This is a genomic window from Paenibacillus sp. GSMTC-2017, from assembly GCF_016019935.1.
Taxonomy (GTDB): domain Bacteria; phylum Bacillota; class Bacilli; order Paenibacillales; family Paenibacillaceae; genus Pristimantibacillus.
In genome coordinates this window covers 403,701-461,371 of record NZ_JAECMT010000001.1, presented here as the reverse complement: position 1 = coordinate 461,371, position 57,671 = coordinate 403,701, and the positions used below count along the sequence as shown (strand labels likewise).

Here is a 57,671-nt window from a genome sequence, read left to right as displayed (position 1 = left end):
AAGAGGTTCGTCGCCTTATTTCACATGATAAAGTACGTCCTGATGGACGAGCTTTGGAAGAGATTCGTGCAATTGATTGTGATGTTTCGCTTTTGCCGCGTACTCACGGTTCAGGTCTATTTACACGTGGTCAAACACAAGCACTAAGCATCTGTACACTTGGAGCTATGGGCGATGTTCAAATTTTGGATGGCATTTCGCCTGAAGAAACGAAACGTTTTATGCACCATTACAATTTCCCTCCATTCAGCGTTGGTGAAGCACGTCCACTACGTCCACCAGGCCGCAGAGAAATTGGTCACGGAGCATTGGGAGAGCGCGCACTATCGAAAGTTATTCCTTCGGAAGCTGATTTCCCATACACGATTCGCTTAGTTTCAGAAGTTCTTGAATCAAACGGTTCTTCATCACAAGCGAGTATTTGTGCAAGTACTCTAGCTATGATGGACGCAGGTGTTCCGATCAAAGCACCAGTTGCAGGTATTGCTATGGGATTGATCAAAGACGGCGACCACTTCGCAATTTTGTCCGATATTCAAGGTATGGAAGATCATCTTGGCGATATGGACTTTAAAGTTGCTGGAACTGCTGAAGGTGTAACTGCAATTCAAATGGACATCAAAATTGCAGGTATTAACCGTGCGATTTTGGAGCAATCTTTGGAGCAAGCTCGTCAAGGACGTTTGCATATCTTAGGTAAGATGAATGAGATTATTTCAACGCCACGTACGAACCTTTCTAAATATGCACCTAAAATTTTAACTCTTCGCATCAATCCGGACAAAATCCGTGACGTTATTGGCGCAGGCGGCAAAATTATTAACAAAATCATCGAGGAAACTGGCGTAAAAATCGATATCGAGCAAGATGGTATGGTATTTATCGCATCTTCCAATGAAGAGATGAACCAAAAAGCAAAAGCGATTATCGAAGGCATCGTGAAAGAAGTTGTCATCGGTGAGATCTACCTTGGTACGGTAAAACGGATTGAGAAGTTCGGTTGTTTCGTAGAAATATTGCCAAACAAAGATGGTCTAGTTCATATTTCACAACTATCTTCGGATCGTGTTGCTAAATGTGAAGATGTCGTAAAAATTGGTGATCAAATTACGGTTAAAGTAACGGAAATCGATCAGCAAGGCAGAATTAATTTGTCGCGCAAAGTACTTCTTACTCCGGACGTTCCTGCACAATCGTAACAAGTAATACCGACAAATTTAAGCATTACCAAAGAGTCAGAGTTTATCTGTCTCTTTTTTGTTTTGTAGCGACATAATGTTGTCCATCCTAACATACATTGCTTCATAAGCGCATATTGACAAGCCTTTTTGTATGTCATGCGACTTGGCGATCTGGGGTGGAACATATGAAGTTTAGAAAAGCAACTGCAATTGCCGCGACAATGTTAATGTTGTTTGTTTTTGTAAAAATGAATGGTGATGTAAGCAGTTTTATTGCGACTGTAAAAACGGAAGATGCAACTGCTGTATTTAGCAGTTCACAAACGTTAACGGACGAAGAAAAGAAACAACTTTACAATGCTATCGTTGTTGAAGCTGAATCTAAGACAATACCTCCAGTCGATGCTAAAATTGATCGGGTATGGAGGGCGATACCTGGTTATAACGGGTTAGTTGTTGATATTGAAAAGACGTACGAGACTGCTCTTCGATCTCCTAGAGATGATGCGATACCATTTCGATATAAAGAAATTAAACCGCATATCAGTTTGAATGAACTCGGCCCTCAGCCAATATATCGAGGAAATCCGAATAAAGCTATGATCTCTCTTATGATTAATGTTGCTTGGGGCAATGAATATATTGAACCCATATTAGAAACATTGGAGAGCAAAGGGGTCAAGGCAACATTTTTCCTTGATGGAAGTTGGCTCAAAAAAAATGTAGATATGGCTAAAAAGATACAAGATGCAGGTCATGAATTGTCCAATCATGCTTACTCTCATCCTGACATGAAAAACTTAGGAAGAGCGGAGCAATATAACCAGATTGCAAAAACAGAAGATCTGTTGAAGCAGTTGTTAAATGTTGAAAATAAATGGTTTGCTCCACCCTCGGGTTCATTCAACGAATCAACCGTACAAATTGCCAGAGAGCAAGGTTTGCAGACTGTATTATGGACGATTGATACGGTTGATTGGAGAAAACCTCCCGCTGCTGCTGTTATTCGGAAAATAAATGCAAATCTAACACCAGGAGCGCTCATCCTTATGCATCCAACGGCTACGACACGCGATGCATTAGCTGGAATAATCGACAGTGCAAAAGCAAAAGGTTACGCTATCGGGACGGTTAGCGAGACGCTTTCGTCTGATCGTATACTGCCGAGTGTTGAGGGAGCAAACGTATTCTGATATAGTGATATCATTCATGTTTAATTAGGAGGACGCTTGGTGAACAAATATACACTTAGTAATGGGTTGCGCGTCGTCGTCGAATATATTCCAACAGTTCGTTCTGTTTCATTCGGCATTTGGGTAAAAACGGGCTCACGTAATGAGACGAAAGACAACAACGGCATTTCCCATTTCATCGAACATATGTTGTTTAAAGGAACAGAAAAGCGGACGGCTAAAGATATAGCTGATTTGTTTGATGGGATCGGTGGTAATGTTAATGCTTTTACTGCGAAGGAATATACGTGTTATTTTGCAAAAGTGCTTGATGAGCATTTGCCACTTGCTGTTGATGCGCTCTCTGATATGTTCTTTAACTCACAATTCGATGAGGCAGAGTTAGCAAAAGAAAAAAATGTAATCCTCGAAGAGATAGCTATGTACGAGGATACGCCAGATGATAAAGTACATGATGAGTCTTCACGAGCTTCATTCGGAGATCATCCGCTCGCCTATTCGATATTAGGTTTGAAGGATCGTTTAGCTGAAATGACTGGAGATACATTAAAAAACTACATGAAGGAACGTTATACTATCGAAAACACGGTCGTTAGCGTTGCAGGGAATGTAGAGGAATCGGGCATATTGGAGTTGCTTGAAACCTACTTCGGAGGTTTTGCGCTTCATTCAGAACCACAACTAATTGAAACCCCAACGTTCAAAGGGGATTATATATTTTATAAGAAGAAAACGGAACAAAACCATATTTGTCTCACATTCCCTGGCTGCTCCAATAAAGACCCTCAACTTTATGCGATGATTTTGCTCAATAACGCATTAGGTGGTGGTATGAGTTCGCGGTTGTTCCAAGAGATTAGGGAGAAAAGAGGGCTTGCTTACTCCGTGTATTCTTATCACATGGGTTATGCAGACTCTGGTTTGTTTACGATTTATGCGGGAACAGCACCAAAACAAACAAAAGACGTAATGGATCTAACAATGGAGCAACTTCATGAACTGTCAGTGAAGGGGCTTGGTGCGGATGAATTGCATCGCGGGAAAGAACAACTAAAAGGTTCACTTATTTTGAGCTTGGAAAGCACGAGCAGCAGGATGAATCGTATCGGCAAAAATGAATTAATGATCGGACGTCATTACACGCTAGACGAACTGCTTAAACGGATCGATAGTGTAGAAATGGACGACATCGTTGAAGTGACTAAACGTTTGTTAGCTGTGCCTTTTGCAGTGGCTATGGTTGGCTCCACAGATAAAGATGCAGCAGGACTTAGGAGGAATCAATTTGTACCAGGTATTGTTTAAGAGATTAGAAGGTAATGAAGATATTGCAATTCCACGCAAAATGTCAGAGTGGGCAGCTGGCTTTGATCTTCAAGCAGCCCTTGCTGAACCTGTTGTACTTGAGCCTGGCGCGCGAACACTAATTCCTACAGGGTTCGCAATGGCTATGCCAAGCCAGCTTGAAGCTCAAATTCGACCTAGAAGTGGTTTAGCTTACAAGCATGGAATAACTTGCCTCAACTCACCAGGAACAATTGACGCAGATTATCGTGGTGAAGTGAAGGTATTGCTAGTTAACTTAGGAGCAGAACCTTTTACAATTACTCGTGGAGAGCGAATTGCTCAAATGGTATTTCAACAAATTCCTATTGTTACAATTGAGGAAGCTGATGAGCTACCTGATACCGTTCGTGGTGCTGGTGGATTCGGGCATACTGGAGTTAAATAATGAAAATCGGGGCTCAAGCAGCCCCGATTTTTTTTGTGCATATAAATCCTCACCCCCCTTTGGGCGAAAGCATAAGATACGTTATATCTATTTGCCAGAAGGGAGAGATGCCTGATGTTAACAGGCGTTCAAGTGCTTCTGCTTGGTGGAGACGCGAGACAACTTGAGGTTATCAGGAAGCTTTGCGAGCTAGATGCAACTGTGACCGTATGTGGCTTTGATGGTCTTCATTCGTCTCTGGATGGCGCAATGCATGCAGAGTTTGATGAATCATTATTCGAATCTGTAGACGCTTTGCTGCTGCCAGCGGTCGGGACAGATGACCAAGGACTTATTCATACTGTTTTCAGCGACCGTGAGCTCAAGCTTACGGAGAAGCATGTGGCCGTTCTACCGCCGCACTGTACAATTTATACGGGAATGGCTAAACCTTATTTGCGTCAACTTTGCGAAGGGAGAAATCTTAAGCTAGTTGAGTTGTTTGATCGTGATGATGTAGCTATTTATAATTCGATTCCGACTGCAGAAGGCGCATTAATGATTGCCATTCAGAATACGGATATTACGATTCATGGATCTGAGTCGATGGTTCTTGGTTTCGGGAGAACAGGATTTACTATGGCTCGAGCACTTCAAGGTTTAGGGGCTAAAGTAAAGGTTGGAGTTAGGCGCTCTGAGCATTTTGCTAGAGCATCAGAGATGGGATTTGAGCCTTTTTACATCAGTGCTTTATTGCAAAATACAGGTAATATTGACTTGATTTTTAATACAATTCCGACTATGATAGTCACAGCGCAAATTATTGCCAATTTACCGTCACGGGCAGTCGTTATCGATCTTGCTTCGAGGCCTGGTGGAACGGATTTTCGTTTCGCTGAGAAACGTGGTATTAAGGCTATACTTGCTCCCGGACTCCCGGGTATCGTGGCACCGAAAACAGCTGGACGTATCATAGCGGAGTGCTTAAGTCAGTTGATTTTGGATGATACGATTAAGCGGGGGAATGGAATATGAATTGGAATGGAATTACGGTAGGTTATGCGTTGTCAGGTTCACACTGCACGTTTGCCGAGGTAATGCCGGAAATTAAGCGGTTTGTCGATGCAGGCGCAAATGTTGTGCCTATTGTATCGAATACGCTTATTACTACGGATACTCGATTTGGTACAGCGAAGGAATGGCAAGAGCAGTTAACCTCTATTACCGGAAATCAGATTATTTCCACAATTGTTCAGGCGGAGCCACTAGGGCCTTCGAAATTGCTTGATGTTCTGGTTATAGCACCGTGTACCGGTAATACGACTAGCCGATTGGCTAATGCAATTACCGACAGTGCCGTATTAATGGCAGCGAAGGCGCAAATGCGTAATAATCGACCTCTCGTGCTTGCCATTTCTACAAATGATGGTCTTGGGTTGAATGCCGCTAACATTGCGAAGTTATTAGTGGCTAAAAATATTTATTTTGTGCCTTACGGTCAAGATAATCCGATTCAAAAACCAAATTCTTTAGTTGCAAGAATGGATCTAGTCTTGGAAGCATGCGAAGCAGCTCTTCAAGGTAAACAGATTCAACCGCTACTTATCGAACGACACTCTTAAGGAAAACAACTATGAATCGCAAGATGTTAAGCAGCTGATAGCGGATGCTCTAGGCGTAATGCTAGTTGCTATTTCTGCGAACCAGCAATACCCGCTTGCTACTAAAGCAGCAGGGAAACCTGATGTTTTTGTCGGCCGATTAAGACGTGATCTCGGACATGAGTGCGGTCTTAACATGTGGATTGTTTCTGATAACCTGCTTAAAGGTGCAGCATGGAACGTCGTACAAATCGCAGAACATATCGCAAAAGGTTAATGAAAACATACAGGGTATAACGTTGCTCTCGTCTTCGGTAGATGATGGAGGCTAACGAAATGCGAATCCTTGTTCAGAAGTTTGGGGGAACATCTTTATCTTCCGAAAATGCTAGAGCACGCGCAATTCAACATATTAAAAGAGAAAGTGACAATGGATATTCTATTGTTGTCGTTGTCTCAGCAATGGGTCGCAAGGGTGAACCCTACGCGACGGACACTTTGCTTGGTCTTATTAGGGAAAATGGAAATGCGCTCCCTTTACGTGAAGTTGATATGTTGTTAGGCTGCGGAGAAATTATTTCCGCGGCCGCTTTTTGCAGTTTGCTAAATAGTGGGGGAATACCTTCTGTAGCTTTAACAGGTGGCGGAGCGGGTATTGTAACCGACGAACAATTTGGTAGTGCCAGAATTAAGAGAATTGAGCCAAATAGACTGGTGAAGTATCTTGAAGCTGGTTTGGTCGTCATAGTGACAGGTTTTCAAGGGATAACTTCACAAGGTGATGTTACTACACTTGGACGAGGAGGTAGTGACACAACCGCTACTGCACTTGGAGCAGCATTACATGCAGAAATGGTCGATATTTATACAGATGTAAGTGGAATATTGACTGCTGATCCACGTATCGTTGCAGAAGCAAAGCCGTTAGCTGTTGTAAGCTATGCTGAAATTTGTAATATGGCTAGGCAAGGTGCAAAAGTTATTCATCCTCGTGCAGTCGAGGTTGCACAGCAGGCGCGAATACCACTACGAGTTCGTTCCACTTTTTCAGATGATCCAGGAACGCTCGTTACAGACTTACCAACTGATCGTGCAGAACATAGCGTGCAGGATCGTCACGTAACCGGCATTGCCCATGTGGCAGGCGTTACACAAATATCTGTTGGTGCAATTGAAGGTCGAAATGACATGCAGCTACAGGTGTTCCAGACTATGGCGAAACATCATATCAGTGTTGATTTTATTAATGTCACACCAAGCAGCGCCTTATATACCGTATTTGACCAAGATGCCGAAAAAGCTCTGTATTTACTGAAGGAAAGCGGTTTTGCGCCTAATGCTGTCCAAGGATGCGCGAAAATTTCGATAATTGGCGGCGGGATGAATGGTGAGCCTGGTGTAATGGCACGAATTGTAGAAGCTTTAACGGAACAGGGAATTACTATTATGCAATCCGCTGATTCTAATACGACAATATGGGTTTTAGTGCTTGAATCAGATATGGTTTGTGCTCTTCGTGCTCTTCATGCGAAGTTCGATCTTCACCTCTAAATTAGATCCAGTGTACTCATTATAATAAGAGATTAATGATGTAGGTTTGCTTAGCAAACCTAAGCTAATGCTTACGATGCAGGTTTGTTGAACAAACCTTAGAGGAGGACGTCTAGATGGATTTCGGGAGATTGATAACCGCCATGGTGACCCCATTTGATGCGGATGGACAGATTGATTGGCTAACAGCAGGGAATCTTATTGATTATTTAATCGATGTACAGAAGGCGGATAGTTTAGTTGTCTCTGGAACAACAGGAGAATCTCCAACTTTATCAGAAGACGAAAAGCTTGCGTTGTTTCGATTTGTCGTAAAGCACTCAGCAGGCCGCTGTAAGGTTATTGCCGGAACGGGCTGCAATAATACAGCTCATACCATTCATCTAACGAAAGAAGCCGAAACGTGTGGAGTTGATGGGATTCTACTAGTTGCTCCGTACTACAACCGTCCGACACAGGAAGGTTTGTACCAACACTTTAAAGCGGTAGCGGAAGAAACTAAATTACCAATTATCTTATATAATGTTGAAGGTCGAACAGCTGTAAACTTATCTGTTGAAACGACATTAAAACTGGCAAAGATCGATAACATTGTAGCAACAAAAGATTGTGCAACTTTAGAACAACTTACTCTTATTATTAGCAGTGCTCCAGAAGGTTTCAACGTATATAGTGGTGATGATGCTGCAACATTACCTGCACTTGCAATTGGTGCATATGGTATCGTTAGCGTTGCCGGTCATATTATTGGTTCTGAAATGAAGGAATTAATCCATACTTATTTAAGCGGAAACGTAGTGGAAGCTTCCCGTATTAACAGCAAGCTCTTCCCGTACTTTAAAGGGTTATTTAATTGTCCTCATCCAGTACCAAATCCAGTAGCAGTGAAGTATGCACTAGGTTTGAAAGGTCTTCCAGTAGGTGGAGTAAGACTACCACTTGTTTCGGTAACTGAAACAGAAGCACAGTTTTTACGTGAACTTATATCATAATAATAACGAACATATCGCTATAAGCCGATGCGCACAGCATCGGTTTTATTTTTTTGGGAAGCCTATTCATAATTAGTTTCAATGGTTTCTCCTGTATTACTTGTATTCCAGCTTTTTCTTCATGTATAATGTACACAAGTGACTGGGTGCGGCAATTGTTTTTAAATGGGAAGTAACCGTCAGAGCGGCATCTGACGTTAACAACAATATGATTAACATTGTTTTTGTTTTGCCATAAAACAATATTCAGCATTGGGAAACATAATAAAATTATGAAAATGTATATAACATTTTGTAGGAGGTATAGATACACTTGTCTAAGAAGAACATCCAGGATAAGCTGCTCATCTTTGCACTAGGCGGAGTAGGCGAAATCGGAAAAAATATGTACGTTATTCAATACAACAATGATATTGTTGTCGTCGATTCAGGGCTTAAATTCCCAGAAGAGGATATGCTCGGTATCGATATCGTTATTCCAGATATTTCGTATTTAACAGAAAATCGCGACAAAGTTCGCGCAATTCTAATTACACATGGTCACGAAGATCACATCGGTGGATTGCCATACGTGCTAAAGCATCTTAATGTGCCTTTGTATGCTACAAAACTAACGATGGGATTAATCGAAGGTAAGCTGAAAGAGGCTGGATTGCTAGGTGAGACGAAGCGTATATTGATCAACGCTGATTCCGAAATCCAATTAGGCGCAATTCGTGCTAGCTTCTTTAAGACTAACCACAGTATTCCAGATTCGGTTGGTGTTAGTTTGGATACACCGGAAGGCGTCGTTGTACATACAGGCGACTTCAAATTCGATCACACTCCAGTGAACGAACAATTCGCTGATCTTCAACGTATTGCTCAAATTGGTAGCCGCGGAGTATTGGCACTATTGTCTGATAGTACAAATGCTGAACGCCCTGGCTATACGCCATCTGAGAGCAATGTTGGTGAAGAGCTTGAAGATATTTTCCGTAAAGCTACTCAACGTGTCGTTGTTGCAACATTTGCATCCAACGTACATCGTATTCAACAAATTATTAATGCAGCGATTGCTACAAAGCGTAAAATCGCAGTAGTAGGTCGCAGTATGGTTAATGTTGTTGGTATCGCTTCTGATCTTGGTTACTTGAACATACCAGAAGGTATGATTATAGAACCAGAAGAAGTTAACAAGCTTGCTGCTGATCGTGTCGTTATTTTATGTACAGGCAGTCAAGGGGAGCCTATGTCGGCGCTTACACGTATGGCTCGCTCAACGCATCGTAAAGTTGATATTTTGCCAGGGGATACGGTTATCATTGCCGCGACACCTATTCCAGGTAACGAACGATATGTTGGACGTACCGTTGATGAATTGTTCCGTTTAGGTGCACATGTTATTTATGGTCCAGGTTCCGTATCTGGCGTTCACGTATCAGGACATGGCAGCCAAGAAGAGCTTAAGCTTATGCTTAACCTTATCAAGCCTAAATACTTTATTCCTGTCCATGGTGAATACCGTATGCTTCGTCAACATGCGAAGCTTGGTGAAGCAATTGGCATGCCTCGTGAAAATATTTTCGTTATTGAAAACGGTGATACTGTCGAAATCCAAGATGGTAATGCTCGTAAAGGCTCCAAAGTACAAGCTGGCAATGTTCTAATTGACGGATTGGGTGTAGGAGATGTTGGTAATATCGTTCTTCGTGATCGTAAGTTGCTTTCTCAAGATGGCATCTTGGTCGTTGTTGTTACACTAAGCAAACAAGATGGAACTATTTTGTCAGGACCGGACATTATCTCTCGTGGATTCGTTTATGTTCGCGAATCAGAAGGCCTGCTTGACGAAGCAAATCGTATTGTAACATCGACACTTAACAGACTTATGAACGACAAGGTAAATGAGTGGGCATCCCTCAAAACAAATGTTAAGGATGCGCTTGGACGTTTCCTATATGAGCAAACACGTCGTCGCCCAATGATTTTGCCGATCATCATGGAGGTATAATCGACGCTACCCATCACGATAAAAAGCCGCGCTCTCGCACCCTAATTAGGGTGGAGAGGAGCGGCTTTTTTTACATTCTGCAATTGATAAGTATAAAAATTCCGGCCGACCCCATACTATGACAAGTTATAGTTTGCACAAGGGGGAAATTCGAAATGACAGATTTAATATTTTCGATGAAAGTAAAAAATGAGCAACCGGAGCCAAACGCAGATGATAAGAAAAAACTGAACAGTACACTTGAAAACATTCAACAATTAGGTACTGCTGTTTCACCTGCACCAGCAGAATCTAACATTTTCTGTATGACCATTATTGGACAAGTCGAAGGTCATCTCATACTACCGCCGCAAAACAAAACGACAAAATACGAGCACATCATTCCTCAATTAGTGGCAACGGAGCAAAATAGTAAAATCGAAGGTATTCTTGTTGTCCTTAACACAGTAGGGGGAGATGTAGAAGCAGGACTTGCTATTGCAGAGATGATTTCTTCATTATCAAAACCAACAGTTACACTTGTGCTCGGTGGTGGTCATTCTATAGGGGGGCCAATTGCCGTAGCAGGGGATAAGTCATTCATTGCAGAAACTGCGACCATGACGATTCATCCGATTCGAATGAATGGACTTGTCATCGGTGTGCCACAAACGTTCGAATATTTGGATAAGATGCAGGAGCGGGTCGTTAAATTTGTAACTTCTCATTCAAATATTACAGAAGAAAAGTTTAAGGAACTTATGTTTAAGACAGGTGAGCTTACGAGGGATATCGGTACGACAGTTATCGGGTCAGATGCTGTAAAGCATGGGTTAATTGATGAAGTAGGTGGATTAGGACATGCTTTAAGAGAATTAAATACGATGATTGAGCAGCGCCGAGCATCAAAACCAGTGGCAGGATCGGAGAGTGTAATCCAATGACATTATATACAACTATGCCGCTTGAAACAGTGCTTCAAGGATTTAATGAAGAGATGGAGCCGTTACATGAAATATGGGTGCAAGGTATTCATATGCAAGTAGAACCGATTGCACCTGGTATGGGTAAGGTTGTACGGTTATTAAATTGTTCATTAGATGATTATTTGAACCCTGAGCTAATGCCAGGATCACTAATTCATTATGGCTAACAGATTCAATAACAAAAAATGTTACTTTGCGATATGTACGTAAGCTCCCGCATAGCCCGATAACCATTAACTGTGTTATAATGGGAATCCAGGGGTGACGGAATTGGCAAAGAAAAAAACAAGAAAAAAATCTATTGGCGCTCAACTCAAATATGAAGTATATGGCATCTTGCTCATTACGATTTCCGTTATAGCTCTCTCAGGAGAAGCAACGGTTGGTCGTGCATTGTCCAAGCTGTTTGGACTTTTGCTTGGAAAGTTTTATTTTGTATTGGCACTTGTAGGTGTATTTGTAGGACTTACAGTCATGATAAAGCGAGCTTGGCCTACCGGTTGGACTAGCCGTAGGACAGGCTTGCTTATTTTGGTGCTTGGTTTCACGCTCAGCAGCTCGATTTCTGAAGTGAACGCAAGATTCGCTGGTCTGGACAGAGACGTTTTATCCGGAAGTGTCATTCTTAGTACGCTTAGTGAAGGACTTAAATCGGAGTTAATTTCTATAGCACCAGGTGAAGATGGAACCGTCAGGGATAAATCGATTAGCGGCGGTTATATAGGTGCAATTCAATACGCTATCTTATTTATGTTATTTGGCTACTATGGTGCACTCATTATTGCTTTTGTTATGTTTGCAATTGCCATAATGCTTATTACTGGAAAGTCTTATGTACAATTAATGGGTGTCGTCAAAAAACGATTTGTTTCTATGGTTAAGCTGTTACTTGAAAAACGAAATTCCATACGCAAACGTCGGGCAGCAACTGCTGCAGCATTAAAGGTTCAACATTCAAGTGACAATGATAACGATGATGATAGCACAATTGATGATGATGAGCAGTATATACAGAAGCCAGTCAAAAAGCGCAAATCCATATTTTTTGCATGGAAACAGGGATCGACCGAAGTAAAAGATCAGGATGGACAAGAAGAGTGGATTCCGTCTCATAATGATCGTGATACTTTGAGTGGAGTAAAGCCAGCATGGGAAGTACAATCTGAACAGTCTTGGGAGAAAACGGGCGTAAGTATACAAAACGATTATCCTAATAAGCAATTAGATGATGAAACACCTCCGTGGGAAGAGGGGTTTACTAAAACTGATCTGCCATTACATAAAGATACTGACAATAGTGATCATACACGATCAAACGAACAAGATTGGGACGGTGCTTTGCCGGAAAATCGGAATGAAGAATTAGAGAATGAAACAGAATTAGTTGACGAATATCCTCTGCCAATAACGGTTGAAGATGATGAGATTACTGATACTGATACAATTGCTGGATCAATAAATGAAGAAGATTCTGTGCTAGCTGTTGATGCAATACCTCGTAGACCTATTGCCGTAACTAATGAACTAGATAATAAAACAAAGCCATACCGTTTACCACCGTTTACTTTGCTAGAAAAACCTATTGGCTTATCTAAAGGCACTGACGCAACGGATATGTATGATTCAAGAAGGAAGCTTGAAGCAACGCTTGAAAGCTTTGGTGTACGTGCCACTGTACTTGATGTCGTTCGAGGACCTGCGGTTACTCGTTATGAAGTGCAACCTGCTACTGGCGTTAAGGTAAGTAGAATCGTTGGACTTACAGATGATATTGCACTTGCACTCGCTGCTAAAGATATCCGTATGGAAGCGCCTATACCGGGGAAATCAGCTATCGGAATCGAAGTTCCTAATATGGAAGTTTCTGTCGTTACGATGCGTGAAGTAATGGAAACACCAGCTTTTCAAAATTCTCAATCCAAACTTTCTATTGCCTTTGGTCGTGATATATCTGGGCAAACGATTGTTGGTAACTTGGCACGAATGCCTCACTTACTTGTTGCTGGAGCAACTGGTTCAGGTAAATCAGTTTGTATTAACGGTATCATTACGAGTATTCTTTATAAGGCAAACCCAGATGAAGTAAAGTTTTTGATGATCGATCCGAAGATGGTTGAGCTTAATGTATATAATGGCATCCCACATTTGCTTGCACCAGTCGTTACAGATCCACGCCGTGCATCACTTGCTCTCAAAAAAATCGTAGTCGAGATGGAGAAGCGTTACGAACTATTCTCAAAATCTGCAACAAGAAATATCGAAGGTTATAATACGTTAATGGCTGATAATCCAGCAGCTGTACTGCCATATATCGTAGTTATTGTCGATGAGCTTGCTGATTTGATGATGGTCGCAGCTAATGATGTTGAGGATTCCATAGCTAGGTTAGCACAGATGGCTCGTGCAGCAGGAATTCATTTAATTATAGCTACACAACGTCCGTCTGTAGATGTTATTACTGGGGTAATTAAAGCTAATATTCCATCTAGAATAGCATTTGGTGTATCGTCGCAAGTGGATTCTCGTACAATTTTGGATATGGCCGGAGCAGAAAAATTGCTTGGGCGTGGAGATATGCTCTTCCTGCCAGTAGGGATGTCAAAGCCTATTCGTGTACAAGGTGCTTTCTTGTCAGATCAAGAAGTTGAGGTGCTCGTTGCATTTGCTCGCGATCAAGCAGAAGCAGTTTACAAGGAAGACTTAGTGCCTGAAGTTGAAGAAGAGTCGACTGATAATGAACCAATGTTAGATGAGTTGTATGATCAAGCTGTACAAATAGTCGTTGAAGCTAAACAAGCTTCTGTGTCGTTACTTCAGCGTAGAATGCGTATTGGCTATACGAGGGCAGCAAGGTTGATTGACCAGATGGAGGCAAAATCCATCATAGGGCCGTATGAAGGAAGTAAGCCGCGTGAAGTATTAATGTCTCTAGAACAATTTCAAGCAGGCAAATTAAGCTCATAGTTAACATTCATGTTGCATAGAAGATGGACAACTTTCTCATACTATTGTTAGGTAACGCTACCTAAAGCGAACTAACTTGCAAGAGAAAGGCAGATCCCAACATGAGAAATCGTTTGATAGCGGTCACCTCGATCGTCGTTTTGTTGATAATCGGCTCGTTCTCCCTAGTGAAAGGACAAATAGGCGGATCGACGGCAACATTCAGCAATTCCACGATAAAGGTTGGTTCATCAGGTAATGACGTTTATGAGTTACAAGGACGTCTAACTTATCTGGGCTACTACAATGGCAAGATAGACGGCATATTCGGTACAAAAACGAAAGGTGCGGTCACCTGGTTTCAATGGAAGTTTGGCCTGAAATCCGATGGCGTCGTTGGAGCGGGAACGAAGAAAAAGCTTGTAGCAGCATCAAAAGAGTGGAAACCTGGTACTACGGTAGCAGAATCTACAAAGGCTCCTGCTAAGGGTGGGAAAAAGGGTAGTACTCTCGCAAAGTCTAATCGTCATGGTTTGACAGAAAATGATTTACAAATAATGGCGAACGCTGTTTATGGCGAAGCACGCGGTGAACCTTATGAAGGTCAGGTTGCTGTTGCTGCCGTCATTTTAAATCGTGTTAAGTCACAAAGTTTCCCGAATACTGTTTACGGCGTTATCTTCCAGCCAAGAGCTTTTACCGCTGTAGCTGATGGTCAAATTTATTTGACGCCTAATGCAAAAGCTCGTGAAGCTGTAGAAGATGCGTTAAACGGATGGGACCCATCAGGAGGATGTCTGTACTACTTTAACCCTGATACAGCAACATCAGCTTGGATTTGGACTAGAACACAAATAAAGACGATTGGTAAGCATATTTTTTGTATGTAACGCTGCCGTCCGATATGCCTATGATGAACGGAAGCAGCCGCTTTTGCCTTGTGCAGCCGCGGTTGCTTCTTCCATTTCTTATAGGTTAAAATGGTAAAAACGGCATCAATGAAAGGAGCAAACCGCGTGGCCTCATTTGAAAGAGGGCAACATCAGCGCATAAGGCTGCATGTTTTGCCTACGAAACGATTCAAAACGTTTGCGATTTCCCTCTTTGCTGGTATTCCACTAGCCGAAGAAACTGTGACGCCTGTTGCTCTGATTCCGTTCGTGCTTCGTAGAGGTACGGCCAATACACCAGAAACGATTGCTTTTCGTGAGAAGTTGGATGATATGTACGGGGCAGGTTTCGGCTTTGATGTATACAAACGCGGAGATTCGCAGGTCGTTCAATTCCGAATGGATGTAATCAATGATCAGTTTGTTTCTTCTGAGCATTCCTTACTTGAGGCGTCAATTCACTTTCTTGGAGATGTGTTAACAGATCCTTGCCGAGAAAATGAAGGCTTCAGAGCTAAATATGTCGATGCTGAGAAAGCAACACTCCGTAAACGACTTGAAGCAATCGTCAATGATAAAATACGATATGCAGCTGAACGATGCTTGGAGGAAATGTGTGCGGATGAACCGTATAGACTTCATCCACTAGGTAGTCTTGATAAAATTGATGAGATTACGCCTAGCTCATTATTCCAACATTACGAGAATTGGCTTGAAAATGCCGCTCTTGATCTTTACGTAGTTGGTGATACATCTCTTGAAGAAGTTTCCAAGCTTGTTGGTGAAGCTTTCAAATTAAAAGCAGGAACGCCTTCAACCTATAAAAAACCTCAAGTTAAGCATACTGTCAAAGAGACAAAATATGTTGTCGATGAGATGGAAGTAAGTCAAGGGAAGTTGAATTTGGGACTACGAACAGGTGTCGGGTATGACGATAAGCTTTATCCAGCTGCGTTAATGTACAATGGAATATTGGGCGGTTATCCACATTCCAAGCTATTTTTGAATGTTCGCGAAAAGGAAAGTTTAGCTTATTATGCAGCTTCAAGATTAGATGGCCATAAAGGTATTTGTACCGTTCAATCTGGTATCGAATTTGCAAATTATGATAAGGCTGTAGCCATTATTAAGGAGCAGCTCGATAGTATGGCCAAAGGTGAGTTAACAGATTTAGAGATGAATCAGACGAAAGCGATGATCTCCGGTCATCTTCGAGAGTTACAGGATTCAGCAAATGAAATGTTAGCTTACGACTTCAACAGTGTACTTACTGGTAATGAAAGAACAGCAGAAGAGTTGTTAAAGCAAGTGCAGGCGGTTACAGCCCACGATATTGTTGAGGTCGCTCGTAACGTTCAACTAGACACGGTCTACTTCCTGCGTGATCGAAAGGAGGCATAAGCTATGGAGACGTTGAACTACCCTAATGTGCAAGAGACGTTACATCGCGAAGTGCTGGATAATGGCCTAGAAGTAATTGTATTGCCTAAAGAAGGCTTCCATAAGACATATGCTACTTTTTCAACAAAGTATGGTTCAATTGATAATCGCTTTTCAGTAGGCGATCAAGAACCATTAAAAGTGGCTGACGGTATAGCACATTTTCTTGAGCATAAGATGTTCGAAGAGCCTGAAGGAGATATTTTCGCTACATTCGCTTCACAAGGCGCATCAGCTAATGCCTATACAACGTTTGACAGAACGGTTTATTTATTTTCTGCAACAGAGCAAATTCACAAAAATGTAGAGACACTTATCAATTTTGTGCAGAATCCCTTTTTCACAGATGCGAATGTAGAAAAAGAAAAGGGAATTATTGAGCAAGAAATTAATATGTATCGTGATAATGCAGATTGGCGTGTATACTTCGGGTTAATTGATGCACTATATCACACTCACCCCGTCCATATCGATATTGCTGGCACAGTTGACTCGATTCGTCAGATTGATAAAGAGACGTTGTATCGTTGCTACGAAACCTTTTACCATCCGTCCAATATGTTGCTCTTTGTAGTAGGTGGAGTTAAAGCGGAGGAAGTATTCAGGCTTGTAAAAGCGAACCAAGCGAGCAAAAACTTCCAGTCTCAAGGTGAAATTAAGCGATATTTTGAAAATGAGCCTTCCGAGGTGAAAAACTCGCGTAAAGTGTTTAAACTTCCTGTTTCTTTGCCTAAATGTATGCTTGGATTTAAGGAAAAGAGTGTCGGTTTGGTCGGAAATGAACTTCTTCGCCGCGAAGTTACGACTAAGTTGATGTTGGAAGCTTTAATTGGTTCAAGTACTGAGCTATATCAGTCGCTATATGAGCAAAACTTAATTTCAGATTCTTTTGGACATGAGTATAACTCAAGTTCTGATTATGCCTTTTCAGTTATTGGTGGAGATACACCAAATCCAGACGAATTGATTAGCAAACTTCAATCGGCGATTACTGAAACTATTAAAAAAGGTATTGAGCCAGCTACTTTTGAACGTTCTAAGCGCAAAAAAATCGGTAGTTACTTGCGAATGCTGAACTCCCCAGAATCAATCGCAGGTGAATTTACACGTTACCGTTTCCGTAACAGCGACATGTTCGACGTGTTAGCTTTCTATGAGAGTTGTACGCTTGATCAAGTTAATGAACGATTGCGTGAACATTTCGATTTTAATCAACTTGCAGTATCTATTGTAGAGAAGAGCTAAAGTTGAAGACGTTACAAGAAACAACCGTATTAATTACCGGTGGGAGCCGCGGCATTGGTGCAGCAATTGCAAAACGATTCGCCGCGGAAGGGGTTAATATCGTTATTCATTATTTGGAATCGCATGAAAAGGCAAATGAAACGGCAAGAATGTGTATGGCGATGGGTGCCAACGTGATGACTATTTCAGCAGATCTTCGCTGTAAGGATCAGTTGTCACGGATGCGGGATAAGCTGGGCAGCCACGGTATTAAACCGGATATTCTTGTGAATAACGGCGCGATCTCGCATTATGGTTTGCTGTCGGATGTAACTGAAGAGGATTGGGATGACGTTATGTCGGTTAATTTGAAGGGTATGTTTTTATGCTCACAACTCTTTATGCCACATATGATCTCCCAAAGATATGGCCGTATTATAAATGTTTCTTCCGTTTGGGGCATGTCAGGTGCTGCTTGTGAAGTATTGTATTCAACGACGAAAGGCGGCATGAACGCTTTCACAAAGGCGCTAGCTAAGGAGCTTGCGCCTTCGGGTGTGACAGTTAACGCTGTGGCCCCTGGAGTCGTTGATACACTTATGATGAGTGGCTTTAATCCTGAGGAGAAAGCAGCGCTTGAGCAGGAGATCCCTGCAGGACGGTTCGGCTCAGCTGAGGAAATCGCTTCACTCATTTACTTTTTATCTTTACCGGAATCTTCCTATATTACAGGTCAAATTATAAGTCCTAATGGTGGGTGGCATACATAGTTTTTTATGGAGCGGGTGCTCATGTGATTGGCCTCCTTATGAATAAGAATGGTCTCCAGTGCGCAATATAATGACTGTTGATCATTCTTTTCTTAACCAAATGAGGAGGCGAAGAAACATGTCAACTGTCCTTTCGAACTTCAAGACATGGAAACATTTTTTGGCTGACAGAGTTACTCAAGCGAAGTCGATTGGTCTAACTGAAGACACGATAGCGAATCTTGCATTCGAGATCGGATCATTCCTTGATGAGAAGGTCGACCCCAAAAATGAAGAAGAACGTGTATTGAAAGAATTGTGGGATGTTGGTGACGACGAGGAACGGAAAACTGTCGCAAAATTGATGGTTAAACTTGTCGGTAATACGTAGCACTTATTCAAGTGCAGAAAAGCCTCCACTGCGGAGGCTTTTCTGCAATGTTTCTTTTCATTTGCAGGATTGTGACGAAATTTGTAGAATAGTCATATATGGTGATCAACAAGCGGAGCTTGATTTTTATCCTTATTCTAATTATTATTCAAGCTTAGGACGGTGACAGCAGTGGAAACAAAACAGTGGTACATGGAATACAAGATACATAAGAACCGCCCCGGCCTGCTTGGTGATATTGCTTCATTGCTTGGTATGTTAGAAGTCAACATCATGACAATAAACGGGGTTGAAGATCGTACCCGCGGCATGTTGCTACAAACCAATGATGATGAGAAGATTGAGCTATTAGGGAAAATGCTACAGAAAGTAGACAACATCACAGTAAATAAGCTACGGACACCAACGATCGTCGATATTTTGGCTGTTCGTCATGGACGTTATATCGAAAGAGATAGTGATGATCACAAAACTTTCCGTTTTGTGCGCGATGAGCTTGGTATTTTGGTTGACTTTCTAGGTGAAGTGTTCAAACGCGACGGCAATCAAGTAATTGGATTAAGAGGTATGCCTCGTGTAGGTAAAACGGAATCCATTATTGCAGGTAGCGTCTGTTCCAACAAGCGGTGGGCATTTGTGTCTTCTACACTATTGCGTCAAACGGTTCGAAGCCAGCTTTCTGAAGAAGAAATGCAACCAAACAACATCTTTATTATTGACGGAATCGTTAGCACAATTAGATCTAATGAGAAACACTATTCATTATTGCAAGAGATTATGGCGATGCCTTCTACAAAAGTTATTGAACATCCAGATATTTTTGTAAAGGAATCGCAATATGATTATAGTCACTTCGATATTATTATTGAACTACGTAATACACCCGATGAAGAAATATCGTATGAATCATTTACCGCTAACTATACGGATGATTTTTAATAGGAAGGAGGCTTACCTATGTCTGATTTAGGCGCATTGCTTCGCAAAGCGAGAGAGCAACGAGGATTATCATTAGATGACCTGCAAGAAGTAACAAAAATTAGGAAACGATACTTGGAAGCGATTGAAACTGGCAATTACAGTGTTCTGCCGGGTAACTTCTATGTTCGTGCATTTGTAAAAAACTATTCCGAGGCGGTTGGTCTTGACCCGGATGAAGTGTTACGCCTTTATCAGCATGAGGTGCCAGCTTCACCTGTTGAGCAAACTGTTGAACAGGTTCCTGTCAGAAAACCCCGTCGAATGAAATCACAATCATCTGAACGATTTGGGAAAATCGGTTTTAATCTCTTAATGTGGTGTTTTCTCATTTTAATCGTGTTCGTCGTGTGGTATTATGCCTTTAGTAAGGATTCGGGCGAAACGAATAAAGCAGATGAAACATCGATCACAGATGAGTCCAAAAAGCCAGAAAGCACGAACAATAATACGGGTGGAGAAGTCAGTCCTACGCCATCTCCAACACCACCAACACCTACCCAAGAACCAACAACAGTAACTTTTAGCAGTAAAGTAGGTAGAGCAGATAAATATGATATCGGTCCTGCCGGTGGAATACATAAGGTTGAAATAAAAGTTTCTGGTGGACGTGGTTGGGTTGAAGTTCGTGAAGGAAGCTCTACTGGCAAGAAGCTTTATTATGACACAGTAGAAGATGGAGTCACACTTAGCTATGATCTAACGCAACCTATTTATATTAATGTAGGTCGATCAGATTTTGCGGAGATTGTCGTGAATGGTGTACTTGTGCCGGATGGAGATCGTTCGGGTCCTAAGAGATTATTGCTTAGTCCATTGCAGTCAGAAACAGATGATGCCATCGAATCATCTAATCCTAATGCCAATGAGGAACTGTCACAAACTCCTGATCCAAATGAGGAGCAAACACAAAGTCAATAAACCATCCATAAAAGTATGGATGTGAAGGAGAGAGCAACGATGAGTTCGGAAAGTTCGTTTGATATTGTTTCTAAAGTTGATATGGCGGAGTTAGTTAATGCTATTGCTCAGGCTGAACGTGAGATCGAAACTCGATTCGACTTCAAAGGTAGCAAGAGCACGATCGCTTTGGAAAAAGAAGAGCTTGTTATCGGTTCAGAAGATGACTACAAGCTGAAAGCGGTTATTGATATCTTATTGACTAAGATGATTAAACGCGGTGTTCCAATTAAAAACTTGGATTATGGTAAAGTTGAAGGAGCTTCAGGTAATAGAGTTAAACAGCGAATTAAGCTAAGACAAGGGATCGAACAAGATGTTTCCAAAAAGATTAATATTATGATTAAGGACTCTAAGTTGAAAGTTAAGAGCCAAATTCAAGGTGATCAACTTCGTGTAACTGGGAAAAGTCGTGATGATTTGCAAGCAGTAATGGCATTGCTACGTGGTGCTGATTTGCCTGTTGAACTGCAATTTACTAATTACAGATAATCAGGCAACAGAATGATTTATATATTGGGCGTTCTATGTATGACGCACCTGAAATAGACGGCAAAGTGTTCGTTTTAATCTGTAGCACAGAAATCGGTTCTATTGGTAAGGTTCGCATTAACCATGCATAAGAGTTCGACCTGTCTAGGGAGGGTACCCGCGTGAACTTAGCGAATCGTATTACACTGGCTAGAATATTTCTAGTTCCGGTCATCATGTTTTTTCTACTTATTAAGGTGGATCTAGGTTCTGTCAACTTCGCTGACTTTACGATCTCATACAATCAGATCGTGGCAGCAGTGATCTTTATCATTGCGGCAAGTACGGATGGGCTTGATGGTTACATCGCAAGGAAAAATAAGATTGTAACGAATTTGGGCAAACTATTAGATCCACTTGCCGATAAACTTTTAGTTGCAGCAGTACTTATCTCTTTAGTCGAGATGGACAAGCTGAACGCGCTAATTGCTATCATTATTATTAGCCGTGAGTTTGCTGTTACGGGTCTTCGCCAAATTGCTTTGCTTGAAGGCTCAGTAATGGCTGCAAGCACTTGGGGTAAGTGGAAAACAGCTATCCAAATTACGATGATTATTGCTCTCCTTATTAACAATTTCCCATTTGCTTTAATTGACTTCCCGTTTGACCTAATTGCTAGCTGGGTTGCTGCTGCGATTACGGTATATTCTGGGGTTGACTATTTTATTAAAAATAAACATCTCATACCGGTTGAATAGAAACGAAAGCACTTTCCCATAGTTGGGGAGGTGCTTTTCCCTATCCTAGTAAATAGCTTTTTTTGTCTAAGGAGGCACTTGAAAGATGAAAGCGGAAATAATCGCAGTTGGTACAGAATTACTGCTTGGGCAAATTGTGAATACTAATGCTCAAGTTATATCTCAAAGGCTAGCCGAGTTAGGCATTGATGTTTATTTTCAAACGGTTGTAGGGGACAATCAAACTAGACTGCTTCAAGCGATTGAAATCGGAAGAAGCCGTGCCGATCTTCTCGTGTTTACTGGTGGACTTGGACCAACACAAGATGATTTAACCAAAGATGCGCTTGCTGATTTTTTAAATCGGAAGCTTCTGATCCATGAACCGTCGATGGCTGAGATTGAACGAGTATTTTCTTCGCGGGGCATGGATATGGTGGACAGTAATCGACGTCAAGCACTTATGATTGAAGGGTGTCAGCCACTTGAGAATACTACGGGACTCGCAGTTGGTAACGCTTTGAAAGTTGACGGAACACTTTACATTCTTCTGCCGGGCCCTCCGAAAGAAATGAAACCGATGTTAGAAGGATCAGGACAGACGTGGATTCGCTCAATGTTGGGGGATGAAAAACCACTATTCTCTCGCTTGCTCAAATTTGCTGGTATCGGTGAATCGAATTTAGAAGCTAAACTCATCGATATGATTGAAGGTCAAAGTGATCCAACTATTGCGCCTTATGCAAAAGTAGGTGAAGTATCCATTCGTGTTTCTACTAAAGCTTCAACAATAGAAGAAGCAGATCGCAAGATCGATCTTACAGTTGAAGCAATTAAAAAGCGAATTGGCGATCATTTGTATGCGCAAGAAGATATTCCAATAGAAGTCGAAATCATTAGTATGCTCAGAGCCTCTAGACGCCGCTTAGCGAGCGCGGAGAGTTGTAGTGGAGGGTTGCTTGCAGAACTTATAACAAACGTACCTGGAAGCAGTGGGGAATTTGTAGGAGGTGTTGTTACTTACACCAATATGATGAAAAATCGACTTCTTAACATTCCTATGTCACAACTTGAAGGAGAAGGAGCTCCTGGTGCTATTAGTGAATCGACAGCTGCGTTAATGGCAGAAAGTGTTCGTGATCTGTCAGATGCTGATTTTGGAGTATCATTGACTGGAGTAGCGGGGCCAGCCGAGTCGGAAGGGAAGCAAGTAGGACTTGTTTACTTTGCCATTGCCGAGAGGGGCAAAGAAACGGTTGTGCATACGACTCATCTAAGCGGTGGTCGCGACATGATTCGACTGCGAGCGGTGAAAGCTGCTCTTTATCGTTTATGGCAAGCCCTCAGAGAATAGGAAAACGTTAACATTTTTTGTTGTCAAATGTCGGAATACTCGTTATAATGGACAAATATCGGAAGAACCGTGGCGAAGACTAACTTTGCTGCGGTTTTTTTATGCGCATTAATAGGAAGGAGGAACTGCTTAAGAAAAAAATACGAATGTGTGTTCGAAAAAAAGGTTGGCAACGAGTCGGAAATAAGGTATCATATTAAATATAAATAGTGAAGGATGTGAGTTACTTGGCAGATCGTCGCGCAGCTTTAGATAACGCTCTTCGTCAAATCGAGAAGCAATTTGGTAAAGGCTCCATTATGAAGTTAGGTGAATCCACACATATGCAAGTTGAAACCGTGCCTAGCGGCTCGCTTGCTTTAGATATTGCACTTGGAATTGGCGGATTGCCAAGAGGACGGGTAATTGAAGTATACGGACCGGAATCGTCAGGTAAGACGACCGTTGCACTTCATGCGATTGCCGAAGTACAGCGTATTGGCGGACAAGCCGCATTTATCGATGCTGAGCATGCGCTTGATCCATTGTATGCGAGCAAACTTGGCGTAAACATTGATGAGTTGCTTCTATCACAACCGGATACGGGTGAGCAAGCACTTGAGATTGCTGAGGCGCTAGTACGTAGTGGCGCAGTTGATATTATCGTAATTGACTCTGTTGCTGCACTAGTACCAAAGGCAGAGATCGAGGGCGATATGGGTGATTCCCACGTTGGTTTGCAAGCACGCCTTATGTCTCAAGCATTAAGAAAGCTTTCGGGAGCCATTTCCAAGTCCAAGACAATTGCAATCTTTATTAACCAATTGCGTGAGAAGGTCGGCGTTATGTTTGGTAACCCAGAGACAACTCCTGGTGGCCGTGCACTTAAGTTCTACTCTAGCGTTCGTTTGGATGTTCGTCGTATTGAGACGTTGAAGCAAGGTAACGATATGGTTGGTAACCGTACTCGTATCAAAGTCGTGAAAAATAAAGTTGCTCCACCATTTAAGCAAGCTGAAATCGACATTATGTACGGTGAAGGCATTTCGCGTGAGGGAAGTCTTATCGATATTGGTGTTGAATTGGATATCGTGCAGAAGAGTGGCGCATGGTTCTCTTACAGCGGCGAACGATTGGGACAAGGCCGTGAGAACTCAAAACAATATTTGAAGGATCATCGTCAAGTATCTGATGAAATCGAAAAGAAGATTCGTGATGCAAGTAATTTGTCTGCAACGGCAACGCCAGCGAACTTCTCAGCTGACACTGAAGAGGACGATTTCGACGATTTGGATTAATTGATGGCTTCGCTGCTCATTTACTGAGTGGCGAAGCTTTTTTAAATTTTGTGTGTTCATAGTTAACAAGTTAACAAAAATCGTAATTCGATAAGAATAAGAAGGAATGTGAAGATGGAATACGCTAAAGAAAACACCGAAGACGGATGGGTGATTCAATCCGTACGGCGCGACAAAGAAGAGAAACGAAGATATTTAATCTTTACGGAAGCAGAGGAGCCAGTTTTATCGGTTCACGAAGATATAATGGTCCGTTTTCGGTTAATGAAGGGACAACTCATAACAAAAAGTCTGATCGAAGAAATTCGATTTGAGGATGGACGATATCGCGCCTACGCTATGGCTATCTTTTATTTAGGTACTAAGCCAAGAACACGTAAGCAGATAGGAGATTATTTGCATCGTAAGGAACTGGATGAACAAAGTATTGAATATGCGCTCGACCGTTTAGAAAGCGAACATCTGGTTGATGATGAACAATATGCTCGTCAATTTGCGACAAGCAGGGTTCGTAGTGGTATGAAAGGTAGACTTCTAATTAAGCAAGAGCTCCAGCAAAGAGGCGTACCGAAAGAAGCTGCAGCGGATGCTGTATCTGAACTTGATCGCGAGAGTGAATTAGCCGCTGCGATAGCTCTTGCTGCCAAAAAAAGCAGGAGCTTAAAAGGGGAGACTGTAAAGCGCAGACAAAAGCTTACAGGTTTCCTACTTCGTAGAGGTTTTCCTAGTGATATTGTTAGAGAAGCTATTAAATCGGTTGAATGGGATACTTCCGAAGACGATAATGAGGAAGATGATTGCGTTTTGCTTGACAATTGATTTTATGAAAAGATAAAATGAGGTTGTATTCCTTCAAAATTTGAATCAAGTTTTCTTCCAAAAGTTGATTCAAATCGATTATTTTCGTCAAATTAGTACATTTGGTACATGATGAAACGGTATGGAAACCGGTTAAAAACCTAATATCATCCCAAGCAATGCCTTGGTGTATGCAACAAGGAGGTGAACAAGATGGGTGAAGTAAACATCTGGATCTTGATTCTAGTTAGTATCCTTGTTGGCGCAATTTTCTTTGGGATTGGTTATTCTTATCGAAAGTCTATTGCCGAGGCGAAAATTTCAAGTGCTGAGCAAGCTGCAGTCCAAATCGTAGAAAATGCGAAAAAGGAAGCAGAAGCACAGAAAAAAGAAACCGTACTTGAGGCGAAAGACGAAGTCCACAGACTTCGTACAGAAGCTGATAAGGACATTCGTGAGCGACGCAATGAGGCGCAACGTCAGGAAAGAAGACTGCTCCAAAAAGAAGAGTCGCTGGATAAAAAATTAGAGGCGTTGGAACGCAAAGAAGAAACTGTTGCCAATAAGGAAAAACGAATCGAAGAAACTCAAGAACAGATTGACTCCATTTACAAGCAACAGCTTAGTGAGCTAGAACGTATTTCGAGCTTAACAATGGAAGATGCGAAATCAATTATATTAACCAATGTTGAGCAGGAAGTTCGTCACGAAACCGCACAAATGATTAAAGATATCGAGCAGCAAGCGAAGGAAGAAGCCGACAAGAAAGCACGTAACATTATTTCGCTAGCGATTCAGCGTTGTGCAGCCGATCATGTGGCAGAAACAACGGTATCCGTTGTAACGTTGCCTAATGAAGAGATGAAAGGTCGCATCATTGGACGTGAAGGCCGTAATATCCGTGCATTGGAAACATTGACCGGTATCGATCTCATTATCGACGATACACCGGAAGCGGTCATCTTGTCAGGATTTGACCCTATCAGACGTGAAATTGCACGCACATCTTTAGAAAAATTGGTTGCAGACGGACGTATCCATCCTGCACGTATTGAAGAAATGGTTGAGAAATCTCGTAAAGAGATTGATGAGCGCGTACGTGAGTACGGTGAGCAAGCAACTTTCGAAGTTGGTGTTCACGGCCTCCATCCAGATCTGATCAAAATACTTGGTCGATTGAAATATCGGACAAGCTATGGTCAAAATGTATTGAAACACTCCATGGAAGTCGCATATTTAACAGGTTTGATGGCAGCAGAGCTAGGCGAAGATATTACACTAGCGAAGCGCGCAGGCTTGCTTCACGATATCGGCAAAGCGCTTGACCATGAAGTAGAAGGCTCACATGTTGAGATCGGTGTTGAACTTGCTAAGAAATACAAGGAACATCCGGTCGTTATCAACAGTATCGCTTCTCACCACGGTGATACGGAAGCAACGTCCGTTATTGCAATGCTCGTAGGCGCAGCAGACGCATTGTCCGCAGCACGTCCTGGAGCACGTCGTGAAACGCTAGAAACGTATATTAAGCGTCTGGAGAAACTGGAAGCTATTACAGAATCATTCGACGGTGTAGAGAAATCGTATGCGATTCAAGCAGGCCGCGAAGTTCGTGTTATGGTTCAACCAGAGAAGATCGATGATACAGAAGCTTTCCGTCTTGCTCGCGATATTACGAAAAAAATCGAGAGTGAACTCGATTATCCGGGACATATTAAAGTTACGGTTATTCGTGAAACAAGAGCAGTCGAATACGCGAAGTAAACAAAATGATATGCAATGGGGAAAAGTGGCTGCCATTCAGCCACTTTTCTTCATTGAGAAGCATATAAAGGTAGGTTAATCGCATGAATGTACTATTTATCGGTGATATCGTCGGAAACGTAGGCAGAAGCGCTTTAAAACAAGTTTTGCCTGCGCTAAGAGATAAATATAATCCGCATATAATTATCGTAAATGGTGAAAACGCCGCTGCTGGACGAGGCATTACAAGAACGATCGCAAGAGAGTTTTTTGAATGGGGCGTACATGGCATTACGATGGGAAACCATACGTGGGATAATAAAGAAATTTTTGAGTGGATCGATGATGAACCACGTATCGTTAGACCTGCGAACTTTTCGAGTGAAGCACCTGGTCAAGGTATGTCTATCATTCAAGCAAATGGGAAGAAACTCGCAATCATAAACTTGCAGGGAAGAGTTTTTCTTCCGCCAATTGATTGCCCATTCCGTATGGCGGATGATTTGATAGATGAAGCTGAGCAACATACAAAAGCGATATTAGTTGATTTCCATGCAGAAGCAACATCTGAGAAAATAGCTATGGGCTGGTATTTGGATGGAAGAGCTTCTATTGTGCTTGGAACACATACGCATGTTCAGACGAATGACGATACGATATTGCCTGGTGGAACTGCTTATTTGACGGACGTTGGAATGGTAGGTTCGAGAGAAGGCGTACTCGGCATGGAACGAAATGCGGTCATTCATAAATTTTTGACAGGGATGCCTGTCAGGTTTGTTGTTGATGAAGGCAAGTGGCATTTACATGGTTTGTCTCTGCAGATTGATGATGCAACAGGCAAAGCTACTAAACTAACAAAAATTAGATTGACCGAAGATGATTGGCTTCTCATGTAGAGAAGCTTTTTTGTCGTTAAATATCTGACTATTCAGAACTATTAGATTAGTTAATCAAATAAAGCAGGAATCTTTATCCTTCTCTCGAATACTATTTAAAAGTGGAATCCATCCAACATTCCAGGGGAGGTTCTTTTTTATGGATGTATTAAAGGTATCAGCAAAGTCCAATCCAAATTCTGTTGCAGGTGCGTTGGCAGGTGTTCTACGTGAACGTGGAGGTGCTGAATTACAAGCCATTGGCGCTGGAGCGCTCAATCAAGCCATTAAAGCAGTTGCGATTGCGCGGGGATTTGTTGCTCCTAGTGGTGTAGATCTTATCTGCATCCCTGCGTTTACGGATATTGTGATTGATGGGGAAGATCGTACCGCTATCAAGCTAATTGTTGAACCACGCTAACGTAAGCGACTACTCACATACGGTTCGATTAGTTCACCTGTTTACGAAGTAAACAGGTTTTTTGCACTGGTTATTTCGAGTAGGGGAAGTGGTGGTTTTGAAGGTTGTAGATTTTCATTGTGATGTATTAATGAAACTTTTGTTAGATGATAGACTTCATTTCAAGAATGATGTTACGGGAGCACTTGATGTAACATACGAAAGACTTCAAGATGCGGATACTCTTCTTCAGACATTCGCAATTTATATTCCCAGTAAATTAAATGGTAGTATGACTCCTATTTTGGATAGCATTGATCTCTTTTATGAGAAAGTACTTACTTGTCCAGCAATGCACTTGGTTCGTACATCGGGAGATTTGGATTATTGTATTCAAAATGGGAAAATAGGAGCGTTATTGTCACTTGAAGGATTAGATGGTTTACAAGGCAATCTTGCTATGCTCCGGAACTTATATCAACTAGGTGTAAGAGCTGCAGGAATAACTTGGAACTACGCTAATTGGGCAGCAGACGGCGTCATGGAGCCAAGAGGTGGTGGATTGACCGCCAAAGGAAAAGAGTTAATAAAAGAATGTAACAAGCTTGGTATTATGCTTGATATGTCACATTTATCGGAACGTGGATTTTGGGATTCAGTAGCATTATCGGACAAGCCAGTATTCGCTTCACATTCCAATGCAAAGTCGATCTGTGACCATCCACGTAATTTAACAGACTTACAAATTAAAACGATCATAGAAGGCAAAGGTATTGTAGGCATTACATATGTTCCTATGTTCTTAAACTCGCAAAGTGCCGCAACGATTGATGACATTATTCGTCATATTGATTATATTGGATCACTAGGCGGAGAAAAACATATTATGCTAGGTTCGGATTTTGATGGGATTGATACCTATGTAGAGAGACTTGCTCATCCGGGACAAGTAATTGCGTTAAAAGATGCATTGCTTAAGCGATATTCAACTACACAAACAGAAGGATTCTTTTCACAAAATGCAATGCGTTTCCTGTGTGAACAACTTCCAGTGAGCTAATCTAAAATCTATCGCAAATCGATATGATTTTAATCTAATTTTAATATACTTTATATAAGCGTTTACATCTTGCAAAATAGCGGTTACAAACATAAAATTGTTGTGACTATTATCATTTCTATTATATAATGGCTAAATTGTCGAAAATCATGCACCTAAATGGAGCAGAGGAGATGGGCACTTTGATTAGTCAATTGTCTTGGAAGATCGGTGGCCAACAAGGTGAAGGCGTAGAAAGTACCGACCGAATCTTTTCCACGGCGCTTAACCGGTTAGGCTATTATTTATATGGGTACCGTCATTTTTCATCGCGTATTAAAGGCGGACATACTAACAATAAAATTCGCATCAGCACGAAGCCTATTCGCGCGATCTCGGATGACCTGGACATTCTTGTAGCGTTTGATCAGGAAAGTATTGATCTTAACGCTCGCGAGCTTCGTTCTGGTGGAGTAGTTGTGGCAGATGCTAAGTTTAACCCTACGATTCCTGAAGGTATTGATGCACGATTGTTTGCTGTTCCGATTACGAAGATGGCTGAAGATCTTGGCACATCACTTATGAAGAACATGGTAGCATCAGGGGCATCTTGGGCGCTATTAGGTTTGCCAATCGAAGTTTTTAATAAGGCAGTAGAAGAAGAGTTCGGCCGTAAAGGTCCAGCTATCGTTGAAAAAAATATTGAAGCAGTTAAACAAGGTGCAGAGTTTGTATTAGAGCAAGCTGGCGGTCCTCTTGAGGCGTTTAAGCTTGAGGATGCAGACGGTATTCAAAAGTTGTTTATGATCGGAAATGAAGCGATCGGACTTGGAAGCTTAGCAGCTGGCTGTCGCCTTATGTCTGCCTATCCTATTACTCCAGCATCGGAGATTATGGAGTATTTGATCAAGAAGCTTCCTAAGTTTGGTGGAACAGTCGTTCAAACTGAAGATGAAATTGCTGCTGTAACGATGGCAATAGGTGCAAACTACGCAGGTGTACGTACGATGACCGCTTCAGCGGGCCCTGGTCTCTCTCTAATGATGGAGGCGATAGGTCTTGCTGGAATGACTGAGACACCACTAGTTATCGTTAATACACAGCGTGGAGGCCCTTCAACAGGTCTGCCAACGAAACAAGAACAATCAGATCTAAACGCAATGGTGTACGGAACTCATGGTGAGATTCCTAAGATCGTTATTGCACCTGCATCGATTGAGGATTGCTTCTATGATATGATCGAAGCGTTTAACTTGTCGGAGCAGTATCAAGTACCAGTCATTGTAATGACTGATTTGCAATTGTCACTCGGTAAACAATCATGTGATGCACTTGATTTCAGTCAAATTGCGATTTCACGAGGTAAGCTTGTGAAGGATGCCCCAGCACTTGAAGGCCATGCATTATTCAAACGATATGAATTTACGAATGATGGAATTTCACCACGTATTTTGCCAGGTGAGAAGGGCGGCATACATCATGTAACCGGAGTTGAGCATGATGAAGTTGGTCGTCCATCAGAAAATGCTGTCAACCGTCAAAAGATGATGGATAAACGTCTTGGAAAACTTGATAACTTGGCAATTAGAGATGCACTACGCATTGACGCTCCACATGATAACCCTGATCTTTTGGTCATTGGTATGGGATCGACAGGCGGTACAATCGACGCTGCTAGAGAGTATCTTGCTGAAGACGGTATTACGAGTAACCATGTTACGATCCGTCAAATTCATCCGTTCCCAACTCATTTGCTTAAACCACTTATGACAAGTGCTAAAAAGGTCATTATTATTGAGAACAATGCGACAGCACAGCTTGCCGGTCAAGTGAAAATGAATGTAGGACTTGCAGAGAAAATTGAAAGCCTGCTAAAATATGACGGCAATCCATTCCTTCCGCTTGAAGTATATAAAGCTTGTAAGGAGCTGAGTTAAGAGATGGCAACTTTTAAAGAATTTCGTAACGATTTGAAGCCTAACTGGTGTCCCGGTTGTGGAGATTTCTCGATACAAGCAGCAATTCAACGTGCGTCTGCGAATGTTGGTCTGGAGCCAAATGAGCTAGCTGTTATTTCTGGTATTGGATGTTCTGGTCGAATTTCCGGTTATATTAACGCATACGGTTTACATGGTATTCATGGACGAGCGTTGCCGATAGCTCAAGGCGTTAAGCTTGCGAACCGTGAACTTACGGTTATTGCTTCTGGTGGAGATGGAGATGGTTTTGCGATTGGTATGGGGCATACTGTCCATGCCATTCGTCGTAACGTGAACATTACTTATATCGTTATGGATAATCAAATCTATGGACTTACAAAAGGTCAAACTTCACCACGTAGTGCGGAAGGGTTCAAAACGAAATCCACACCTGAAGGATCTATCGAAACAACGCTGTCTCCTTTGGAGATTGCAATGTCAGCAGGTGCTACATTCGTTGCACAGTCGTTTTCAAGCGATTTAAAGCAATTGACTAGCCTAATCGAGCAAGGGATTAAACATGAAGGCTTCTCACTGATCAATGTGTTCAGCCCATGTGTAACGTTCAACAAAATCAATACGTACGACTGGTTTAAGGAAAACATTGTGAACTTGGAGCAATTCCCAGATTACAATCCAGGGGATCGTGTCGTAGCGATGAACAAGATTATGGAAACAAACGGAATGTTAACAGGTCTCATCTATCAGAATACTAGTCGTAAATCGTATGAAGATATGGTTACAGGTTTTAAAACTGAGGGACTTGCGAAGCAAGAATTAAAAATGACCGAAGAACAATTCAACCAACTTGTGGCTGAATTTAGATAAGTGCTATGATAAGCATACGGCTTATAGGCCGTATGCTTTTTATTTTAAAATAAGATAGATAGAAAACAGGAGTGGAACATCATGACTAAACAAGTACCAGTAGGCGTATCCGCAAGACATATTCACCTTTCAGACGAACATGTACAAATTCTTTTCGGTAAAGATTATACGTTGACGGAGATGAAGCCGTTATCTCAGCCAGGACAATTTGCAGCTAATGAGACTGTAGCTGTTGTTGGACCAAAGGGTTCATTTGCTAAAGTTCGTATTCTTGGACCAACTCGCAAAGGTACACAACTGGAAGTATCACGCACAGACGCATTTGCGCTTGGTGTGAAACCACCTGTTAGAGAATCTGGTCACACGGCAGGATCTGCAGGAATAACGCTTCAGGGGCCAGCTGGTGAAGTTACAATTGAAGAAGGCGTTATTATTGCAGCACGCCATATTCATTTCCATACAAGTGATGCTGAAGCTTTTGGAATTACAGATAAACAAAAACTTCGTGTTCGTGTTGGTGGAGAGCGCGGCGTTGTATTCGAGCATGTCATTGCTCGCGTGTCACCGGAATATGCACTTGATATGCACATCGATACGGATGAAGCTAATGCAGCTGGTATTAATAACGGCGATATGGCAGAAATCGTGGAATAGATTTTCGGACGATTAAGAGGATATTAAAGTAACTGAGGTTACTTTAATATCCTCTTTTTTTATTGCTACTGTAACTGCTATAGATTGAATATATAAATAAACGTATTTATACACTTATTGTTTATAAAGAGTTTTTAAAATATGTATCTAAGCACATTTATGTGTTTAATTTGCGATAAAAGCTATTTTACAAGATGAATAACGGTATTAATACACTTAACTAGAGATTAACTGACATGATTCCATTCTTTTTTCATTTACAAACAAAAGAGAATCCCAATAAAATAAATTACTGTTGTACAATTATGGTAATGTTAATTGGGAGGATCTTTATGGGAGATAGAAGTTGCGCAGCAATTATCAGTAACGATTTAATCCTTCTGATTAAACAGAAATAAAAAGCGAAACGATCTGGACTTTTCCAGGTGGAAGGATTGAGGAAGATGAAACAGCATTAGATTGTGCTGTGAGAGAGGTATTTGAAGAAACTGGATTAATCATATCTATTACTAAAAAAGTATGCAAAATGTTTAGTGAAAGGATTAACGGTAAATATTTCTGCTTTTTAGCGGAAATTGTTAGTGGTAATGCTCAATTAGGTTCTGACCCCGAATTATCTCAAAATAATCAATAGCTTATTGATTTAAAGTGGTTTTCCATTAGTGAAGTAGAAAACCATCCAGAAGTTAAACGCATAATGCAATTTTTATAGCTGAAACTGAATCAACTTCTATAATTAATCCAAGAATTTGTCATAAGTAACACACTAACTAAGCTAATGGGAAGTATTATTGTAAAGTGTCACTCCAAGTGTGGGCACCTCTCGAACCAAATAGGCATAATCTGAACATAGATGCCGATATGAGAGGATGTCTTACACATGTTTCCTTACCTCCAATTAAATGATCATTTCCGATACCCCGACTTTAGATTTATGCCTATCGTTTATTATAACTTCCCTTATTCTGCCGGATGGTGTAACTGGAGCAATGTTGCACTCGAATCCGATTTAAGATACCAATCGCCCGTACAGCAACAACTTACCTTCGTACTTGTTCACGGCTCTTGGGCTGATGCTCACTTCTGGGACCGCGTAGCGGCGGTGCTACGTAGTCATGGACATATTGTCTACACGCCAGAATATGCAGGACACGGCAAAGATCCTAATAAAGATGTCACGCATGCTATGATCACGAAGTCAGTCGTAGATTTTATATTAAAATTGAACCTAAGTAACTTCATTCTCGTCGGGCATAGTTTCGGGGGAACAGTTATCCAAAAGGTTGCAGAACAAATACCTGCGCGTATTAAACGTCTCGTTTTCTGGGATGCGTTTGTACTAAAAGATGGCGAATCACTTGCTGAAGAGTTACCGCCGCCAACAAGGCAAGGTTTCGAGCAACTTCGAGCAAGTTCAAATGATGATACAATTATGTTACCATTTCCGCTATTTCGAGACTTGTTCGTTAATACGGCGACATTTGAGGAAGCCAAACATCTGTATGCAGGCGTCATTCCGGAACCGGCTAAACCGCTTTTTGAGAAGTTGGATCTTAAAACGTTCTATAAATTGTCTATTCCCAAAAGTTATTTATATTTTTACCAAGACAATGCATTGCCACAAGGGGAAGGTTTCGGCTGGAATCCGCATATGTCCACAAGACTCGGTCAGTTCCGCCTTATTGTTGGCGATGGGGACCATTTTACAGACACACTTACAAGACCAGGCATGTTAGCACAAAAGCTTTACGAAGCGGGTCGTGACTGAAGGGTACTGAGGGGAATTAGCGTGTAAGCAGTTTAGATCGATCTGAAATCTGTAATTACTAGTAAACTGATCGAAGATAACAAAATTATTTAAAGTAGGGCAAATATCTATAAGTGTGAATTGGTAAGGTCGATTTACGACCAACAATTTTAATTTCAAAAAAAAGCTGCAGTCAAGGACGTATAAATTTGTCCATGACTACAGCATTTTCTTGATCTCAATCAATTTTTAAATCGAAAATTTAATGACTCATCATTACTGACATATCTGATTTCTCACCAGAAGGGCTAGTGCCTTCTTGTTGTTTCGGCTTGCGAAGAAGCAGTGCTACTGCAATACCGAATACACCGATTATGGATAGAACAAGGAATGCATCTCCGTAGGACAAATACGGAATGTTTGGTCCTGGGCTTGCAACCGTATAATGTTTCACTCGACTAGCAAGTAGCGTAGATAAACCAGCAATGGCAAATGAAGTCATTACTTGTTGTGCAGCACCCGTTAGCGACGTAACGCGGCCAACGAGTTCTTTAGGTGCTGATTGAATGATATGGGTGTTGATCGGCATCATGGAGAAGCCCATACCGGAACCAAGTAGAACAAGTGGAACCATTATTTCTGGAATTGTTGTAGTAGCAGAAATGTGTGATAACAAATATGCACCAATGGATACGAGCAATAAGCCAAATATAACAACTGGACGAGCACCAAACTTATCAAATAGTTTGCCGCCAATAGGCATGAATATGCCTGCTGCAAGTGCTTGTGGTAAAAGGATTAAGCCAGTATCAAAGGCAGAGTAACCTTTTACACCAATCAAAAAGATTGGAATGAGGAAGATTGTACCGAACAATGCGATCTGCGTGATCCATTGTAAAATAATACCTCTTGTGAAGTCGCTGGATTTAAAGACACGAAGCTCTAAAAGTGGTTGTCTACGACGCAACTCCACAATAATGAACAAGATTAAAGCAACACCCCCAACAATAAGACCTGTCAACGTTGCAGGAGAAGTCCATCCACTACCTGAGCCATGTTCACCGCCAGCCGAGCTTATTCCGTAAGCAAGCATTGCAAATGCAAGTGGAGCAAGAATAATACCCAGTATATCGAGTGTTGGTACAGTCTGACGCTCCAAGTTTGGAAGTGTTTTTATTCCGATAATGACAGCAATAATACCGATAGGCAAATTAATGAGGAAAATCCAATGCCAAGTAGCAAAATCAACTAAGTATCCGCCTACTACGGGACCAAGTGCTGGCGCAAGCAACATCGGAATACCGATCATGCCCATTACTGCACCTTGTTTGCCTGGAGGGCTAAGGCGATAAGTAAATGCCATTGCAATTGGTGCGACCATTCCCCCACCAAGACCTTGAAGAATACGGTAAATGATTAGTTGTTCAACGGTTGCTGCAAATGCACACAGAACAGAACCAATCGTAAATAAAATAACAGAAGTCAAAAATACTCGCTTAGCTCCAAATCGATCAGATAACCACCCAGCAAGTGGAATGACTGCTGCTTGAGCTAGTGCATAACCAGTAATTGTCCATTGGACCAAACTAAACGTACTTTCGAAATCAACCATAAACTGATTGATCGCAACATTCATTGCTGTCCCATCCAAAATAACCATGAACATACCGACAATAATAGCCATGAGGGGCAGCATAATACTCTTGATGGTTACTTCTCCTGAGCCTGAAGCATTGGTTGCTCTTGACGACATCATATTTCCTCCTATCCCATATTGGGCTTTATCTCTCTCAATGATTGACCTGTTATTCAGCCAAGGCTACAATAAGAGGTGTAAATCATTCAGCGGACAATTGTCCGCATTTAAGAATCATACGGACGATTGAGTTAAAAGTCAATCGAATCTTTTGCGAACACGTGAGGAGATAAAGAGATGACGGGTTCAGAAAATAATCGAACAAAGGAAGAGCTAAGCAGTACAATATTGCATACAGCTAGTCAATTGTTTAGGGAGCATGGCGTAGAAGCAGTCAGTATGCATCAAATTGCGAAAACTGCCGGAGTTGGTCAAGCAACTCTTTATCGCAGATACGCAAATAAAGCAGATTTATGTCTTTGTATGATGGAAGAAACTCTTGCTATTTTTCGTGATCAAATGGCTGAATACTTGTCATCTGCATCGTCTCAATCTGTTCGGAATAGATTAAGAGGCGTCATTGCGATTATTCTCGCATTTCTTGACGAGAAGTCAAAAATGCTTGGTGTTATCCACGCTCATAAGCTAAGTGAAAAAAATAGTGAAGACTTTTTTCAATCCCATCCATATCACTACTTGCACGGCCTAATTACTGACTTATTATTGAGTGCTGATCAATCTACTTTAGTTCGAAAGATTGATGCTGCATTTATTGCTCATTCCTATATAGCTGTTCTATCCCCACATACGTATCGACATCTTGTTCAAACGAAGGGGTATACGCAGGAACTCATTTTCGAACAATTTTGCGAAATGTACATTGATTCATTGTTCCTAACAAAGGAGTAGGAGAAGACCTATTCGAAGATGGATTAGTAAAGTGAACCTATGATATAATTACTAATTGATGTTTATAGATTGTTTTTGGAGTAACATGGAGATATAGCACAGAGGATGTGAACAATGTGACGAAGCTGACGGGCAGAACGGATGCGACGCCATCTGCGAGCAACGAAAAGGACTATTCCAAATACTTCGATTTCTCGGATGCAAAAATTTTAAGCGAAGTAGATGGTACGACTACAGTACGTATTAAAGGCCGTAATATTCAACTTAATTCAGCTCCATCCTATAAGGATGAAAAAAAGCGGGGTAAAGAGGATATACAGGTTCATTATGATTTCTCCATTCCGGAGGAATTGCGGACGATGGGAGTAGGCAAACATTATTTGATCCAAACGTATGGCTGCCAAATGAATGAGCATGATACCGAAGTGATGAAAGGCATGTTTGAGGAGATGGGTTATTCCGCAACAGATGATCGGAAACAAGCCGATGTTATTCTTCTAAACACATGTGCAATTCGTGAAAATGCTGAGGATAAGGTGTTTGGTGAGCTTGGTCATCTAAAGGTGCTAAAGCTTGAAAACCCTGATCTAATATTAGGTGTTTGTGGGTGTATGTCTCAGGAGGAGTCCGTCGTAGGCAGAATCCTGCAAAAACACTCCTTTGTTGATGTGATCTTCGGTACGCACAATATACACCGTCTTCCACATCTACTCAAAAACGCTTATTTCAGTAAAGAACTTGTCGTTGAAGTTTGGTCAAAAGAAGGCGACATTATCGAAAATATGCCGAAGAAACGTGACGGCATGAGAGCTTGGGTCAACATCATGTATGGCTGTGACAAGTTCTGTACATATTGTATTGTTCCATATACACGAGGCAAAGAACGTAGTCGTAGACCAGAAGATGTTATCGCTGAAGTTCGTGAATTGGCGAGACAAGGCTACAAGGAGATTACGCTACTTGGCCAGAACGTAAACGCCTATGGAAAAGACTTTGATGACAGGAGCTATCGCTTCGGTGATCTGATGGCTGATATATCAAAGGTAGACATACCACGAGTACGATTTACGACTAGTCATCCAAGAGATTTCGATGATCATTTGATCGAAGTACTTGCACAGCGTGGCAATCTTGTCGAGCATATTCATTTGCCTGTACAATCAGGTAGTACGGAAGTGCTCAAACGGATGAGCCGTAAATATTCTCGTGATACGTATTTGGAACTGGCAGCCAAAATTAAAAAGGCCATTCCAGACGCGGTTCTAACGACCGATATTATCGTTGGTTTCCCAGGTGAAACAGATGAGCAATTTGAGGAAACGATGACTCTTGTCAAACAAGTAGAGTTTGAATTTGCTTATTCGTTTATTTATTCTCCACGGGAAGGGACTCCTGCTGCTAGTATGGAGGATAATGTCCCAATAGAGACGAAGAAACGTCGTTTACAACGTTTGAATGAGCTAATAGCTTCAATTGGACGCGAGAAAAATGAACTAATGCGTGGTAAGATAATAGAAGTGCTCATTGAAGGCGAAAGCAAAAACAATTCCAATGTGCTTGCTGGCCGTACTCGGACTAACAAGCTTGTTCATTTGGAAGGACCTAAAGAGTGGATCGGTACATTCGTACATGCTCGAGTAACCGATGCTCAAACATGGTATATCAAAGCAGAGCCGATAAAGTCGGCCTTAGACGAAGCCGTTAGCTAACGGTATAAATGGGAGAGATAATGAATGGCAGAGCAACAAATGAAAACAGGAGCAGGGCAACACGATCACTCACACGGTGTAGCATGCAGTCATCATGGTGGTACTGAAGATATTCCTTCTTTCCACACACGCGATCTAATTGTAAAAGAAGATATTATGGCAAAAACGAAAGAGCTTGCAGAGATTATTTTCAATTCTGAAGAAGTTCAACTCTATCGTCGTGCAGAGCAACAAATCAATGCGAACGAAAAAGTGCAACAACTGATCACTAAAATTAAGAAAAAGCAGAAGGAAGTTGTCGCTTTTGAAACAACTTTCAAAAACCCTGATATGGTCAAAAAGATTGAAGCTGAAATGGAAGTTTTGCAGGACGAGCTTGATGGAATGCCGATCGTATCACAGTTTCAACAAAGCCAATCCGACATAAACTATTTACTTCAACTTGTTGTTACGATTATTCGCGACACTGTATCTGATCGTATCAATGTTGAAGATGCTAACGAGCCAGCTCCAGAGGAATGCAGCGACTAATCGGTAACAGCGATTAATCGACTTGATATAAAAAATCCGCCCGCCGACTACGGCTTAAAGCCATAGCAGGCGGGCGGATTTTGTTTTGAGTAGGATTAGTCGGAAGTTGAGAACTGATTCATCTTTTTCGTATCGGTCGTTGAACGGAAACGGTAGACCACTGGGAGCAGGGACACTGCGATAAGTGCACCAACGAATGCTTTTGCAGTATCGCCGGGTACGAATGAACCTCCGATTGTTAAAACTTTATTCCAACTATAGGATAACACTACGTTTTTCATCCATAACAAGCCTGGTATATAGGACAACAAAGAACTTATCAATAAGAAGATTGCAAAAAGTAGTAAAGTAGTTATGACTTTATTGCTGATCATTCGCTTGGATGATATAAGCTTGCCTACAAGGATGCTTGTCAACATGGCACAGAATGGGAAAGCGAATATAAAGCCAGCAGAAGGCCCGGTAAGTTTTGAAATACCTCCATCGCCTCCGAATAAAGGCAATCCGAAAGCAGTTAGCAAAATGACTAGTGCAATGCTGGCGAATGCATGAACTGGCCTTAGAAATAATCCAGCTAAAATAATTCCTAATGTTTGAAGTGTAATGGGTACGGCAGAAAAACCTAGGCGCATTTGCACCATACCAAGGACAATAAATAGTGCAGCGAATAATGCTACATAAACTAACGAACGAATAGGACTGTTGTGCATGATGTTAACGACTCCTTTAAAGTGGTTGCAATTTTATTGTTAACCATTTAACATAATCTCAGGTTAACAGATCGAATTTTAGCACAGCGGATCGAACATGGGAAGAGGTAAGGTGAAATTTTTTGTTGGAACAGTATCTTGTACAATTAGAGGAAGTGTCTGTTACTCCAGTTTCACTTGAGATAAGTGGTGAAGCTCTGATAATGAATAAAGTTTCTTTCGGAATAAATCGTGGTGAATGGATTACAGTGATTGGTTCAAATGGGAGCGGGAAAAGCACCCTTCTAAAAGTTATTTCAGGAATGCTCAGGCTAGGGGTAAGCGGTAAAGTGAAACGAAACAGGGAGAAGTTATCTACTTCTCCTATTCCGATCGTGATGCAGCAGCCGGAAGCGGGAATTATCGGTTCAACACCTTGGGAAGATGTTGTTATTATGCTGGAGCGGCATGGAGTTGCAGCCGAACTTATACAAGGAAAGATAGTAGAGGTACTTGAAGCAGTTGGACTGAAGGAACGGATGAATCAGCCTGTTGAGACGCTTTCTGGTGGGCAAAAACAATTGTTAGCTATTGCAGGTTGTCTTGCTGTGCAGGCTCCATTATTGCTGCTTGATGAAGTAACTACGATGCTTGACCCAAGCATGTCTATCTTTGTACTAGACAAGGTGAGGGAGCTTCATCAGTCTGGTGTGTCCATTATTTGGATTACGCAGAAACTTGAAGAACTAAGGGAGCAAGATCGTGCTATTGTCCTTAAGGAAGGTACAATCGTATTCGATGGTAAAGCTCCAGAATTGTTTCAACGTAAACGGTTAAGTCTAGAGGAAAGTGTATGTGAAAGTCTCGGATTTGAAGCTCCTTATGCTGTACAAGTAGCATGGGAGTTAGAAAAAGAAGGCATTCAGTTATCGCCACTACCTTTAACAATAGAACAATTAACAGAGGCGGTGGTTCTTTATGACCGCTAATTGGTATTTAAATAGCGTTTCTGTTGCAAATGGAGCAGAAGATGAGAGATTATTGCTAGAAAATGTGGACATGCAGTTTAAAGCTGGACGGATAACATTGCTAGTCGGACATAACGGTGCGGGGAAATCAACTCTATTGGAGACGATGGCTGGACTACGTTCACTGCATTCAGGCTCAGTGATGCTTGGTGATCAATCAATATGGCAAACAAATAAGAAAAAACGTAATGCCGAAGTATTAATGAAGTTAGGCATTTCGTTGCAGCATTCAGAGTCACAATGGTTTGCGGCCACGGTGAGAGAGGAATTCAAGTTCTCTTTGAGGCCGTATCGACTGACGGCCGTAGAAATCGAGAAGCGTATATGCGGCGCTCTCGATAAAGTTGGGCTCCAGCCAGCTCTGCTGGAGCGTGATCCATGGACGCTGAGCGGTGGCCAGCAGCGTCGTCTCGCTATAGCTTGTCTGCTCGCTTGCGAGCCAGACTGGCTATTGCTCGATGAGCCGACGGCGGGGCTTGACGCCGAAGGTACTCGCCGCCTTTGCGCGGTGCTTGAAGCGCACAGGGCGGCGGGGCGCGGAGCGGTCGTTGCAACGCACGACCTCGACGCGCTGTTGCCGCTTGCGGACGTTGTCGCCGTGGTTAACGGCGGCATAGTCCGCGAAGCGGCTCCGCTAGCTGCGGCCTTGTCGCTTGCAGCAGCTGCGCCGCAGGCGCTTCGCGCAGTTGCGCTGCTGCGCGAGAGGGCGGTATTGCCGCCAGAGGTCACCTTGTCGACTCATACTGCTTTGGTACCGCAAGATGCTCGAAATAGTGGTGAACCAATGTGGCTAACTCCGAAGGAGCTAGCCACAGAACTGAGTAGTGCAATGAAACATAAACGAGTAAATATAGGGGTATTAGAATCGCCAGCCTACGAGCGGCAAGATGATAAAATAGCAACTATATCATCAATTAGTGTTGGTAAGAGGGAGTCTGTAGCTTGTGTACATGATTATGTTCCTATAATAAATGCGCAAGAGAGTAAGTCAACTGGATTTATAACGGAACAAACCTCTAAACTGAACTCTGAACTAAAGCGAAAACGCAACTGGCTACGCTCAGATTTTTTTGATCCACGAGCCATTGTGATTTCGTATATGTTGTTAACAGCAGGTGTTCTAGTGTTGAACAGTTTGAATCAGATAGGTTTAGCTACTCTTATTATCGCTAGTATCGCAGCACCTTTCTGGCCGATTACCCGTTCCATGTTGCCGGTCTTAAGAGGATTCCTAATAGCAACGATCATATTTATTTTTATTGGAGCGATTTCATTCAGTCCGTTCGCTTTTCAATGGGAGATTGCAGAACCAACAACCGTTCGATTATTAAAGTTAATGCTTATAATGATTGTAGGTATGCCTATGCTTGTGTTGATGACACCATTACGGCTTCAGCGAGCCATTGAGCAAACGTTCGGTTGGTTATCTAAATTACGTATCCCTATTTATTCGTTTAGTCTTCTTGTAACGCTTGTTTTCCGATTTATTCCGCTACTAATGAAGGAATATGGGAGATTTGCAAAGCTTGTACAGGCCAGAAGTAAAGGTGTTTCAAGCGGAACTTCTATTCCGATTTCACTAATCCGATTTTTACTCATACCCTATATTCGCTCCATTCTTCGACTTGCCGAAAGTATGGCGGATGCTCTGGAAGCAAGAGGGTATGGCAGTATGACGGAGAAATCTACACAAGGGTTCAAACTGTCATTTACTAAACCAGATACTATAATGTTGTCTATAGCTTTTGCGAGTATGTTATTATTGTTTTTGATTAGTGTAAGAATGTGAACCATTAATTTGTTTATGTTAAGGTTACAAACACATAATGATGACAAAGGCTTTAAATATCAAGCTGCCTCGTAAAGGTTGCTTAGGTAAAGAGAAAAGGCTTTGCCTCATTAGTTAACTCAATTTTGATTATGCAGTTTCAAATCGGGAGTGTTGAAAAGTACGCTAGTGCAAGAAGATGCTAAGCAGGACTTCATAAATAAACGCATTTTTACACTTAAATGCTATCGTAATCTGTACAATCTTCTTGGATAAGTGGATAAATACGCTTAGAAAATGATATTTATTTAATTCCAATGAAACTAACTGTATTTTTGCGACTAAATGGCAAAACAATGTGGTTTTAAAACATCTTAACAAGAATGCGCTGTCTGATCAGTAGAATAATCTACTTATAAGATTGCGCTTTTTGTGATTAAAAATCAGTCTATCTAACACTCGAAAAGAAAGTTTTAGCATGCCGCTGTTGTATTTAGCTGAGGTCTCCTATTAGCTTGTTGGAAAATTGCATCAAAGTACTGTTGAATCAAAGTTCGGAATCTTTATAATTGTGGCAAGGAAGGAGTAGTTATTCAAAATAGGCGCGGCTGAAATCAACCGTACTCATATAATTTACTTGCATCCCTTTTAATTTCGATTTTTGTAGAACATCAATTTCATAGTAGTAGACTGGAAGAATGACCATCTGCTCAATTAGCAACTTTTCAGCTTTAGCGTAAAGTAGGTTGCGGTTCTGAGAATTGATCTCGCTACGAGCCTGCTTTACATACTGATCGTAGGTCGAGTTATTCCATCCAGAGTCATTATTCGAACTCCATGAGGTGAAATACTCTAGGAAAGAAGCGGGATCATTATAGTCTGCGCCCCAACTAGCTCTAGCTAACTGGAAGTTTTGTTGCATACGATTGTCTAGCAGTTCCTCCCACTCTTGTACCTCTATATCCACATCAACCCCTAAATTTTCTTTCCATGCAGAAACGATGATTTCTTCGACACTGTTTACGTGTGATCCCGTATTCGTAATCAACGTAATTTGTGGCAGCTCCGTTAATTCTTCCTCTTTCAAACCTTCTTGAAGAAGCAATTTTGCTTTATTTATATCTTCCTTAAAATAGTTGTCAGTAAATTCGGATCGAAAATCATCCTTAATTCCGAGAATACGATGTGGAACGAACCCATACGCAGGTGCTCCGTATCCAATTACCTCACGGTTAAGGCCCATTGCCAACGCTTGTCGGATTTTCAAATTCGTAAACGGGGCTTTGTTCATATTGAATTGATAATAATAAGTAGCTGATTGCGGAAAGATTTTGTAATCTTTGTAAGCGACTTCTGTTAGTTTTTCGAAATCGATAGTTAAATCGGATCCAACAAAGTCTACCTCTCCGTTCACGTAAGCTATTGTCGGTGAGATTTGCGAAGTGTATTGAGTGAATTGAACTTCTGTGAGTTGAATCTTTTCTGCATCATAATAGGTTGGATTTTTGACAAGAACAAGCCTCTTTGCCTTTTGCCATTCTTTGAGCTTGAATGGACCATTTGACACGATCGTTCCAATTTTTGAAGCCCAATTCTTGTTTGCTTTTACTACGGTTTCAGGTAGAGGTAAAAAAATCGGATCAGCTAATGTTTGAAGAAAAAATGAAGTCGGTTCACCTAACGTAACCTGCAATGTCGTTTGGTTCAAAGCTTTTACACCAACCTTTGATGCGTCTTTCAACTTACCACTGTTAAATGCTTTCGCATTGGCAATTGGATACATATTATAGGCATAAATGCTTTGAGTAGCCGGTTCTAGCGTCCGTTTCCAAGAAAATTCGAAATCGGATGCTTTGACGCGTTGTTTATTACTCCACTTGATGTTCGAACGAAGTTTGAACGTATAGGTTAGTCCATCATTTGAGATTTTCCACGATTTAGCCATTGCAGGTACTACTTGCCCCGATTCATCAAGACGAACAAGACCTTCGAACAATCCTCCCAAGATCGTAAATGTGCTCGTTTCTTGAGCTATTGCCGGATCAAGCGCATTTGTCACATTACTTGAAGCCATCCGAAGAACTTGCCTTTTCTGTTCACCAGTAGTAGGTGATTTTGACATGGCAAAATAGGTGACTATCAATAAAAAAGATAAAATGACAGCAATTTTTTTCTTCATCGAACTCTCCCTTTATACAATTATATGAAAATTATAGCATGTATCTATCCCATAATTTTATATATTTTAATTGAGAAGTAAGATTATTAGAAAATTAAACTGTAGCAATTGAAGTAACTTAACAATAGAATCACTTCCAATAATTATTAAATTGAAATATCAAATAAACTTATCAATTTCCTTTATCCAAGCACCATCGTGATCAGCAAGTATACCGTGCCAGCCCAATAATTCAGCTTGTTGCACATTTTTTATTCCATCATCAACGAAAATAACAACGCTTTGTTTCGGTAAAAGTCTAGCAACATAGTCGAAAACATCTTTATGGGGTTTGCTAAGACCTACTTTATTAGAAATAATGATGTTGCTGAGGTAAGGTCTAATTGGTTCCAGTATAGGGTCTACCCATGAAGAAACGTGATTGCTCAAAATATGAATATCTGCAGATTTGCTCCAGTTTGGAATCTTATCAATAGCGGGAAGGGGGGTCAATGCTTCGGCAAGGAATGCTTGTCCCTTTTCTAACGTAATTTCAGATGACTGCAATAACAGCCAACCCCAAAATTCTGCTTCAGAAAGATGTCCTCTCCACAGTTTCTTGCTTATATTCTCCTTATAGTTTTGATACAACGTATCCTTTGACAGCTTAGCGTGTTCAGACACTCTATCCCAAAAGATAGGTGAAAGATTAGTCGCAAGCACACCTCCAATATCAAACACAATTTGCGGTCTATTTTTTTTGCTAAATTGAGCCATAAAACATTCTCCTTTTTTTCTCCTATCATATCTAAATAGTTACCGAGATAACACAAATAACTATTACATTTTTTGTGAACAGATCTTTTGGAAACGATCTCCAAATGGTATCGTATATCGTATAGGCATTTAAAGCCATCACTTATCCGTTTCCTAATTAATGTAGAAGAGGTGAGCGTTATGGAAGAGTCAACGAAAAAGAAAAGTAACTGGGTAAAAGAAGTAAGAGAGTGGGTCGTATCTTTAGGAGTTGCTGTTGTAGTGGCATTATTATTTCAAAATTATGCATATGCACAAACAGAGGTTTATAATGTATCGATGCAAAACACGTTAGTAGCCGGACAACGATTAATTGAAGATAAAGTAACCTATCGATTTAATGATCCTGCGCAAGGTGATATCGTCATTATTAATGGTCCTGAGCATGAAGGTAGAATAGTGAAAAGAGTGATTGCACTGCCTGGACAAGTTATTGACATTCGTGAAGGGAACGTTTTTATAGATGGTGCAGAGTTGCATGAAACGTATAGTAAAGGTGAAACATATTCCGGGACTGTAGAAGTGCCTTACACGGTTCCAGCTGATCATGTATTTGTATTAGGTGATAATCGTGAAAATAGTTTGGACAGCCGTGTATTTGGCCCTGTAGCAATTGATAGTGTTGAAGGTAAAGCGATATTCCGTATTTGGCCAATTGGGAAATTTGGCAAATTGGAGTAGTGATTGTGGTACTACATTTTCAGGACTCATTGAAAATGTAATAATTTCGTAAGAATTCATTTCTTTTTCGTTTAGAATTAGTCGTTATGATTAACCTTAGATCGAGATAAGAAACAACATGATGGAGCGTGGGGCAATGTCAATAAGAGTAAAGCTTTATATGTCTTATTTGGCAATGGCTTTTGTTCCGGTCATTCTCATGATCCTTTTAATGTTGTTGATCTTTTTTGCTGGTGGAAAGCTGGATATGAGGGAGTTTACCGAGGCTCAACGAAATGAAAACTTCAATCAAGCACTAATTTACGGTGAGTTGTCTTACGTCATTTCCGACGATACGGAAAAGCTCGAGGATCCAGTTTTCGTACACAGCGTGCAACAAAAATTGAGTGATCAATGGGCTGGCCTTATTATTACTAAGGATGGTATTGTAACCGAAGTTTCACCTTATTTAACGGAATTGTCACCTAATGAGAATTGGCAACAGCTAGTGGATAATCTAGAGGATGAGTATTCATTTAAACTGTATCGGTTTACGGCGCATCCACTTGAAGTTGTTTATTCAGACGGAAGTAAAGGAAGTGTTGTCTTACTACATCGAACAGAACAGGTTCCGATTTTTTGGCATCCACTTTCCATGGCTTTAGGGCTGTTGCTCGTGCTTTTAACAAGTTTGCTACTAACTTACTATGTATCACGAAGCATCATTCGTCCGATTCAATCTCTACGTACAGCTGCACTACGTATAAAAGAAGGAGACCTATCTGATGAGCTTGATATGGGTAAACTATGTAAAACGACACGTCTTACAGAAATTTCGCAGTTAAGTTCTGCATTTGAAGAAATGAGAATTCGATTAAAGCTTTCCATCGATCAAAGTTTGCAATATGAGGAAAATCGCAAGTTGCTTTTATCACATATTACACATGATTTGAAAACTCCTATTTCAGCAATAAAAGGGTATGTAGAAGGAATTGTTGATGGAATTGCTAATACGGAAGAGAAGCGAGTTCGTTATATGCAGACGATTTATCGAAAGGCAACAGATATGGATCAGTTGATTGATGAATTGTTTCTCTATACGAAATTAGATTTGCAAAAGGTAGCTTATGACTTTAAAGTGGTAGATCTTAATCGGTATATGGAGCAATTTATTGATGAACAACGGTTTGAAATGGATAAAGAAGGCGTGGAATTACGGTTTACTCCTAAACTAGATGCTCCTTTATTAATAGCTGCTGATCTAGATAAGTTAAACCGAGTGCTTGCTAATATTTTGCATAATAGTTTGAAGTACATGGTTCATCAAGATGAATTAGTAAATCCAATCATTTCAATTGTGATGACAGAACACAATGGTAATGCTCGTATTATCATTGATGATACTGGTCCAGGTATAGACGAAAACGATCTACCTTATATTTTCGATGGATTCTATCGCGCTGAGCAATCTCGCAACTCTGAAATGGGGGGGAGCGGGCTAGGTCTAGCTATTGTAAAACAAATTATTGAAGGTCATGGCGGTTTTGTATGGGCTGAGAACAAGGAAGAAGGCGGTGCGCGCATTTGTCTGGAGCTTCCAATAACGACGGCAGTCAGGACGGTGAACGAACATGAAGAACATACTAATCATTGAAGACGAGAGAGCAATCGCCGAGCTGCAACGAGATTATTTGGAAAGCCACGGATTTATTGTTCATATTGAAGGACGAGGAGATACAGGGCTTCAAAAGGCACTTGAGGGAAATTTTGATCTCATTATACTCGATGTGATGTTACCAAAAGTGGACGGATATGAGATTTGTAGACAGATCAGAAACAAATTTAATATGCCGGTTCTGATGGTAACTTCCAAAAAAGAAGAAATCGATAAAATTAGAGGTCTTGGTTTAGGTGCTGACGACTATATTACGAAACCGTTTAGTCCAAGTGAATTAGTTGCAAGAGTAAAAGCACACTTGGCTAGATATGAAAGATTGACGGCAGACAAGCCTAACTTGGGACAACTCGTTCAAATACGTGGTTTGTTAATTGACAAGCAAGCAAGAAGAGTGACGATTCATGATGAAGAGGCTATGTTGACTTCTAAAGAATACGAGTTGCTTCTATTGTTAGCATCACATCCAAACCGTGTTTTTGAGAAAGAAGAGTTGTTTGAGCGAATATGGGGTTTAGAATCAAATGGAGACGCAGCTACGGTAACGGTTCACATTCGGAGACTGCGTGAAAAAATTGAGCATGACCCGTCCAAACCTCAGTATATAGAAACGATCTGGGGCGTTGGTTATCGGTTTAAAGTATAAGAGAGATAGAGGAGTGGAGAGATCTTGAAAAAGTTTATATCGTTTTCATTGAATAACAAGTTTGCCTTATGGATCATTACCATCATCGTGTTATTCGCTGGTTTGAATGCTGGAATGAACATGAAGATGGAAACAATCCCGGATATTACGATTCCAATCGTAAATGTAACAACTATTTATCCGGGTGCAGCTCCTGAGGAAGTAATGGATAAGATTACGAAGCCTATTGAACAAAGGACTCGTAATTTAGCTGGAGTGAACAAAGTTTCTTCAACCTCATTTGAAAATGCTTCATCCGTTATTATTGAGTATACGTATGAAACGGATATGGAAAAGGCAGCCGAAGAAGTAAAGTCGATACTTGCTGACTTGCCATTCCCGCAAGGTGTTCAAGACCCTGACGTATCCCGTATAAGTATGAATGCTTTCCCTGTTCTTTCGATCAGTTTATCGAACGATAACCTGAATCTTGAACAGTTAACGAAACAAGTAACGGACAACGTTCTTCCGACAATTCAAGGTTTGGAAGGCATTGCAGACGTTCAAATATCCGGGCAAAATGTGATGGAAGCTGAGTTAACCTTTGATCCAGCTGCACTAGCTGCTAAAGGATTAACGGAAGAAGCAGTTAAAGGAATTATTCAAGCCTCTGCTCTATCTGTACCTCTTGGTATCTTTGAGTTTGGAAATACTGAAAAGTCGATTTTGGTTGACGGCAATATTACAACAGTAGATGATTTGAACAATTTGGTTCTAATCCCTGGTGTTAAACTAAGCGATGTTTCCGATCTTACTGTAGAGGGTAAAGCTGAGTCCATTTCACGTACAAATGGAAAAGATTCTATCGGAATCAACATCGTGAAGTCAGCTGATGCGAATACTGTAGATGTCGTAAACCTCGTAAAAGAAGAAATTACTGATCTTGAAGCAAAAAATGAAGGATTGAGCATTAAAGTTGCTTTCGACCAAGGTGAGCCGATCGAAGCATCCGTTCATACGATGATTAGCAAAGCTATAATTGGAGCACTTTGTGCGGTACTTATCATTATGTTGTTCCTTCGTAACATTCGTTCTACGATTATTTCAGTAGTATCGATTCCGTTGTCTATCTTGATCGCAATGCTTGCATTGAAGCAGATGGATATTACACTTAATATTATGACGCTTGGTGCGATTACGGTAGCTATTGGACGCGTAATTGATGACTCAATTGTCGTTATCGAGAACGTATATCGACGTATGTCGTTGTCTACCGAGAAGCTATCAGGTAAAGAACTGATCTTGGATGCAACTCGTGAAATGTTTGTACCAATTATGGCCTCAACTGTCGTAACTGTAGCAGTATTTTTACCACTAGGTTTCGTTTCAGGTATGGTTGGTGAAATATTCCTACCATTTGCTTTAACTGTCGTGTTTGCTCTAGCGGCATCACTCATTGTGGCGATTACGGTTGTACCGATGATGGCCCATATGATGTTCCGTAATGGGCTTAAGCCAAATCAAAAGCACGAAGATAAACCAGGTCGCCTTGCACTTTGGTACAAAGGTGTACTTGAATGGTCACTAAATCATAAGTTCATTACATTCGGAGGAGCAGTTTTACTTCTAATCGGAAGTTTGTTGCTTACACCGTTAATTGGATTCAGTATGTTGCCTGCTGATGAACAGAAAGCTTTGATCATCACTTATAATCCAGCTCCAGGGGAAACTCGTGAGCAAGTCGAAGAAATATCTCTTAAAGCGGAAAAGATTCTTCTTGAGCGTGAAGGCGTAACAATTGTTCAGTATGCTGTTGGCGGTAAAAATCCGATGAATCCAGCTGCATCTAAACAAGCGTTGTTCAACTTAAGTTATGATAAGAAATTTAAAGGTTTTGCAGATGAACAAGAAAAGATCGTTCCTTTGCTGCAAGAGCTAGGCGGAACAGGGGAATGGAAGAAACAAGACTTTAGCGGTGGTGCAATGGGTGGATCAGGGCTTTCATTATTTGTTTATGGTCCTGATATGAAGACAATTCAACCTGTTGTCGAGCAACTAACAGCTAAATTAAAGGAAAATCCAGATTTCAAAAATATTGATTCCAGTTTATCGAAAACATATGAACAATATAGACTAGTTGCTGATCGCGATAAGCTTAGTCAATATGGTCTGACGGCGGGTCAGGTTGCTATGGCACTAAGTCCGGTACGTGATCGTCCAGTATTAACGACAATTGAAAAAGATGGCGAACAGTTTAACGTTTACTTGAAAGTAGAACAAAAAACGTACAAAACAAAAGCTGACCTAGAAAACGTAGATATTATGTCACCTCTAGGTATGGCCGTGAAGCTAAAAGATGTTGTGAAAATCGAGGAAGGTGAATCACCTAACACGATTACACGTCAAGATGATCGCATTTATGCAGAAGTATCAGCTGAAGCCAACTCAGCTAATGTAGCAGCTGTATCGAAAGAGCTTCAAAAAACAGCAGATGAAATAAAGCTTCCTGGAAATGTAGATATTGAAATGGGCGGCGTAACGGAGCAGATGACTGAAACGTTCACACAGCTAGGTATGGCAATGCTTGCAGCAGTAGCTATCGTTTACCTAGTACTTGTATTAACGTTCGGCGGAGCACTTACTCCACTAACAATCTTGTTCTCCTTACCGTTTACGGTAATCGGAGCACTAATTGGCTTGTTAATCGCTGGTGAAACGATTAGTGCAACAGCACTTATTGGAGCACTAATGTTGATCGGAATCGTTGTTACGAATGCGATCGTCTTAATCGACCGAGTTATTCATAAAGAACAAGACGGTTTGACAGTACGAGACGCATTGTTAGAAGCAGGTGTTACACGTCTACGTCCGATCTTAATGACAGCAATTGCAACAGTTGGAGCATTGTTGCCACTTGCATTCGGATTTGAATCAGGTGGATTAATTTCGAAAGGTATGGCGATTACCGTTATCGGCGGACTAACGAGTTCAACGCTTCTAACACTAATTATCGTTCCGATCGTTTATGAATTCTTGAATCGGAAAAAACTGAAGAAACAACTTTTGGAAAAAAATCTACGCCCGCAAACAAAATAAAAATGTTGAACAGTTCCATGGATGATTAAAGTCCATGGAGCTGTTTTTTTGTTATAATGCAATTGTGAATATTGAGAAAATCAACAAGGTACAAACAAAATAGATTAGGAGTGTGAAATCGAATGGTTAGTGTCAGTCCAAAAATAACTAAGGTTGGTTTTATTGGTACAGGTGTTATGGGAAGTAGTATGGCAAAACATATTGCCGATGCGGGTTATGAATTACATATTTTTTCACGGACGAAGTCCAAGGCGAGTGAGCTTATTGAACAAGGTATGATTTGGCATGATCGTCCAGCAGAGATCGCGGAAATTTGTGATGTTGTTATTACAATTGTTGGTTATCCATCAGATGTTGAAGAGCTATACCTTGGTGAGGGAGGGCTAGTTCCATCAGCTAAGCAAGGAGCGGTATTAATTGATATGACAACGTCAAGTCCTGCTCTAGCAAGCCGAATTTATAAAGAGGCACTAATAAAAGGAGTTCACACACTTGATGCCCCCGTTTCCGGTGGCGATATTGGTGCTCGTAATGCTGCTTTATCGATTATGGTCGGTGGAGATCGTCAAACATTTGATGCTGTGTTGCCAATCTTTGAACGGATGGGTAAACAGATTTTGTTGCAAGGAGGACCTGGGGCAGGTCAACATACGAAGATGGCTAATCAAATCGCAATTGCGTCCAATATGATAGGTGTATGCGAAGCACTTGTGTATGCCAAAAATGCAGGATTGGATCTAGATGTCGTTCTTCAAAGTATCGGAACTGGCGCAGCTGGAAGCTGGTCGCTTACTAACTTAGCCCCTCGTATTATTGCGGGCAACTTTGAGCCTGGTTTTTACGTCAAACATTTTATAAAAGATATGGGTATCGCACTTGATGCAGCGGAGGAAATGAATATTACACTTCCCGGACTAACACTTGCAAGAGAATTGTATACAAAAATTGCGGATGCAGGGTTAGCGGAAAAAGGAACGCAAGCGCTTTATCAAGCATGGTAGTAAGGAAATGAATGATTGTTCTATTCATGGAGGTCATTAGAATGATTGATCAGATTCGATATCGACCTATTAAACGATCAAAACTTAGATTATGGGCTGGAAAATGGTATTTCACAACTAGACGGTACATGAAATGGATAACGAATCGTTCGATAATTGCAAAGCGAAAACAGAAGGATGTTCTTCCGTTTGTTAGTTTTGTCCATAAAACGCCGCTTATGCGTAATCTTCGAAATGTAGACAATTGGATGCAAAGGAATAAAGTGATCAATTTAAAGCTAGGTGCGGAGCGTTTGGATGGATTAATTCTAATGCCAGGTGAAACGTTTTCGTATTGTCAGTCTATCGGGAAACCTACTAGAGGCAAAGGTTACGTAGATGGAATGGTACTATTTTATGGTGGATTCAAATCGGGTGTTGGCGGAGGGTTATGTCATTTATCTAATTTGATTTATTGGATGACGCTGCATACTTCACTTACCGTTATTGAGCGTCATCGCCATAGCTATGATGTATTTCCAGATGCCGGGCGTACGCAGCCATTCGGCAGCGGGGCGACCTGTGTTTATAATTATTTGGATTTACAAATTAGGAATGAATCAGCTTTTGCTTACCAACTCAAGTTTAGACTTACGGATGATGAACTTATTGGTGAATGGCGCTCGGAAGAACAGACGAAATACAAGTACGAAATATATGAAAAGGAGCATCAGATTCTATCACAGCCTTGGGGTGGATATATTCGGCACAATACAATCTACAGGAAAGTTAGGAATGAGTCGGGTGAACTCATAACGGATGAGTTTGTAACAGAAAACAAAGCACTTATGATGTACGCGCCATTGTTAAGTCAAGCCTAACGTAATAAATAGACTGTTTTAAAAAAGGTTAAAACGCCCATATTTTGGGAAAGATAACTTCGTTCAAGATCTCTTTGGATCTCTTTGATTAAAGGAGGTGGATTACGTTGTTTGGCAATATTATCGTGAAAGCCGTTTTTCTTCTATTAAGTATGGCTTACACAGATTCTAAACCGATAGAACCGGTACATATACATGCATCTGCTCCTAGTTATGCGAAGTGGGGTAGGATGGCAATGGAAGAAACAGCTAAAGCTTATCGAGATTCTTCCATCATTGATTATAAATATGAAGGAAGATTCGAAACGAATAATGAAAATGCAGAAGAGAGGTTTCTGTTATGGCTCGTGCATGATGGTCGTGAGTTCGGAGTTAGGGTTACGATCACCATTCGTACATCAACAGACACATTCTTGTCTTCAAAGATTGAGGAAATTCCTTCTAGATCTTAAGATGCGTAAATAAATGCGGAGTCGTTCCTTTCAACTATTTAGTTAGATTGGGGATATTTCGCTTTTTTTGTCGAATTTTGAAACCATCTGGGAAATTATGCAACTTAAATACGGTCGAATACGTCATTTATAAAATGGACCAAAATACATAGAAAAGAGGTCATAGTGTGAACGTAAGGTTAAGCCGAGCACATGGATTAATTGCACTTATGTTAGTTTTAACATGTTTAATGTCAGCGTTTTCAATGTCGGAGGGAGTAAGTGCCGATAAGAGTACTGGTGGTATCGAAGTACAATCACAGGTAGGATACACTGGCAGTATTAAAGAAGATAAATGGATTCCGATAAAACTAACGTTAACAAACAAAACGGATGAGTCACTAAAAGGTGAAGTTGTCTTATCTGTCGTTACGATAGGAAATGTACCAACTGATTTTGTCATTCCTGTTGAGTTGCCGAAGGATACTGCTATTAAAGTTGCAGTAAGTATTCCTGGAAGCATACTCAATAAAGAAACAAATCGAATTCGTTTTTTTGAAGGCTCCTACAAAAAGGGAAAAGAAGTTAGTATTATCGGTGCAAATTATTTATCAGCAAGAACAATGCAGGGATATACGATTGGAGTCGTATCAAGAGATCCGGATACATTAAACTTTATGCCCGCACTTAATCAAAAGGGTTATAACATATCTGTAATACCACTTGCTATAGAGGATTTACCAGAGGATGCGATTATGTTAGATGCTATCGATACTCTCGTTATTAATGATGTTGATTCGGGTCAATGGACTACATCTACTATAAAAGCAATTAAAGATTGGGTTACAAAAGGCGGCACACTCGTACTCTCAGGAGGAGCGGGATACACTAAAACGGCAGAAGCATTTAAAGATATTGCTCCTGTTGAAGCAAGTGGCATAACTGAGCTTAAAAGTACGAATGCACTTGCTGCTATTGGAGATGCTGAATTAAAACTGGATCAGCCAATAACGATATCAAATGGTCGTGTTGTTTCAGGGTCAATTGGGATCAGTGAGCAAGGCGTGCCTATAGCTGTAGAAAGTGAAGTTGGATTTGGTTCTGTTGTTTATGTCGCTTATGATCCATCACTCGAACCGATGGCCACTTGGTCAGGTAATGCGGACGTTTGGGCAAGGTTGTTGCAACGTACATTATTCCCTCAACAACCAGGCACTGTTAGTATTAACTACGGTAATGGATTTGGTGGAGTTATTCAGGATATGAATTACATCATTGATATGTTTCCATCTATAAAAGCACCTAAGTTTATACTTCTTTTAGGTATGTTCGCGTTATACATGATTCTTGTTGCACCTATTTTATATTTCATCTTATCCAAAACAGATCGAAGAGAATGGGCATGGTGGATGATTCCAGCATTTTCAGTCGTAATGGGCATCGCCATTTTTTATTTCGGTGCTGCAGATAAACGCACTATTTCAGCTCATACGGTTGAAATTATCGAATTGTCAAAGGACGGAAAGGCTGTTGTTTCAGGTGGTTCTGGTTTATTTCTACCTTCAGGAGGTTCTGTTAGCGCAGCGTTCGAAGATAAAAGGCCAATTGCGTTGTTTGCTGATCATTCAGGTAATGGAGGGTTAACATTAGATAGCAACTATCAAGTTAAAATGGATGAAGATAGTAGTACTGTAAATTGGAAGTCAGTCTCCTATTGGTCTACTCGAAAGCTCTGGATGGAGAGACGTGCAGTCGAAAGTGCTGAAACTGGAACGATGGCTATCAAGTATGAGCATAAAGATGGCGATACGATCGTTCATGTCACGAATAATACAACTTCCGATTTAACAAATGTTACTTTATTAGTGAACGGTCAAACTAAACCAATCGGTCAATTGAAAATAGGGGAAAGTGGTTCAGTCCAAAAGATTGCTAGCAGCTATTCAAATCAAAATGGACACTATAGCTACGGACATATGATTTTTTCGAACACTTCATCAAATGGTAGAACGGATAACAATGAAAGACAAAGACAACTGATAAATAATTATTTTAATCGAAGTAACGGAATTACAAATGCTGTACCTACAATAATAGGATTCAGCATTGATCATAAGTCGCAATATGAAGTAAACGGGAAAAAAGTGAAGTCAGATAATTTGAAAATGTGGGTACAAGAGTTAGACCAAATTGAGCAAATTGGAAATAGAGTTGTCGTACCAGAAGGAGTGCTCCGTCCTATTATTACGACAAGCACGATGACTACTTTTGAAAATTATGGAACGGGCATTCGTGTTGGAACTGGAGAAATAGTAATGGAATATTTGGTCCCAAATAGTTATAGTGTTGCCTATGATAAAATTGATGTTCAAATTAACAACAATGGCGGTTCTAATCTTACTTGGAGTATTTGGCATGAAGTATCTGGCAAGTGGGTTACATTGAATGGTGAATTAGCTGCACCTAAAGATTATTTTGTAGATGGTCAGTCTATAAAGATAAAGCTAGAAGCAGCTACAGAAACTCAATCAGCGTTCCCGGATGTCGTTCTTGAGGGAGAGGAGTTACAGCAATGAGCACAAATGAAACGATAGATCAGAAAAATCTTTCGAGTCAAGAGTACGCGCTAGCGGGAACCGAAGTGAAGCCTATGATCGAAATTCGAGGGTTAGCCAAATCATTCGGAAACTTCCATGCACTGAAAGGAATAGATTTGACTATAGCAAAAGGGACTGTATTCGGATTCGTAGGCCCGAATGGTGCAGGGAAATCAACGACAATGTCTATTTTGGCAACGTTAATGGCGCCCAGCGATGGATACGCAAAAGTAGATGGCTTTGATGTCACTAAGTATCCTCATGAGGTTCGAAAGCGAATTGGCTATATGCCGGATTTTTTTGGTGTATATGATCAGTTTAAGACGATCGAATATTTACACTTCTACGGTGCTAGTTATGGGATACCAAAGGCAGAGCGAGAGGCATTAATTCCTCAGTTGCTGGAGCTTGTTAATTTAACAGATAAAAGAGATTCCTATGTGGACACCTTGTCGCGTGGGATGAAGCAACGTCTTTGCTTAGCTAGATGTCTTGTCCATGATCCTGATCTACTCATATTGGATGAGCCTGCTTCTGGCCTCGACCCTCGTGCAAGAATTGAAATGCGAGAAATATTAAAAGAGCTTAAATCGATGGGGAAAACGATTATTATTTCGTCACATATATTGCCAGAGTTAGCTGAAATGGTTGATGAAATTGGCGTTATCGAGCATGGGGCTATGGTTGCGGTAGGTAATGTTACAGATATTCAAAACCGTTTACGAGTAAAACGATTCCTTCATATTCGTCTTCACGATCGAGTGGAGGAAGCAGAAGATTTCTTGCGTGATCGACCTTTCGTTAATCGCTTGATG

The 57,671-nt window shown here is 41.1% G+C and carries 52 protein-coding genes and 1 pseudogene (2 of these 53 cut by a window edge); 49 read left to right on the top strand and 4 right to left on the bottom strand.

Features of this window, described 5'->3' with window-relative positions:
- From pnp to I6N90_RS01885, 35 genes and pseudogenes are all read left to right on the top strand, one after another.
- Window positions 1-1,199, top strand: partial view of a polyribonucleotide nucleotidyltransferase gene (gene pnp, locus I6N90_RS02055; protein ID WP_197933844.1) — the 3' portion only. The gene continues 904 nt to the left of window position 1, outside the view; the window shows 1,199 of its 2,103 coding nt (coding positions 905-2,103); its start codon lies beyond the left edge, outside the window; it ends in the stop codon at window positions 1,197-1,199.
- A gap of 167 nt (window positions 1,200-1,366) precedes the next feature.
- On the top strand, window positions 1,367-2,374 hold the full coding sequence (locus tag I6N90_RS02050) for a polysaccharide deacetylase family protein (RefSeq protein ID WP_197933843.1): 1,008 nt from the start codon (window positions 1,367-1,369) through the stop codon (window positions 2,372-2,374).
- A 39-nt stretch (window positions 2,375-2,413) separates the two neighbouring features.
- A complete protein-coding gene (locus I6N90_RS02045; protein WP_197933842.1) occupies window positions 2,414-3,679 on the top strand; it encodes a M16 family metallopeptidase in 1,266 nt (421 codons plus the stop codon).
- A complete protein-coding gene (gene dut / locus I6N90_RS02040) occupies window positions 3,660-4,106 on the top strand; it encodes a dUTP diphosphatase (protein ID WP_269669412.1) in 447 nt (148 codons plus the stop codon). Before I6N90_RS02045 ends, dut begins: the two co-directional genes overlap by 20 nt.
- Window positions 4,107-4,220: 114 nt before the next feature.
- The gene (dpsA, locus tag I6N90_RS02035; protein ID WP_197933840.1) at window positions 4,221-5,120 is read left to right on the top strand and encodes a dipicolinate synthase subunit DpsA; all 900 of its coding nucleotides are present in this window, start codon (window positions 4,221-4,223) and stop codon (window positions 5,118-5,120) included.
- Window positions 5,117-5,707 (top strand): dipicolinate synthase subunit B, encoded by a 591-nt coding sequence (locus I6N90_RS02030; protein WP_197933839.1) that lies wholly within the window; start codon window positions 5,117-5,119, stop codon window positions 5,705-5,707. The genes dpsA and I6N90_RS02030 overlap by 4 nt, the downstream gene beginning before the upstream one ends.
- Window positions 5,708-5,720: 13 nt before the next feature.
- Window positions 5,721-5,963: pseudogene (locus I6N90_RS02025) on the top strand (Asd/ArgC dimerization domain-containing protein); the annotation flags it as partial.
- Window positions 5,964-6,022: 59 nt separating this feature from the next.
- Complete coding sequence (gene dapG, locus I6N90_RS02020) at window positions 6,023-7,237, top strand: aspartate kinase (RefSeq protein ID WP_197933838.1); 1,215 nt, start codon at window positions 6,023-6,025, stop codon at window positions 7,235-7,237.
- A gap of 116 nt (window positions 7,238-7,353) precedes the next feature.
- Window positions 7,354-8,229, top strand: coding sequence for a 4-hydroxy-tetrahydrodipicolinate synthase (dapA, locus tag I6N90_RS02015; RefSeq protein ID WP_197933837.1), 876 nt, complete (start codon window positions 7,354-7,356; stop codon window positions 8,227-8,229).
- Window positions 8,230-8,542: 313 nt separating this feature from the next.
- Window positions 8,543-10,222: a ribonuclease J gene (locus I6N90_RS02010; protein ID WP_197933836.1), complete on the top strand. Its 1,680-nt coding sequence runs from the start codon at window positions 8,543-8,545 to the stop codon at window positions 10,220-10,222.
- A 176-nt stretch (window positions 10,223-10,398) separates the two neighbouring features.
- Window positions 10,399-11,145, top strand: coding sequence for a ClpP family protease (locus I6N90_RS02005; protein WP_197934765.1), 747 nt, complete (start codon window positions 10,399-10,401; stop codon window positions 11,143-11,145).
- The gene (locus I6N90_RS02000) at window positions 11,142-11,354 is read left to right on the top strand and encodes a YlzJ-like family protein (protein ID WP_197933835.1); all 213 of its coding nucleotides are present in this window, start codon (window positions 11,142-11,144) and stop codon (window positions 11,352-11,354) included. The genes I6N90_RS02005 and I6N90_RS02000 overlap by 4 nt, the downstream gene beginning before the upstream one ends.
- 103 nt (window positions 11,355-11,457) lie before the next feature.
- Entirely contained in the window at window positions 11,458-14,151 is a 2,694-nt protein-coding gene (locus I6N90_RS01995; protein ID WP_232242496.1) for an FtsK/SpoIIIE family DNA translocase, read from the top strand.
- 101 nt (window positions 14,152-14,252) lie between these two features.
- Complete coding sequence (gene sleB, locus I6N90_RS01990; RefSeq protein ID WP_197933834.1) at window positions 14,253-15,020, top strand: spore cortex-lytic enzyme; 768 nt, start codon at window positions 14,253-14,255, stop codon at window positions 15,018-15,020.
- 126 nt (window positions 15,021-15,146) lie between these two features.
- Entirely contained in the window at window positions 15,147-16,421 is a 1,275-nt protein-coding gene (yfmF, locus tag I6N90_RS01985) for an EF-P 5-aminopentanol modification-associated protein YfmF (protein ID WP_332262378.1), read from the top strand.
- A gap of 3 nt (window positions 16,422-16,424) precedes the next feature.
- The gene (gene yfmH, locus I6N90_RS01980; RefSeq protein ID WP_197933833.1) at window positions 16,425-17,705 is read left to right on the top strand and encodes an EF-P 5-aminopentanol modification-associated protein YfmH; all 1,281 of its coding nucleotides are present in this window, start codon (window positions 16,425-16,427) and stop codon (window positions 17,703-17,705) included.
- Between the two features lie 2 nt (window positions 17,706-17,707).
- The gene (gene ymfI / locus I6N90_RS01975; protein ID WP_197933832.1) at window positions 17,708-18,454 is read left to right on the top strand and encodes an elongation factor P 5-aminopentanone reductase; all 747 of its coding nucleotides are present in this window, start codon (window positions 17,708-17,710) and stop codon (window positions 18,452-18,454) included.
- Window positions 18,455-18,572: 118 nt separating this feature from the next.
- Window positions 18,573-18,824 carry a DUF3243 domain-containing protein gene (locus tag I6N90_RS01970; RefSeq protein ID WP_197933831.1) on the top strand — a complete coding sequence of 84 codons (252 nt, stop codon included), beginning with the start codon at window positions 18,573-18,575 and terminating at the stop codon, window positions 18,822-18,824.
- A gap of 171 nt (window positions 18,825-18,995) precedes the next feature.
- The gene (locus I6N90_RS01965) at window positions 18,996-19,763 is read left to right on the top strand and encodes a DUF3388 domain-containing protein (protein WP_197933830.1); all 768 of its coding nucleotides are present in this window, start codon (window positions 18,996-18,998) and stop codon (window positions 19,761-19,763) included.
- An 18-nt stretch (window positions 19,764-19,781) separates the two neighbouring features.
- On the top strand, window positions 19,782-20,723 hold the full coding sequence (locus I6N90_RS01960; RefSeq protein WP_197933829.1) for a RodZ domain-containing protein: 942 nt from the start codon (window positions 19,782-19,784) through the stop codon (window positions 20,721-20,723).
- 39 nt (window positions 20,724-20,762) lie between these two features.
- Window positions 20,763-21,254 (top strand): YajQ family cyclic di-GMP-binding protein, encoded by a 492-nt coding sequence (locus tag I6N90_RS01955; protein ID WP_197933828.1) that lies wholly within the window; start codon window positions 20,763-20,765, stop codon window positions 21,252-21,254.
- Window positions 21,251-21,385, top strand: a complete 135-nt coding sequence (locus I6N90_RS25210; RefSeq protein WP_442950936.1) for a hypothetical protein — start codon at window positions 21,251-21,253, stop codon at window positions 21,383-21,385. The genes I6N90_RS01955 and I6N90_RS25210 overlap by 4 nt, the downstream gene beginning before the upstream one ends.
- Window positions 21,386-21,415: 30 nt before the next feature.
- Window positions 21,416-21,991: a CDP-diacylglycerol--glycerol-3-phosphate 3-phosphatidyltransferase gene (pgsA, locus tag I6N90_RS01945; protein ID WP_197933826.1), complete on the top strand. Its 576-nt coding sequence runs from the start codon at window positions 21,416-21,418 to the stop codon at window positions 21,989-21,991.
- 85 nt (window positions 21,992-22,076) lie between these two features.
- Window positions 22,077-23,324 (top strand): competence/damage-inducible protein A, encoded by a 1,248-nt coding sequence (locus tag I6N90_RS01940; RefSeq protein WP_197933825.1) that lies wholly within the window; start codon window positions 22,077-22,079, stop codon window positions 23,322-23,324.
- A 227-nt stretch (window positions 23,325-23,551) separates the two neighbouring features.
- Entirely contained in the window at window positions 23,552-24,601 is a 1,050-nt protein-coding gene (gene recA, locus I6N90_RS01935; RefSeq protein WP_197933824.1) for a recombinase RecA, read from the top strand.
- 114 nt (window positions 24,602-24,715) lie between these two features.
- Complete coding sequence (locus I6N90_RS01930; protein WP_197933823.1) at window positions 24,716-25,420, top strand: RecX family transcriptional regulator; 705 nt, start codon at window positions 24,716-24,718, stop codon at window positions 25,418-25,420.
- Window positions 25,421-25,612: 192 nt separating this feature from the next.
- A complete protein-coding gene (gene rny / locus I6N90_RS01925; RefSeq protein WP_197933822.1) occupies window positions 25,613-27,163 on the top strand; it encodes a ribonuclease Y in 1,551 nt (516 codons plus the stop codon).
- A gap of 83 nt (window positions 27,164-27,246) precedes the next feature.
- Window positions 27,247-28,041, top strand: a complete 795-nt coding sequence (locus tag I6N90_RS01920; RefSeq protein WP_197933821.1) for a TIGR00282 family metallophosphoesterase — start codon at window positions 27,247-27,249, stop codon at window positions 28,039-28,041.
- A gap of 139 nt (window positions 28,042-28,180) precedes the next feature.
- Window positions 28,181-28,441: a stage V sporulation protein S gene (locus I6N90_RS01915; RefSeq protein ID WP_006036664.1), complete on the top strand. Its 261-nt coding sequence runs from the start codon at window positions 28,181-28,183 to the stop codon at window positions 28,439-28,441.
- Between the two features lie 97 nt (window positions 28,442-28,538).
- Window positions 28,539-29,480, top strand: coding sequence for a dipeptidase (locus tag I6N90_RS01910; RefSeq protein ID WP_232242495.1), 942 nt, complete (start codon window positions 28,539-28,541; stop codon window positions 29,478-29,480).
- Window positions 29,481-29,662: 182 nt separating this feature from the next.
- Window positions 29,663-31,396, top strand: a complete 1,734-nt coding sequence (locus tag I6N90_RS01905) for a 2-oxoacid:acceptor oxidoreductase subunit alpha (RefSeq protein WP_197934762.1) — start codon at window positions 29,663-29,665, stop codon at window positions 31,394-31,396.
- 3 nt (window positions 31,397-31,399) lie between these two features.
- Window positions 31,400-32,266 (top strand): 2-oxoacid:ferredoxin oxidoreductase subunit beta, encoded by an 867-nt coding sequence (locus tag I6N90_RS01900; RefSeq protein ID WP_197933819.1) that lies wholly within the window; start codon window positions 31,400-31,402, stop codon window positions 32,264-32,266.
- Window positions 32,267-32,347: 81 nt separating this feature from the next.
- On the top strand, window positions 32,348-32,920 hold the full coding sequence (gene pduL / locus I6N90_RS01895) for a phosphate propanoyltransferase (protein WP_197933818.1): 573 nt from the start codon (window positions 32,348-32,350) through the stop codon (window positions 32,918-32,920).
- 394 nt (window positions 32,921-33,314) lie between these two features.
- Window positions 33,315-33,554, top strand: a complete 240-nt coding sequence (locus tag I6N90_RS25370; protein WP_197934761.1) for an NUDIX domain-containing protein — start codon at window positions 33,315-33,317, stop codon at window positions 33,552-33,554.
- Between the two features lie 246 nt (window positions 33,555-33,800).
- Window positions 33,801-34,688 (top strand): alpha/beta fold hydrolase, encoded by an 888-nt coding sequence (locus tag I6N90_RS01885; RefSeq protein WP_232242494.1) that lies wholly within the window; start codon window positions 33,801-33,803, stop codon window positions 34,686-34,688.
- Between the two features lie 241 nt (window positions 34,689-34,929).
- On the opposite strand, the gene I6N90_RS01880 is transcribed toward I6N90_RS01885, so the two are convergent.
- The gene (locus I6N90_RS01880; RefSeq protein ID WP_197933817.1) at window positions 34,930-36,420 is read right to left on the bottom strand and encodes a DHA2 family efflux MFS transporter permease subunit; all 1,491 of its coding nucleotides are present in this window, start codon (window positions 36,418-36,420) and stop codon (window positions 34,930-34,932) included.
- A 180-nt stretch (window positions 36,421-36,600) separates the two neighbouring features.
- On the opposite strand from I6N90_RS01880, the gene I6N90_RS01875 reads away from it, so the two are divergent.
- The 3 genes from I6N90_RS01875 to I6N90_RS01865 all read left to right on the top strand — a co-directional run bounded on the left by I6N90_RS01875 (window position 36,601) and on the right by I6N90_RS01865 (window position 39,452).
- Complete coding sequence (locus I6N90_RS01875; RefSeq protein ID WP_197933816.1) at window positions 36,601-37,212, top strand: TetR/AcrR family transcriptional regulator; 612 nt, start codon at window positions 36,601-36,603, stop codon at window positions 37,210-37,212.
- 116 nt (window positions 37,213-37,328) lie between these two features.
- Window positions 37,329-38,921 carry a tRNA (N6-isopentenyl adenosine(37)-C2)-methylthiotransferase MiaB gene (miaB, locus tag I6N90_RS01870; protein ID WP_332262377.1) on the top strand — a complete coding sequence of 531 codons (1,593 nt, stop codon included), beginning with the start codon at window positions 37,329-37,331 and terminating at the stop codon, window positions 38,919-38,921.
- Window positions 38,922-38,945: 24 nt separating this feature from the next.
- Window positions 38,946-39,452, top strand: a complete 507-nt coding sequence (locus tag I6N90_RS01865) for a RicAFT regulatory complex protein RicA family protein (RefSeq protein ID WP_197933815.1) — start codon at window positions 38,946-38,948, stop codon at window positions 39,450-39,452.
- A 95-nt stretch (window positions 39,453-39,547) separates the two neighbouring features.
- On the opposite strand, the gene I6N90_RS01860 is transcribed toward I6N90_RS01865, so the two are convergent.
- On the bottom strand, window positions 39,548-40,162 hold the full coding sequence (locus tag I6N90_RS01860) for a biotin transporter BioY (protein WP_197933814.1): 615 nt from the start codon (window positions 40,160-40,162) through the stop codon (window positions 39,548-39,550).
- A 125-nt stretch (window positions 40,163-40,287) separates the two neighbouring features.
- Here I6N90_RS01860 and I6N90_RS01855 point away from each other — a divergent pair, with 125 nt between their 5' ends.
- Window positions 40,288-41,130 carry an ATP-binding cassette domain-containing protein gene (locus I6N90_RS01855; protein WP_197933813.1) on the top strand — a complete coding sequence of 281 codons (843 nt, stop codon included), beginning with the start codon at window positions 40,288-40,290 and terminating at the stop codon, window positions 41,128-41,130.
- Window positions 41,120-42,958, top strand: coding sequence for an ATP-binding cassette domain-containing protein (locus I6N90_RS01850; RefSeq protein WP_197933812.1), 1,839 nt, complete (start codon window positions 41,120-41,122; stop codon window positions 42,956-42,958). Before I6N90_RS01855 ends, I6N90_RS01850 begins: the two co-directional genes overlap by 11 nt.
- 568 nt (window positions 42,959-43,526) lie before the next feature.
- On the opposite strand, the gene I6N90_RS01845 is transcribed toward I6N90_RS01850, so the two are convergent.
- Together I6N90_RS01845 and I6N90_RS01840 are read right to left on the bottom strand one after the other, a co-directional pair.
- The gene (locus I6N90_RS01845) at window positions 43,527-45,116 is read right to left on the bottom strand and encodes a peptide ABC transporter substrate-binding protein (protein WP_197933811.1); all 1,590 of its coding nucleotides are present in this window, start codon (window positions 45,114-45,116) and stop codon (window positions 43,527-43,529) included.
- Between the two features lie 159 nt (window positions 45,117-45,275).
- Complete coding sequence (locus tag I6N90_RS01840; protein ID WP_197933810.1) at window positions 45,276-45,872, bottom strand: HAD-IA family hydrolase; 597 nt, start codon at window positions 45,870-45,872, stop codon at window positions 45,276-45,278.
- Window positions 45,873-46,052: 180 nt separating this feature from the next.
- Between I6N90_RS01840 and lepB the strand changes: the two genes are divergently transcribed.
- The 9 genes from lepB to I6N90_RS01795 form a co-directional block, all read left to right on the top strand.
- Window positions 46,053-46,592 carry a signal peptidase I gene (lepB, locus tag I6N90_RS01835; RefSeq protein ID WP_197933809.1) on the top strand — a complete coding sequence of 180 codons (540 nt, stop codon included), beginning with the start codon at window positions 46,053-46,055 and terminating at the stop codon, window positions 46,590-46,592.
- A 136-nt stretch (window positions 46,593-46,728) separates the two neighbouring features.
- On the top strand, window positions 46,729-48,225 hold the full coding sequence (locus I6N90_RS01830; RefSeq protein ID WP_197933808.1) for a HAMP domain-containing sensor histidine kinase: 1,497 nt from the start codon (window positions 46,729-46,731) through the stop codon (window positions 48,223-48,225).
- Entirely contained in the window at window positions 48,203-48,892 is a 690-nt protein-coding gene (locus I6N90_RS01825; protein ID WP_197933807.1) for a response regulator transcription factor, read from the top strand. The genes I6N90_RS01830 and I6N90_RS01825 overlap by 23 nt, the downstream gene beginning before the upstream one ends.
- Window positions 48,893-48,916: 24 nt before the next feature.
- On the top strand, window positions 48,917-51,967 hold the full coding sequence (locus I6N90_RS01820) for an efflux RND transporter permease subunit (RefSeq protein ID WP_197933806.1): 3,051 nt from the start codon (window positions 48,917-48,919) through the stop codon (window positions 51,965-51,967).
- A 122-nt stretch (window positions 51,968-52,089) separates the two neighbouring features.
- Entirely contained in the window at window positions 52,090-52,968 is an 879-nt protein-coding gene (locus I6N90_RS01815) for an NAD(P)-dependent oxidoreductase (RefSeq protein ID WP_197933805.1), read from the top strand.
- A gap of 44 nt (window positions 52,969-53,012) precedes the next feature.
- The gene (locus tag I6N90_RS01810; RefSeq protein ID WP_197934758.1) at window positions 53,013-53,828 is read left to right on the top strand and encodes a VanW family protein; all 816 of its coding nucleotides are present in this window, start codon (window positions 53,013-53,015) and stop codon (window positions 53,826-53,828) included.
- 107 nt (window positions 53,829-53,935) lie between these two features.
- Window positions 53,936-54,280, top strand: coding sequence for a DUF3889 domain-containing protein (locus tag I6N90_RS01805; protein ID WP_197933804.1), 345 nt, complete (start codon window positions 53,936-53,938; stop codon window positions 54,278-54,280).
- A 167-nt stretch (window positions 54,281-54,447) separates the two neighbouring features.
- A complete protein-coding gene (locus tag I6N90_RS01800) occupies window positions 54,448-56,835 on the top strand; it encodes a DUF7408 domain-containing protein (RefSeq protein ID WP_197933803.1) in 2,388 nt (795 codons plus the stop codon).
- Between the two features lie 74 nt (window positions 56,836-56,909).
- Window positions 56,910-57,671: the 5' portion of an ABC transporter ATP-binding protein gene (locus I6N90_RS01795; protein ID WP_197934757.1), read on the top strand. It continues 171 nt past the right edge of the window; the window shows 762 of its 933 coding nt (coding positions 1-762); its start codon is at window positions 56,910-56,912; its stop codon lies beyond the right edge, outside the window.

Excerpts from the sequence above, each read along its gene's own strand:
- I6N90_RS01930 (WP_197933823.1), top strand. The coding sequence starts at position 24,716 with ATGGAATACGCTAAAGAAAACACCGAAGACGGATGGGTGATTCAATCC.
- lepB (WP_197933809.1), top strand. The coding sequence starts at position 46,053 with ATGGAAGAGTCAACGAAAAAGAAAAGTAACTGGGTAAAAGAAGTAAGA.
- I6N90_RS01825 (WP_197933807.1), top strand. The coding sequence starts at position 48,203 with ATGAAGAACATACTAATCATTGAAGACGAGAGAGCAATCGCCGAGCTG.
- I6N90_RS01830 (WP_197933808.1), top strand. The coding sequence starts at position 46,729 with ATGTCAATAAGAGTAAAGCTTTATATGTCTTATTTGGCAATGGCTTTT.
- I6N90_RS01970 (WP_197933831.1), top strand. The coding sequence starts at position 18,573 with ATGTCAACTGTCCTTTCGAACTTCAAGACATGGAAACATTTTTTGGCT.
- I6N90_RS01900 (WP_197933819.1), top strand. The coding sequence starts at position 31,400 with ATGGCAACTTTTAAAGAATTTCGTAACGATTTGAAGCCTAACTGGTGT.
- pduL (WP_197933818.1), top strand. The coding sequence starts at position 32,348 with ATGACTAAACAAGTACCAGTAGGCGTATCCGCAAGACATATTCACCTT.
- dapG (WP_197933838.1), top strand. The coding sequence starts at position 6,023 with ATGCGAATCCTTGTTCAGAAGTTTGGGGGAACATCTTTATCTTCCGAA.
- I6N90_RS01860 (WP_197933814.1), bottom strand. The coding sequence starts at position 40,162 with ATGCACAACAGTCCTATTCGTTCGTTAGTTTATGTAGCATTATTCGCT.
- I6N90_RS01865 (WP_197933815.1), top strand. The coding sequence starts at position 38,946 with ATGGCAGAGCAACAAATGAAAACAGGAGCAGGGCAACACGATCACTCA.
- yfmH (WP_197933833.1), top strand. The coding sequence starts at position 16,425 with ATGGAGACGTTGAACTACCCTAATGTGCAAGAGACGTTACATCGCGAA.
- dapA (WP_197933837.1), top strand. The coding sequence starts at position 7,354 with ATGGATTTCGGGAGATTGATAACCGCCATGGTGACCCCATTTGATGCG.
- I6N90_RS02005 (WP_197934765.1), top strand. The coding sequence starts at position 10,399 with ATGAAAGTAAAAAATGAGCAACCGGAGCCAAACGCAGATGATAAGAAA.
- I6N90_RS01845 (WP_197933811.1), bottom strand. The coding sequence starts at position 45,116 with ATGAAGAAAAAAATTGCTGTCATTTTATCTTTTTTATTGATAGTCACC.
- I6N90_RS01915 (WP_006036664.1), top strand. The coding sequence starts at position 28,181 with ATGGATGTATTAAAGGTATCAGCAAAGTCCAATCCAAATTCTGTTGCA.
- I6N90_RS01920 (WP_197933821.1), top strand. The coding sequence starts at position 27,247 with ATGAATGTACTATTTATCGGTGATATCGTCGGAAACGTAGGCAGAAGC.
- sleB (WP_197933834.1), top strand. The coding sequence starts at position 14,253 with ATGAGAAATCGTTTGATAGCGGTCACCTCGATCGTCGTTTTGTTGATA.
- I6N90_RS01880 (WP_197933817.1), bottom strand. The coding sequence starts at position 36,420 with ATGTCGTCAAGAGCAACCAATGCTTCAGGCTCAGGAGAAGTAACCATC.
- I6N90_RS01815 (WP_197933805.1), top strand. The coding sequence starts at position 52,090 with ATGGTTAGTGTCAGTCCAAAAATAACTAAGGTTGGTTTTATTGGTACA.
- I6N90_RS01840 (WP_197933810.1), bottom strand. The coding sequence starts at position 45,872 with ATGGCTCAATTTAGCAAAAAAAATAGACCGCAAATTGTGTTTGATATT.
- I6N90_RS02000 (WP_197933835.1), top strand. The coding sequence starts at position 11,142 with ATGACATTATATACAACTATGCCGCTTGAAACAGTGCTTCAAGGATTT.
- I6N90_RS01955 (WP_197933828.1), top strand. The coding sequence starts at position 20,763 with ATGAGTTCGGAAAGTTCGTTTGATATTGTTTCTAAAGTTGATATGGCG.
- I6N90_RS02050 (WP_197933843.1), top strand. The coding sequence starts at position 1,367 with ATGAAGTTTAGAAAAGCAACTGCAATTGCCGCGACAATGTTAATGTTG.
- I6N90_RS01960 (WP_197933829.1), top strand. The coding sequence starts at position 19,782 with ATGTCTGATTTAGGCGCATTGCTTCGCAAAGCGAGAGAGCAACGAGGA.
- I6N90_RS02030 (WP_197933839.1), top strand. The coding sequence starts at position 5,117 with ATGAATTGGAATGGAATTACGGTAGGTTATGCGTTGTCAGGTTCACAC.
- I6N90_RS01850 (WP_197933812.1), top strand. The coding sequence starts at position 41,120 with ATGACCGCTAATTGGTATTTAAATAGCGTTTCTGTTGCAAATGGAGCA.
- rny (WP_197933822.1), top strand. The coding sequence starts at position 25,613 with ATGGGTGAAGTAAACATCTGGATCTTGATTCTAGTTAGTATCCTTGTT.
- I6N90_RS01940 (WP_197933825.1), top strand. The coding sequence starts at position 22,077 with ATGAAAGCGGAAATAATCGCAGTTGGTACAGAATTACTGCTTGGGCAA.
- I6N90_RS01885 (WP_232242494.1), top strand. The coding sequence starts at position 33,801 with ATGTTTCCTTACCTCCAATTAAATGATCATTTCCGATACCCCGACTTT.
- I6N90_RS01875 (WP_197933816.1), top strand. The coding sequence starts at position 36,601 with ATGACGGGTTCAGAAAATAATCGAACAAAGGAAGAGCTAAGCAGTACA.
- dpsA (WP_197933840.1), top strand. The coding sequence starts at position 4,221 with ATGTTAACAGGCGTTCAAGTGCTTCTGCTTGGTGGAGACGCGAGACAA.